51 protein-coding genes and 1 tRNA gene (2 of these 52 running past the window's edge) are annotated in these 57,671 nt (G+C 53.0%); 34 read left to right on the top strand and 18 right to left on the bottom strand.

Annotated features, from left to right (window positions below; translation table 11 throughout):
• Positions 1 to 730: the 3' portion of a helix-turn-helix transcriptional regulator gene (locus AC5TBW_RS08410; RefSeq protein ID WP_495511620.1), read on the top strand. The gene continues 110 nt to the left of window position 1, outside the view; 730 of the gene's 840 nt are visible here — the last part of the coding sequence; its start codon lies off the left edge, out of view; the stop codon is at positions 728 to 730.
• A 78-nt stretch (positions 731 to 808) separates the two neighbouring features.
• On the opposite strand, the gene AC5TBW_RS08405 is transcribed toward AC5TBW_RS08410, so the two are convergent.
• The 8 genes from AC5TBW_RS08405 to AC5TBW_RS08370 all read right to left on the bottom strand — a co-directional run bounded on the left by AC5TBW_RS08405 (position 809) and on the right by AC5TBW_RS08370 (position 11,867).
• Complete coding sequence (locus tag AC5TBW_RS08405; RefSeq protein WP_495511619.1) at positions 809 to 1,183, bottom strand: histone-like nucleoid-structuring protein, MvaT/MvaU family; 375 nt, start codon at positions 1,181 to 1,183, stop codon at positions 809 to 811.
• 328 nt (positions 1,184 to 1,511) lie between these two features.
• Positions 1,512 to 3,191, bottom strand: a complete 1,680-nt coding sequence (gene rpsA / locus AC5TBW_RS08400; RefSeq protein ID WP_495511618.1) for a 30S ribosomal protein S1 — start codon at positions 3,189 to 3,191, stop codon at positions 1,512 to 1,514.
• A 183-nt stretch (positions 3,192 to 3,374) separates the two neighbouring features.
• A complete protein-coding gene (gene cmk / locus AC5TBW_RS08395; protein ID WP_495511617.1) occupies positions 3,375 to 4,073 on the bottom strand; it encodes a (d)CMP kinase in 699 nt (232 codons plus the stop codon).
• The gene (locus AC5TBW_RS08390) at positions 4,066 to 6,345 is read right to left on the bottom strand and encodes a bifunctional prephenate dehydrogenase/3-phosphoshikimate 1-carboxyvinyltransferase (RefSeq protein ID WP_495511934.1); all 2,280 of its coding nucleotides are present in this window, start codon (positions 6,343 to 6,345) and stop codon (positions 4,066 to 4,068) included. The genes cmk and AC5TBW_RS08390 overlap by 8 nt, the downstream gene beginning before the upstream one ends.
• Positions 6,346 to 6,350: 5 nt before the next feature.
• Positions 6,351 to 7,442: a prephenate dehydratase gene (gene pheA, locus AC5TBW_RS08385; RefSeq protein ID WP_495511616.1), complete on the bottom strand. Its 1,092-nt coding sequence runs from the start codon at positions 7,440 to 7,442 to the stop codon at positions 6,351 to 6,353.
• 5 nt (positions 7,443 to 7,447) lie between these two features.
• Entirely contained in the window at positions 7,448 to 8,551 is a 1,104-nt protein-coding gene (gene serC, locus AC5TBW_RS08380; RefSeq protein WP_495511615.1) for a 3-phosphoserine/phosphohydroxythreonine transaminase, read from the bottom strand.
• The gene (gyrA, locus tag AC5TBW_RS08375; protein WP_495511614.1) at positions 8,535 to 11,279 is read right to left on the bottom strand and encodes a DNA gyrase subunit A; all 2,745 of its coding nucleotides are present in this window, start codon (positions 11,277 to 11,279) and stop codon (positions 8,535 to 8,537) included. Before gyrA ends, serC begins: the two co-directional genes overlap by 17 nt.
• Before the next feature lie 153 nt (positions 11,280 to 11,432).
• Positions 11,433 to 11,867: an acyl-CoA thioesterase gene (locus AC5TBW_RS08370; protein ID WP_495511613.1), complete on the bottom strand. Its 435-nt coding sequence runs from the start codon at positions 11,865 to 11,867 to the stop codon at positions 11,433 to 11,435.
• Between the two features lie 176 nt (positions 11,868 to 12,043).
• Here AC5TBW_RS08370 and AC5TBW_RS08365 point away from each other — a divergent pair, with 176 nt between their 5' ends.
• From AC5TBW_RS08365 to nth, 12 genes are all read left to right on the top strand, one after another.
• Complete coding sequence (locus tag AC5TBW_RS08365) at positions 12,044 to 12,973, top strand: recombination-associated protein RdgC (protein ID WP_495511612.1); 930 nt, start codon at positions 12,044 to 12,046, stop codon at positions 12,971 to 12,973.
• A gap of 81 nt (positions 12,974 to 13,054) precedes the next feature.
• A complete protein-coding gene (locus AC5TBW_RS08360; RefSeq protein WP_495511611.1) occupies positions 13,055 to 14,236 on the top strand; it encodes a 1-acyl-sn-glycerol-3-phosphate acyltransferase in 1,182 nt (393 codons plus the stop codon).
• A 127-nt stretch (positions 14,237 to 14,363) separates the two neighbouring features.
• Positions 14,364 to 14,645 carry a hypothetical protein gene (locus AC5TBW_RS08355; protein WP_495511610.1) on the top strand — a complete coding sequence of 94 codons (282 nt, stop codon included), beginning with the start codon at positions 14,364 to 14,366 and terminating at the stop codon, positions 14,643 to 14,645.
• Positions 14,646 to 14,749: 104 nt separating this feature from the next.
• Positions 14,750 to 16,786 (top strand): methionine--tRNA ligase, encoded by a 2,037-nt coding sequence (gene metG, locus AC5TBW_RS08350; RefSeq protein WP_495511609.1) that lies wholly within the window; start codon positions 14,750 to 14,752, stop codon positions 16,784 to 16,786.
• A gap of 101 nt (positions 16,787 to 16,887) precedes the next feature.
• Positions 16,888 to 18,486 carry a sensor domain-containing diguanylate cyclase gene (locus tag AC5TBW_RS08345; RefSeq protein ID WP_495511608.1) on the top strand — a complete coding sequence of 533 codons (1,599 nt, stop codon included), beginning with the start codon at positions 16,888 to 16,890 and terminating at the stop codon, positions 18,484 to 18,486.
• Positions 18,483 to 19,064, top strand: a complete 582-nt coding sequence (gene rsxA / locus AC5TBW_RS08340) for an electron transport complex subunit RsxA (RefSeq protein WP_495511607.1) — start codon at positions 18,483 to 18,485, stop codon at positions 19,062 to 19,064. Before AC5TBW_RS08345 ends, rsxA begins: the two co-directional genes overlap by 4 nt.
• A gap of 12 nt (positions 19,065 to 19,076) precedes the next feature.
• On the top strand, positions 19,077 to 19,673 hold the full coding sequence (rsxB, locus tag AC5TBW_RS08335; RefSeq protein ID WP_495511606.1) for an electron transport complex subunit RsxB: 597 nt from the start codon (positions 19,077 to 19,079) through the stop codon (positions 19,671 to 19,673).
• A complete protein-coding gene (gene rsxC, locus AC5TBW_RS08330; RefSeq protein ID WP_495511605.1) occupies positions 19,673 to 21,346 on the top strand; it encodes an electron transport complex subunit RsxC in 1,674 nt (557 codons plus the stop codon). The genes rsxB and rsxC overlap by 1 nt, the downstream gene beginning before the upstream one ends.
• Entirely contained in the window at positions 21,343 to 22,392 is a 1,050-nt protein-coding gene (locus AC5TBW_RS08325; protein WP_495511604.1) for an RnfABCDGE type electron transport complex subunit D, read from the top strand. Before rsxC ends, AC5TBW_RS08325 begins: the two co-directional genes overlap by 4 nt.
• Complete coding sequence (rsxG, locus tag AC5TBW_RS08320) at positions 22,389 to 23,024, top strand: electron transport complex subunit RsxG (protein ID WP_495511603.1); 636 nt, start codon at positions 22,389 to 22,391, stop codon at positions 23,022 to 23,024. Before AC5TBW_RS08325 ends, rsxG begins: the two co-directional genes overlap by 4 nt.
• Positions 23,021 to 23,722, top strand: a complete 702-nt coding sequence (locus AC5TBW_RS08315; protein WP_495511602.1) for an electron transport complex subunit E — start codon at positions 23,021 to 23,023, stop codon at positions 23,720 to 23,722. Before rsxG ends, AC5TBW_RS08315 begins: the two co-directional genes overlap by 4 nt.
• Before the next feature lie 73 nt (positions 23,723 to 23,795).
• Positions 23,796 to 24,434, top strand: a complete 639-nt coding sequence (nth, locus tag AC5TBW_RS08310; RefSeq protein WP_495511601.1) for an endonuclease III — start codon at positions 23,796 to 23,798, stop codon at positions 24,432 to 24,434.
• Between the two features lie 21 nt (positions 24,435 to 24,455).
• Here nth and AC5TBW_RS08305 read toward each other — a convergent pair whose 3' ends face one another.
• Positions 24,456 to 25,514 (bottom strand): tRNA-queuosine alpha-mannosyltransferase domain-containing protein, encoded by a 1,059-nt coding sequence (locus AC5TBW_RS08305; RefSeq protein WP_495511600.1) that lies wholly within the window; start codon positions 25,512 to 25,514, stop codon positions 24,456 to 24,458.
• A gap of 206 nt (positions 25,515 to 25,720) precedes the next feature.
• On the opposite strand from AC5TBW_RS08305, the gene AC5TBW_RS08300 reads away from it, so the two are divergent.
• Genes AC5TBW_RS08300 through AC5TBW_RS08285 form a run of 4 tightly spaced genes read left to right on the top strand, consistent with a single transcriptional unit; the run spans position 25,721 to position 31,117 of the window.
• The gene (locus AC5TBW_RS08300) at positions 25,721 to 26,095 is read left to right on the top strand and encodes a response regulator transcription factor (RefSeq protein WP_495511599.1); all 375 of its coding nucleotides are present in this window, start codon (positions 25,721 to 25,723) and stop codon (positions 26,093 to 26,095) included.
• Complete coding sequence (locus tag AC5TBW_RS08295) at positions 26,092 to 28,155, top strand: 3'-5' exonuclease (protein ID WP_495511598.1); 2,064 nt, start codon at positions 26,092 to 26,094, stop codon at positions 28,153 to 28,155. The genes AC5TBW_RS08300 and AC5TBW_RS08295 overlap by 4 nt, the downstream gene beginning before the upstream one ends.
• On the top strand, positions 28,152 to 28,361 hold the full coding sequence (locus AC5TBW_RS08290) for a hypothetical protein (RefSeq protein ID WP_495511597.1): 210 nt from the start codon (positions 28,152 to 28,154) through the stop codon (positions 28,359 to 28,361). The genes AC5TBW_RS08295 and AC5TBW_RS08290 overlap by 4 nt, the downstream gene beginning before the upstream one ends.
• Positions 28,362 to 28,363: 2 nt before the next feature.
• Positions 28,364 to 31,117, top strand: coding sequence for an ATP-binding protein (locus AC5TBW_RS08285; RefSeq protein ID WP_495511596.1), 2,754 nt, complete (start codon positions 28,364 to 28,366; stop codon positions 31,115 to 31,117).
• Between the two features lie 52 nt (positions 31,118 to 31,169).
• On the opposite strand, the gene AC5TBW_RS08280 is transcribed toward AC5TBW_RS08285, so the two are convergent.
• The 3 genes from AC5TBW_RS08280 to AC5TBW_RS08270 form a co-directional block, all read right to left on the bottom strand.
• Positions 31,170 to 32,297, bottom strand: coding sequence for a DUF294 nucleotidyltransferase-like domain-containing protein (locus AC5TBW_RS08280; protein ID WP_495511595.1), 1,128 nt, complete (start codon positions 32,295 to 32,297; stop codon positions 31,170 to 31,172).
• Between the two features lie 35 nt (positions 32,298 to 32,332).
• A complete protein-coding gene (locus tag AC5TBW_RS08275) occupies positions 32,333 to 32,662 on the bottom strand; it encodes an HlyU family transcriptional regulator (RefSeq protein ID WP_495511594.1) in 330 nt (109 codons plus the stop codon).
• A gap of 67 nt (positions 32,663 to 32,729) precedes the next feature.
• On the bottom strand, positions 32,730 to 33,950 hold the full coding sequence (locus tag AC5TBW_RS08270; protein WP_495511593.1) for an argininosuccinate synthase: 1,221 nt from the start codon (positions 33,948 to 33,950) through the stop codon (positions 32,730 to 32,732).
• 221 nt (positions 33,951 to 34,171) lie between these two features.
• On the opposite strand from AC5TBW_RS08270, the gene rnt reads away from it, so the two are divergent.
• Positions 34,172 to 34,846, top strand: a complete 675-nt coding sequence (gene rnt, locus AC5TBW_RS08265; RefSeq protein ID WP_495511592.1) for a ribonuclease T — start codon at positions 34,172 to 34,174, stop codon at positions 34,844 to 34,846.
• Between the two features lie 183 nt (positions 34,847 to 35,029).
• Positions 35,030 to 36,289, top strand: a complete 1,260-nt coding sequence (locus tag AC5TBW_RS08260; RefSeq protein WP_495511591.1) for a 6-phosphofructokinase — start codon at positions 35,030 to 35,032, stop codon at positions 36,287 to 36,289.
• A 108-nt stretch (positions 36,290 to 36,397) separates the two neighbouring features.
• Here the strand turns inward: AC5TBW_RS08260 and AC5TBW_RS08255 are convergent, their stop codons facing one another.
• Complete coding sequence (locus AC5TBW_RS08255; protein WP_495511590.1) at positions 36,398 to 38,113, bottom strand: bifunctional protein-serine/threonine kinase/phosphatase; 1,716 nt, start codon at positions 38,111 to 38,113, stop codon at positions 36,398 to 36,400.
• Between the two features lie 299 nt (positions 38,114 to 38,412).
• Between AC5TBW_RS08255 and ppa the strand changes: the two genes are divergently transcribed.
• The 8 genes from ppa to purH all read left to right on the top strand — a co-directional run bounded on the left by ppa (position 38,413) and on the right by purH (position 47,352).
• The gene (gene ppa, locus AC5TBW_RS08250; protein WP_180091776.1) at positions 38,413 to 38,943 is read left to right on the top strand and encodes an inorganic diphosphatase; all 531 of its coding nucleotides are present in this window, start codon (positions 38,413 to 38,415) and stop codon (positions 38,941 to 38,943) included.
• Between the two features lie 179 nt (positions 38,944 to 39,122).
• Positions 39,123 to 40,982 carry a protein-disulfide reductase DsbD gene (dsbD, locus tag AC5TBW_RS08245; protein ID WP_495511589.1) on the top strand — a complete coding sequence of 620 codons (1,860 nt, stop codon included), beginning with the start codon at positions 39,123 to 39,125 and terminating at the stop codon, positions 40,980 to 40,982.
• A 344-nt stretch (positions 40,983 to 41,326) separates the two neighbouring features.
• On the top strand, positions 41,327 to 41,791 hold the full coding sequence (gene accB / locus AC5TBW_RS08240; RefSeq protein WP_495511588.1) for an acetyl-CoA carboxylase biotin carboxyl carrier protein: 465 nt from the start codon (positions 41,327 to 41,329) through the stop codon (positions 41,789 to 41,791).
• Between the two features lie 31 nt (positions 41,792 to 41,822).
• A complete protein-coding gene (gene accC / locus AC5TBW_RS08235) occupies positions 41,823 to 43,163 on the top strand; it encodes an acetyl-CoA carboxylase biotin carboxylase subunit (protein ID WP_495511587.1) in 1,341 nt (446 codons plus the stop codon).
• 126 nt (positions 43,164 to 43,289) lie between these two features.
• Positions 43,290 to 44,204 (top strand): 50S ribosomal protein L11 methyltransferase, encoded by a 915-nt coding sequence (prmA, locus tag AC5TBW_RS08230; protein WP_495511586.1) that lies wholly within the window; start codon positions 43,290 to 43,292, stop codon positions 44,202 to 44,204.
• A gap of 98 nt (positions 44,205 to 44,302) precedes the next feature.
• The gene (dusB, locus tag AC5TBW_RS08225) at positions 44,303 to 45,340 is read left to right on the top strand and encodes a tRNA dihydrouridine synthase DusB (protein WP_495511585.1); all 1,038 of its coding nucleotides are present in this window, start codon (positions 44,303 to 44,305) and stop codon (positions 45,338 to 45,340) included.
• The gene (gene fis, locus AC5TBW_RS08220) at positions 45,337 to 45,702 is read left to right on the top strand and encodes a DNA-binding transcriptional regulator Fis (RefSeq protein WP_495511584.1); all 366 of its coding nucleotides are present in this window, start codon (positions 45,337 to 45,339) and stop codon (positions 45,700 to 45,702) included. Before dusB ends, fis begins: the two co-directional genes overlap by 4 nt.
• A 51-nt stretch (positions 45,703 to 45,753) precedes the next feature.
• Positions 45,754 to 47,352 carry a bifunctional phosphoribosylaminoimidazolecarboxamide formyltransferase/IMP cyclohydrolase gene (purH, locus tag AC5TBW_RS08215; protein ID WP_495511583.1) on the top strand — a complete coding sequence of 533 codons (1,599 nt, stop codon included), beginning with the start codon at positions 45,754 to 45,756 and terminating at the stop codon, positions 47,350 to 47,352.
• 122 nt (positions 47,353 to 47,474) lie between these two features.
• On the opposite strand, the gene AC5TBW_RS08210 is transcribed toward purH, so the two are convergent.
• On the bottom strand, positions 47,475 to 48,932 hold the full coding sequence (locus tag AC5TBW_RS08210; RefSeq protein WP_495511582.1) for an NAD-dependent succinate-semialdehyde dehydrogenase: 1,458 nt from the start codon (positions 48,930 to 48,932) through the stop codon (positions 47,475 to 47,477).
• A gap of 119 nt (positions 48,933 to 49,051) precedes the next feature.
• Positions 49,052 to 49,603 (bottom strand): GTP cyclohydrolase I FolE, encoded by a 552-nt coding sequence (gene folE, locus AC5TBW_RS08205; protein ID WP_495511581.1) that lies wholly within the window; start codon positions 49,601 to 49,603, stop codon positions 49,052 to 49,054.
• 311 nt (positions 49,604 to 49,914) lie between these two features.
• On the opposite strand from folE, the gene AC5TBW_RS08200 reads away from it, so the two are divergent.
• Positions 49,915 to 50,481: a hypothetical protein gene (locus AC5TBW_RS08200; protein ID WP_495511580.1), complete on the top strand. Its 567-nt coding sequence runs from the start codon at positions 49,915 to 49,917 to the stop codon at positions 50,479 to 50,481.
• A 28-nt stretch (positions 50,482 to 50,509) separates the two neighbouring features.
• Here AC5TBW_RS08200 and AC5TBW_RS08195 read toward each other — a convergent pair whose 3' ends face one another.
• Both AC5TBW_RS08195 and AC5TBW_RS08190 read right to left on the bottom strand, forming a co-directional pair.
• The gene (locus tag AC5TBW_RS08195; RefSeq protein ID WP_495511579.1) at positions 50,510 to 51,484 is read right to left on the bottom strand and encodes a serine/threonine protein kinase; all 975 of its coding nucleotides are present in this window, start codon (positions 51,482 to 51,484) and stop codon (positions 50,510 to 50,512) included.
• 54 nt (positions 51,485 to 51,538) lie between these two features.
• Complete coding sequence (locus tag AC5TBW_RS08190) at positions 51,539 to 52,246, bottom strand: ComFC family protein (RefSeq protein WP_495511578.1); 708 nt, start codon at positions 52,244 to 52,246, stop codon at positions 51,539 to 51,541.
• Positions 52,247 to 52,326: 80 nt separating this feature from the next.
• On the opposite strand from AC5TBW_RS08190, the gene AC5TBW_RS08185 reads away from it, so the two are divergent.
• The 3 genes from AC5TBW_RS08185 (at position 52,327) to AC5TBW_RS08175 (ending at position 54,407) form a co-directional block, all read left to right on the top strand.
• Positions 52,327 to 52,411, top strand: a tRNA-Leu gene (locus AC5TBW_RS08185).
• Positions 52,412 to 52,732: 321 nt separating this feature from the next.
• On the top strand, positions 52,733 to 53,362 hold the full coding sequence (locus AC5TBW_RS08180; protein ID WP_495511577.1) for a hypothetical protein: 630 nt from the start codon (positions 52,733 to 52,735) through the stop codon (positions 53,360 to 53,362).
• Between the two features lie 94 nt (positions 53,363 to 53,456).
• Complete coding sequence (locus tag AC5TBW_RS08175) at positions 53,457 to 54,407, top strand: hypothetical protein (RefSeq protein WP_495511576.1); 951 nt, start codon at positions 53,457 to 53,459, stop codon at positions 54,405 to 54,407.
• Between the two features lie 88 nt (positions 54,408 to 54,495).
• Here the strand turns inward: AC5TBW_RS08175 and AC5TBW_RS08170 are convergent, their stop codons facing one another.
• The gene (locus AC5TBW_RS08170) at positions 54,496 to 55,257 is read right to left on the bottom strand and encodes an SDR family oxidoreductase (protein ID WP_495511575.1); all 762 of its coding nucleotides are present in this window, start codon (positions 55,255 to 55,257) and stop codon (positions 54,496 to 54,498) included.
• A 179-nt stretch (positions 55,258 to 55,436) separates the two neighbouring features.
• Here AC5TBW_RS08170 and AC5TBW_RS08165 point away from each other — a divergent pair, with 179 nt between their 5' ends.
• The 3 genes from AC5TBW_RS08165 to groL all read left to right on the top strand — a co-directional run.
• Positions 55,437 to 55,922, top strand: coding sequence for an FxsA family protein (locus AC5TBW_RS08165; protein WP_495511574.1), 486 nt, complete (start codon positions 55,437 to 55,439; stop codon positions 55,920 to 55,922).
• A gap of 233 nt (positions 55,923 to 56,155) precedes the next feature.
• Positions 56,156 to 56,449 carry a co-chaperone GroES gene (locus tag AC5TBW_RS08160; protein ID WP_008956441.1) on the top strand — a complete coding sequence of 98 codons (294 nt, stop codon included), beginning with the start codon at positions 56,156 to 56,158 and terminating at the stop codon, positions 56,447 to 56,449.
• Positions 56,450 to 56,532: 83 nt separating this feature from the next.
• On the top strand, positions 56,533 to 57,671 hold the 5' portion of the coding sequence (groL, locus tag AC5TBW_RS08155) for a chaperonin GroEL (RefSeq protein WP_495511573.1). It continues 505 nt past the right edge of the window; the window shows 1,139 of its 1,644 coding nt (coding positions 1-1,139); its start codon is at positions 56,533 to 56,535; its stop codon lies off the right edge, out of view.

Raw genomic sequence — 57,671 nt, 5'->3', positions numbered from 1 at the left:
GCGACAATTTCGCCAAAGCTTCCACATTTCACCTAGCGCCTATCGTGAAAAAAGACGACTTGAACGCGCGGCTGTATTATTAGCGCTTACGCCTCTCAATATAGCGCAAATTGCGATACGTTGTGGGTATCAAAATCACTCATCTTTTTCACGCGCATTTCAGCGTCGTTATCAGTTCAGGCCACGTAATTTTCGGCAAATACTGAAAAACTCTCTGAATCGTTCAGTACCGCATCAACCTTTCACAACTGGCATCAAAAAAACGAGTAATCGACAAATGATTCTAATGCGCCTCTACCAAGCTCCTGAGCATATTGAGGGGCTAGGGGATGCACGTTACCACAACAAGCAGCTAGCCTGCTTACAGGCGCGATTACGCCTATCTAAGACCATTATTGCACTGCCCGACATGCTAGCGAACAAAGTGGATGCACTGAATAACGAATCTTTTCATTCTTACCGTACAGATGTTGGCCTGTACCTTGAGCGGACAGACAATGCTAAAGACATTGCGTTACCGGTTCCGTATCGACGGGTCGACATTCCAACCCACTACTATGCAAGCACGTGTTTTAAAGATTTAGCTAAGCTAAATGGTGCATTGACGCACACAATTACACATTTGCTTCACAAACAAAATAGCTACCATGTAAGTGGCCACTCACCTCAAGTCTTGTGGCAAGCAAATCATTTAGAGCTTCGGATCCCGCTGATAAGCCAACAGCACTGATAAGGTTTTAACGGCATAGCCGAGTGCACGTAATAAAAAACCGGCATTTCTATAGAGAAATGCCGGTTTTTAAATTACTTAGTCTTCCATGCGTACCAGCCAGGATTCAACGGCTTCATCACCATGCTCGTCCTTCCAGCTACGCAGACCTTTGTGATTACCACCACGGGTCTCAATGACTTCCCCAGTTTTAGGGTTTTTGTAAATCTTAAGACGACGCTTACGACGAGCATTACCACTTGCCGTCGTTTTACCGCTACGCTGTTCGGAAGCGGGATCTAATAAAGCAATGACATCACTCGGACGCTTCCCGAATTCAGTCATCAGCGCTTCAAGTTTGGCTTTAAATTCTAACTCGCTCTTAAGGCGCTGGTCGCCTTCTAAGCGCTGAAGATCTTCTTGAAGCTGCTTTAGCTGCTGTTCTTTTTGGATATATTCGTTAAGTAATGACATCGGGGTTCCTTTAGTATCGTTTCCAACTGAACGGGGTTCAACTGAAAAAGGTTCAACTAGTATAGGTGCTGACTTGGCGACCTTGGCACCCACTAGTTCAGAATGCTGGGACATTATTCCTGTAAAAAGAGTAACTGACAACAGTCTAGTTGATTTTCACTCAATTACTAATCGTTTTTAAAACCACAACTGCTATTAAAAATAGTGTTAACCCTAATAGACCATGGACTCTGAGCTATCTATTCGGCTATTAGAAACACACCAAGATTACAAACAAAAGCGCCGCCCATAAGGGCGGCGCTTTTACAAACCAATGACTAATTAATAATTAGTCTTGGCCCATTTGCTGCTTGATCAAGTCACCGATAGTGGTCGGACCACCCACTGTTTCGGGCTCTTGCTCACGCATCTTCTTCAGGTTCTGACGAGTATCGTCTTGATCTTTCGCTTTTACCGACAGGTTAATCTGGCGGCTCTTGCGATCAACACTGACAATACGCGCTTCGACGCTGTCACCTTCATTCAGAACATTGCGCGCGTCTTCTACGCGGTCAGCACTGATTTCAGACGCTTTCAGCACAGCAATAACGTCAGTCGCCAATTCAACTTGAGCTTCTTTAGCATCAACTTCAATAACGCGACCCGTTACGATGCTGCCCTTATCGTTGACTGACAAGTACTCAGCAACGGGGTCAGAATCCATCTGCTTGATGCCCAGCGAGATGCGCTCACGCTCAGGATCAATAGACAGGATAACGGCTTCAGCTTCATCGCCTTTCTTAAAGCTGCGTACGGCTTCTTCGCCAGTATCAGTCCAAGAAATATCAGATAGGTGAACCAGACCGTCAATACCGCCTTCAAGGCCGATAAAGATACCGAAGTCAGTAATAGACTTGATGGTACCTGAAACGCGATCGCCTTTGTTGTAGTCAGTGTTGAAGGTTTCCCACGGGTTAGCGGTACACTGCTTGATACCCAGAGAAATACGACGACGCTCTTCGTCGATGTCCAACACCATGACGTCAACATCATCGCCCACTTGAACGACTTTAGACGGATGGATGTTTTTGTTAGTCCAGTCCATTTCAGACACGTGAACCAGACCTTCAACACCCTCTTCCAGCTCGGCAAAGCAACCGTAGTCAGTCAGGTTAGTGACGACAGCGTGTACTTTCATGCCTTCCGGGTAACGCTCTTTAATGTTGACCCACGGATCTTCGCCCAACTGCTTCAGACCCAGTGAAACGCGATTACGCTCACGGTCAAACTTCAGAACCTTGACGTTGATCTCGTCGCCAACAGCAACGATTTCGGACGGATGCTTAATACGCTTCCACGCCATGTCTGTGATGTGCAGCAGGCCGTCAACACCACCCAGGTCTACGAAAGCGCCGTAGTCTGTCAGGTTCTTAACGATACCCTTAATCTGCTGACCTTCTTGCAGAGTTGCCAGCAGCGCTTCGCGCTCGGCACTATTCTCTGCTTCCAGAACCGCACGACGTGATACCACAACGTTGTTACGTTTCGGGTCAAGCTTGATGACTTTAAAGTCCAGCTCTTTATTTTCCAGGTGCGCAGTGTCGCGAACTGGACGAACGTCAACCAACGAGCCAGGCAAGAAGGCACGGATAGAGTCAACTTCAACAGTGAAGCCGCCTTTAACCTTACCGTTGATAACGCCCTTGATGATTTCGTCTTTCTCGAAGGCTGCTTCCAGAATCTTCCAAGCTTCTGCGCGCTTGGCTTTTTCACGGGACAGACGAGTTTCACCGAAACCATCTTCAACGGCTTCAAGTGCAACGTGCACGTCGTCACCGATAGCGATGTTCAGGTTGCCGTGTTCATCGCGGAATTGTGACGCCGGGATCTGACCTTCAGATTTCAGACCAGCGTTGACAGTAACCCAGTCACCGTCAATGTCGACAACTTGAGCCGCGACAATAGCGCCTGGCTCCATGTTGATGTCGTTAAGAGACTGTTCAAACAGCTCAGCAAAGCTTTCGCTCATGGTGTTCCTACGTAATTACGTTGTTGAGGCATAAATGCCTTCTCCGCACCACCAGCAAGTGCGGGCCTAATGTAACTCAGCCTTTGGGGGTGTTAACGCTGGTTAGACCTGACCGGGCTCACCGATGTGAGTTTAGTGCCCTGCCACGTCGTGACACCTATCCAAAAGCGCCGCAAGGGAGAATCACACGCCGCTTACCAGCCCTCTTTGGGCGAGCAGTTCGGTCAGTCGATCAACCACTTCCGGTATACTCAGACGCGTGGTATCAAGCGTAATGGCATCATCTGCCGGCTTGAGAGGTGCCACGCTGCGCTGCGTGTCGCGTGCATCGCGTGCCTGAATCTCCTTCAAAAGACTCGAAAGACTAGCATTCACCCCGGCTTCCTGCAACTGCAGATGACGCCGACGCGCCCTTTCATCGGCACTTGCCGTCAAAAAAATCTTTAGCGGGGCATCGGGAAAGACCACTGTTCCCATATCGCGCCCATCCGCTACCAACCCTGGCGTTTGGCAAAAATCACGCTGGCGCTGCAGCAGCGCTTCGCGTACGGCAGGCAGCGCCGCTACTTGCGATGCTCGCTCACCCGCCTGCTCGGTACGAATCACCTGGCCAACGTCTTCTCCTTCTAGCAGCGTACGCGGCTGTCCATCTTCAACTGGAAAGGCGACGTCCAACTGCTCCGCTAGGCGGGCAAGCCCAGCCTCATCGTCAACAGCTACGTTATGCTTCACGGCTGCTTGAGCCGTCAGCCGATAAAGTGCACCACTATCCAGCAAATGCCAGCCCAGGCGTTCCGCCACTAAACCACTAATGGTGCCTTTACCCGCACCGCCAGGGCCATCAATGGTGAGCACTGGAACAGCTAAGGCGCGATCATTCATGCGCACCCTCCACGCTAACGCTCATGCCAATGCGCGTGGCTAATTCAACGAAATCAGGGAAAGAGGTCGCCACATTGGCGCAGTCTTCAATCTCAATTTCTGCACTCGCACGCAGCGATGAAATCGCAAACGCCATGGCAATACGGTGATCGCCCAGGCTATCGACACGCCCACCGCCGTAGCTCGCTTTTTGCGCATCGCCATTGCCAACAATATCGATACCGTCTTCTACGACGGTGTGCTGTACACCTAACACAGCCAAGCCATCCGCCATCGCCTGGATACGATCAGACTCTTTGACGCGTAGCTCTTCAGCACCTCTAAGACGGGTCACACCTTCGGCATTAGCGGCGGCAATAAACAGCGCAGGGAATTCATCAATTGCCAACGGCACTTGCTCTTCAGGGATATCAATTCCTTTCAGCGGCGCGTAGCGAATACGAATATCAGCCACCGGTTCACCGCCCACTTCGCGCTCATTCTCAAGCGTTAAATCCGCGCCCATCAGGGTAAGAATATTAATGACGCCAATACGTGTGGGATTAATACCCACATGCTCAAGGGTAATATCTGCTCCTGGGGTAATCGCTGCGGCAACTAAAAAGAACGTTGCAGAAGAAATATCAGAAGGCACATCAATCGGGCCCGCTGTTAGCTTACCGCCACCCAGCAGCCAGCAGGTATCGCCTTCACGGGAAACCGCATAGCCAAAACCATTGAGCATGCGCTCGGTATGATCGCGGGTCGGCGCAGGTTCACGCACTCGGGTTTCACCCTGGGCGTATAACCCCGCCAGCAATAAACAGGACTTAACCTGGGCACTGGCCATGGGCATATCGTAATGGATGCCTTTAAGATCAGCGCCACCGTGAATCTTCAGCGGCGGCCGCCCACCCTCCGCAGTATCAATGGTGGCCCCCATTAGGCGTAGCGGGTCAGCCACGCGCCCCATCGGACGTTTGCTCAGCGACTCATCGCCGGTCAGTTCGCTATCAAACGCCTGACCCGCGAGCAGGCCGGAAAACAGCCGCATGGCGGTGCCCGAGTTGCCTACATAGAGCGGACCTGCGGGCGCTTTTAAGCCGTGCATCCCTACACCATGAATAGTGACTTTCCCCTGATGCGGCCCTTCAATCGCCACACCCATTTCGCGAAACGCCTGTAGCGTCGCCAAGCTGTCTTCGCCTTCCAGAAAGCCTTTTACTTCAGTGACACCCTCTGCCAGTGCACCCAGCATAATGGAGCGGTGCGACATGGATTTATCACCGGGAACGCGTAAACGTCCCTGGGCTTGACCGCCCGGCTGCACACGGTAGGTAACCTTACCTTGTGGTTGCATATGGTATTCCGCCTGGTAACTGGTTTTGTTCAATAAAGAGTCGAAATAGTGCCGAGCATGGCTTGCCCGGTCAAAGGTGGCTATCAGCGCATCGCTATCCCCGGTTTCGACTGCATGACGCAAACGCTCAAGTCCTGCTTCAAAATCATCCAGCGATGCCAATACCGCCTGCTTATTAGCGATAAAAATATCTCGCCACATGACCGGATCGCTACCCGCGATACGAGTGAAGTCGCGAAATCCGCCGGCCGCGTAACGAAAAATATCCAGCCGCTCATCCTGACGGGCTAGCGTGTCCACCAGTGAAAATGCCAGCAGGTGGGGCAGATGGCTGGTACGCGCCAACACCTGGTCATGGCGTTCTACGTCCATTTCCAGCACATCGGCGCCACAGGTTTCCCATAAGCAACGCACGCGCTGCAAAGCATCACGATCAACGTTAAGCTCAGGTGTCAAAATAACCTTATGGTCTATATACAGACGCGGATTCGCCGCTGCAACGCCGCTTTTTTCTGAACCGGCAATAGGATGACCCAACACCATATTAGTGGGCACCTGGCCAAATACACGCTGAGCGCAAGCGCGTATAGTCGCCTTGGTACTACCGACATCGGTAATCACAACGTCAGACGATGCATTAGGCAGCGCTTCGGCCAAGCTCGCCATCACGCTCTCCATGGCGAGCACCGGCACCGCCAGCACTACCATGGTAGCGCCGCTGACTTGTTCAGCTAGGTGGGTACCCCCCGAGTCGATCAGTCCCATCCCAATGCCGCGAGCAATCTCACTTTCATCAGGATCACAGGCAACAATTTGCCCCTGAAACCCGGCTACGCGCAACGCTGCCGCCAGCGAGCCACCAATCAACCCCAGACCAACAATCAATAGACGCGATTCATGGCAGCCTGATGTTGTAACACCATCTTCGACCATTAACGTCACAGCACGCCTATGGGGTAAGAACCCAGCACACGTAAATCCGCCGCCCGCAGCTGCACCTCTTCAAGCACTGCTGCAACTTTGGGCTCATCACGATGGCCTTTAAAGTCGATAAAAAAGACGTAGTTCCACACACCCGTGCGCGAAGGACGTGTTTCAAGGCGCGTCAAATCAATTTGGTGGCGATGAAACGGTTCAAGCAGAGCATGGAGAGTACCCGGCTGATTACGCATAGCGACGACAATGGAGGTTTTGTCTTCGCCCGCCATAGGCACATCCTGGTTACCAATAATCAAGAACCGCGTTGAGTTATCCGGGCGGTCTTCAATTTTTTCCGCAATATGCTCAAGACCATATAGCTTCGCCGCCATATCGCCCGCAATAGCCGCGCTATGCCACTCGGTTTTAACCAGCTTAGCCGCTTCGGCATTGGAAGAAACCGGCACACGCTCAGCATGAGGATAGTGGGCATCGAGCCATTTCCGGCACTGACCGAAGGATTGCGGGTGAGAATAGATACGCGACACTTTATCGCGGCGGGTCGTTTCACTGACCAACAGATGATGGTGAATACGCAGCACCACCTCCCCGCAAATTTTGATAGAGGAGTCCATAAAGGTATCAAGAGTGTGATTGACCACCCCCTCGGTGGAATTCTCCACCGGTACCACGCCGTAGTGCACGGCGCCCGCCTCTACTTCACGAAACACTTCATCAATCGCCGCCATGGGCAAACTAACCGCACTTTCACCAAAGTGCTTGAGCGCCGCCTGCTGAGTAAAAGTGCCCTCAGGGCCCAAATAGGCCACTTTAATAGGCTGCTCTAATGCCAAACACGCCGACATGATTTCGCGAAACAAGCGTGCCATCTCTTCTGAGTCAAGCGGGCCCTTATTCAGCGCCATAATGCGTCGCAGCACCTGCGCTTCTCGCTCAGGGCGATAGAACACCGCATCTTTATCCTCGGCCAGCTTTACATGGGCCACTTGCTGGGCACAGTTGGCCCGCTCACTGATCAGATTCAGAATATCGCTATCGAGCTGATCGATTCGCTGGCGCAGCTCATCCAGATTGATCGACGTGTCGGACATGATGATTAGCCCCTTGTTTGTTCAAAATCCGCCATAAATGCAATTAAGGCATCTACCGCAGACTCAGGCACCGCGTTGTAAAGACTGGCGCGCATACCGCCCACGCTGCGGTGGCCTTTTAAATTGAGCAGCCCCGCCGCATCGGCTTGCTGTAAAAACGCTTTATCCAGCGCTGAATCGGCTAATACAAAAGGCACGTTCATTCGCGAACGATTGGCTTTAGCAATTGGGTTACTATAAAACTCACTGCCATCAATCGCCGCGTACAGCTTATCTGCTTTACGCTGATTGATAGCGTCCATCGCCGCCAACCCGCCGATATCGTCTTTCAGCCACTGGAATACCAGCCCAGCTAAATACCAAGCGTAAGTCGGCGGCGTATTGACCATCGAACCGGCTTCCGCCAGCATTTGATAATCAAATAGCGAAGGAATATTTGCCTGAGCCTTGCCTAACAGGTCGTCACGCACGACCACCAGCGTTAAGCCGGCGGGGCCAATATTTTTCTGTGCCCCAGCGTAGATCACGCCGAAATCGCTAACGTCGATCGGTCCAGAAAGAATATTTGATGACATATCGCAGACCAACGGCACGCTCGCACCATCGGCACGCTGAATATGAGGCGTATAATCAAATTCCAAGCCACCAATTGTCTCGTTAGAGGTGTAGTGCAAATAGGCAGCATCTGCGCTTACCTGAAGCGCATCACGCGTGGGTACCGCCGTATGGCCGTTAGGCTCGCTGCTGGCAACCACATGGCAATCAAAACCAAGGCGTTTGGCCTCTGTCAGCGCTTTCTTGCCCCAAATGCCGGTCTGAATAAAGTTGCCACTGCCGCCCTGCCCCAAAAGGTTCATCGGTAACATGGCAAATTGCAGGCTGGCACCGCCCTGCAAGAACAGCACTTTATAATTATCCGGCACGCCTAGAAGCTGACGGAAGTCAGCTTCTGCGCGCTCGGCAATACCGATAAACTCATCGCTGCGGTGGCTCATTTCCATCACGGAAAGACCGCGCCCCTGGTAGTCCAGCAACTCTTCCCGGGCGCGTTCCAGTACGGCTACTGGCAGGGCCGCAGGCCCTGCGCAGAAATTATAATGACGTGTCATCAGTCCCCGGTTCCTGTGCGTCATCGGATGATTCACTCGTCTGAACGTCTTCAGGTCGCTCATCAAGGCTAGCTTCGGCACCCTCTGCGAGACCAGTCAGATCGACTTCGGCGGGCTCATCAACACGAACGGTTTTGACTAATTTTTCTTCTTTACCCAGACGAATCAACATCACGCCCTGGGTATTACGCGAGGTGGTTGAGACCTCTTCAACACGCGTACGCACTAGCGTGCCACGGTCAGTGATCAGCATCATTTCATCGCTGTCATAAACCTGCATCGCCGCCACTAGCGAACCGTTACGCTCGCTGGTTTGCATGGCGATAACACCCTGACCACCACGACCACGCAGCGGGAACTCTTCCAGGCGCGTGCGCTTACCATAACCGTTCTCACTGGCGGTCATAATGTAGATCTGACCATCGGCGGTTTCGGTCACGACGCTCTCTTGCACGCCATTCTGAGTTTCCTCTTCAGCGTCCGCTTCGGCATCAATTTGCTGGCTCTTGGGAATAATCAAGCTGATGACTTCTGCATCGCCGGCCAAGCGCATACCACGCACACCGCGAGCAGTTCGTCCCATGGCGCGGGCTTTACCTTCTTCGAAGCGAATGGCCTTGCCGTTAGACGACAACAGCATGGCATGGTCATTACCGGTGGTAATGGCAGCGCCCACTAAACGATCACCCTCTTCAAGATCAATGGCGATAAGACCCACGCTACGCGGGCGGGAGAACTGTTCAAGACTGGTGCGCTTGACGGTGCCTTTAGCCGTCGCAAAGAAGATATAGTGCTCAGGATCGTAGTCACGTACTGGCAGGATGGCGTTAATTGCCTCACCCTCTTCCAGCGGCAGCATATTGACCAACGGTTTGCCTCGCGAGCCACGGCTGGCGTTGGGCATTTCGTAAACTTTCAGCCAGTATACTTTGCCGCGATTGGAGAACAGCAGCACGGTGTCGTGTGTAGACGCAACTAGCAAGTGCTCAATCACATCTTCATCTTTCATTGCGGTAGCAGACTTACCGCGCCCGCCACGGCGCTGGGCCTGATAATCAGACAGCGGCTGCGTCTTGGCGTAACCAGAGCGCGACACGGTCACGACCATGTCTTCTTCAGCGATCAAGTCTTCAATCGACAGATCCAAATGGCTGGCCTGGATTTCAGTGCGGCGATCATCGCCAAACTGATCACGCACGGCGTGCAGCTCTTCCCGAATCACTTCCATCAACCGATCAGGCGATGCAAGAATCTCAGTAAGCTCAGCAATTTTCTCAAGAATCGTCAGGTATTCATCGAGCAGCTTCTCGGTCTCAAGCCCCGTCAAACGGTGCAAGCGTAACTCAAGAATCGCTTGTGCCTGGGCGGGCGATAGTCGATACGACGTGGCAGCGGTATTTAGACCAAAGCCCTCTTCCAGCTCTTCTGGCTTGCAAGAGGTAGCACCCGCCCGCTCCAACATGGCGGTCACTTGGCCGGGCTGCCACGTCTTGGCGAGCAGCTTTTCACGCGCTTCTGCCGCATTGGGCGAGGCTTTAATCAGCTCGATCACTTCGTCGATATTCGAAATAGCGACGGCCAAACCTTCCAACAAATGACCACGCTCACGGGCTTTTTTCAGCTCGTACAGCGTACGCCGGGTCACCACTTCGCGCCGGTGGCGGATAAAGGCTTCCAGCATCTCTTTAAGATTCAGCGTACGGGGCTGGCCATTTTCCAGCGCCACCATGTTAATCCCGAACACGTTCTGCAGCTGTGTCTGAGCAAACAGGTTATTGACCACTACCTCGCCGGACTCGCCACGCTTAACTTCAATAACCACGCGCAGGCCATCTTTATCCGACTCATCGCGCAGCTCAGCGATGCCTTCGATCTTCTTCTCTTTCACCAGCTCGGCAATTTTCTCAATTAACCGCGCTTTGTTCACCTGATACGGCAGCTCACTAACAATAATGTGATCGCGACCGGTTTTATCATGGTGCTCGATGGTGTGGCAGGCACGAACATAAATACGCCCACGGCCGGTACGATATGCCGACAAGATACCCGCGCGACCATTGATTATCGCCCCAGTGGGGAAATCAGGCCCGGGGATGTATTCCATCAGGTCATCCACCGTCAGCGTGTAGTCGTCGATTAAGGCTAAGCAGCCATCAATCACTTCACGCATGTTGTGCGGTGGAATATTGGTTGCCATACCCACCGCGATACCCGATGAGCCGTTGATCAGCAAATTGGGCGTTTTGGTCGGTAATACCGCAGGAATACGTTCGGTACCGTCGTAGTTATCGACCCAGTCGACGGTATCTTTTTCCAGGTCAGCGAGCAGTTCGTGGGCAAGGCGCGACATACGCACCTCGGTATAACGCATGGCAGCCGCGTTATCCCCATCAATAGAACCGAAGTTACCCTGGCCGTCGACCAGCACATGACGCATCGAAAAGTGCTGAGCCATCCGTACGATGGTGTCGTAAACCGCGCTATCGCCGTGCGGATGGTATTTACCGATGACATCGCCGACGACACGCGCCGACTTCTTGTACGGTTTATTCCAATCATTACCCAGTTCATGCATGGCAAACAGCACACGCCGGTGAACCGGTTTTAGGCCATCGCGCACATCAGGAAGCGCGCGGCCGATAATGACGCTCATCGCATAGTCGAGATACGACTGTTTAAGCTCGTCTTCAATATTGACGGGCAAGATTTCTCTGGCGATGTCACCCATGAAAGTCAGATCCTTTGCACTGCATTGGCACTGCGAGAGTTGAAAGCGCTTAAAAACACCGTCCCTAAAAACTTAGTGGAACGGCGCGCAAATACTTCGCCATCATACCACTGCAAAAGCAGCAAGGGCAGCCAGGGAGCTCACCAAAGCCATTTAGGGGGTAAATGCCTCTTTCGCCAACGTTAATGCAGCCAACGCTTCACGCACCTCGCCGTCAATGGCAGCGGCCTTGTTAGCTCGCATATCCAGAAGCACGAAGGTCAAATCTGCCTGAGCGATGACGGTACCGTCTTTGCGCACGATACGGTGGTGACAGAGGCCGCTGCGTTCCCCGACGTCGACGATACCCGTCATAATTTCTAAATCATCGCCGTGACGTGCCGCGGCCAAATAGTCAATATTCAAGTTAACCACCACAAACGCTCGGCCAGCCTGATGGAGCTCTTTGATCATCGCTGGGTGTTGATCGAAGTAATCCCAACGACCCTCTTCCATAAACTCCAGGTAGCGAGCGTTATTCACATGACCATAGCCATCCAAGTGATAGCCACGAACGCGCAATTGAACCCGCGATAGCGATGTACTCATTACTGCTCCTATTGTTCAGTTAAACAATGCTATTAATTGGCAGATAGTATTTAGCTGGCAAAACCTCAATCAAACACAAGTTTGAAACACGTGCAACAGAGACGATTAGTGGCATCCGCTGGTAGGAATGCCCCTCTTTCGCCATAATGTGCCACCTTTTGAACAGGATTGGCCTCATGTGGTTTAAGCACTTGCATTTATACCGCCTGCACGACGCGCCCGAGTTAACCAGCGATGCGCTCGCTAGCGCTTTACAAGAGCATGCCGCCAAACCACTCGGCAACGCCGATGCACGACGCCTGGGCTGGACAGCCCCGGCTGGACGTATGGGCGGCGGGCAATTAGTGCACGAAATTCAATCGCACCGCTTGCTTTCCGTCCTTCGCCAAGAGCGGCTACTGCCTGCCTCGGTAGTAAAAGAAGAGGTCGACGAGCTCGTCGCCGATATCGAAGCCAGCGAAAGCCGTAAAGTAACCCGCAAAGAAAAAACCGCGTTTAAAGAGCAGGTCACTGAAAATTTGCTGCCTCGCGCCTTTGTGCGCAGCCAGAAAATTGATCTTTGGTGGGACACTAAAGGCCAGATGATTGGTATCAATGCCAGTTCGCGCACCCGTGCCGAAGATATCCTGGACTTGTTACGCGAGACACTAGGCAGCTTGAAAGTCACCCCATTGAGTTCACAAACATTGCCTATTCGAGCCATGACTACCTGGCTAGGTGATGTGGCTAGCCGCCCTGCCGATCTGCAGTTGGGTGATCAAGTCGAACTCAAAGCGAAAGGCGATGACGGTGTGCTTCGCGCTCGCCAAGTCGATTTAGACAGCGATGAAATTCAGCAGTTACTCGAAAGCGGCCGCCAAGCCAGCAAGCTCGCTATGAGCTTAGAAGGCCGGTTAAGCTTCGTGCTGCACGATGATTTGGCGCTGAAATCATTGCGCTTTGGCGATGCACTCATTGAAGAAGCCGACCACGCGGACGACGGTGACGATGCGCTCGCCCGCCTGGAAACAGACTTTATTTTAATGGCGCAGGCGCTATCTACCGATATTCCACGTTTAATAGAGTGGCTCGGGGGCGAAACGCAGCGGGAACCCGCGGCGCAGTAAGGAATCTATAGCTCTTCGACCTCGATGCTATTAATCGATACCTACTCCTAATCACCCATGGTTTATCATCAAACGGTTCGCATGACTCATCACAATAACGCTACTAACGTCTCTACCGCGACAGACCCGTGGGCTGACATTCGGCCCTTTATGGATCATGAAGTAGCCGAGGTTCTTGCTAGGCTCTCACGGGACAACGAATTGCTCGATGCCCTCACCCGCTTTCGGCTTCCCCGCTTGGCGCGCTGGGCGCCGTCATTGGCGCGTGGCTTTGCCAGTCGTGCGGTCCGCCGTGAAGTGAAAGGTGTTACATCGGTTTACGAATTTCAAATGCGCATTGCTCATTATATGGAGCGCATGATCCGTACCACGACCGATGAATTTGACGTCACGGGGCTTGATAAGCTCGACCCTAAAGGCGCTTACCTCTTCATTGGCAACCATCGCGATATTTCGCTGGATCCTGCTTTCGTCAACTATGCGCTATATCAAGCAAACCGCGACACTGTTCGCATTGCCATCGGTGACAATCTGCTCAAAAAGCCCTATGTCACCGACCTAATGCGACTCAACAAAAGCTTTATTGTGCCACGTAGTGCACGGGGCAAGCGGGCAATGCTGGCAGCGTATCAACAGCTTTCAGCCTATATTCGCCACACTATTACCGAAGACCAGCACTCAATTTGGATGGCCCAGCGTGAAGGCCGTGCAAAGAATGGCATCGACCATACCGAGCCCGCTATTATCAAGATGTTAACCATGGCCAGGAAAGCTTCAGAGCGCGACATGGTGTTTGGTGATGCGATTGCCGAGCTGAAACTAGTGCCAGTATCGATTAGCTATGAATACGATCCCTGCGACGTGCAAAAGGCCCAGGAACTGCACGATATTGATACGCAAGGCGGCTATGCCAAAGGTGAGTTCGAGGATATTCGTTCCATTGTGGCGGGCATTACCGGTTCTAAAGGACGCGTGCGGCTGCACTTTGGTACGCCGGTCGGCGCCGATATGGCGACGCCCGATGAGGTAGCCGCAGAGATTGATCGTCAGGTGATTGGCGGATATCGCCTCTTCCCTAGCCACTATTTAGCTCTTGAAGCATTGGGCGAAGCACCGGAACTGGTAGCGCGTAAAGCGATTACTAAACAAGACAGGGAGCGTTTCAATGCGCGACTTGCCGATGTACCTGAGGCGTTAAGGCCATACTGGCTTGCCCAGTACGCGAACCCCGTCAAGCATAAGGCCGGTCGATTGACGCTCTAAACCAGCGCTTTAATCTGCAGGTTTAATGCCGTGCAACTCATGCCCGTTGGCAGAAAAAATGCTATGGTCAACGCATTGATCGGTTTCGCTTGACCCTGTCGTCATTCGCGATCCTAAGGAGACTCCCATGTCCGGTTCAGAAATCCAGAAAACACGCGTCATCAATGAGCTGCGTGGTTTTATTCGCAAATTGCTACAAGACCCCAAAATTCTTGAGCAATCTCTTGTGATTGCCAGACAGCAGCTGACCGAAGGCAATAGCCCTGCGACCATGGCACGCATAGCTAACGAAATTTCAGACACCACCAGTGTGCATATACCCGAAGACCCTGCTGAGCACTCTGAGGCTGATAAGCTTTTTTTAGAATTGCTGCGCGAAGTGGTTCAAGAAGAGCAAGCGCTGTATTAATCGTTGCTAGAAAGTAACGCTAACGGCGAAGCGTTTAGCGACTTCGCCGTCTTCTTTGTTATTGCCTGACTGGCACCCATATTCACTCGGAATTAACCTTCACCATGTCTACTACCGCCACGCGCAATATTTTGGTGACAAGCGCGCTCCCTTACGCCAATGGAGCCATTCACCTCGGTCACTTGCTTGAGTATATCCAGACTGATATCTGGGTACGTTTCCAGAAAAGCCGTGGCCAGCAGTGCTACTACGTATGTGCCGATGACGCCCATGGCACCGCTATTATGCTGCGTGCGGAACAGGAAGGTATTACCCCTGAAGCGCTGATCGAACGGGTTTCCAATGACCACCAATTGGATTTTGCTCGTTTTGGCGTTGGGTTCGACAACTACCATTCGACGCACTCCACTGAAAATCGCCACTTCAGCGAGATGATCTACAAGCGCCTGCGCGATAAAGGCCATATTGCCACTCGCGATATTGAGCAAATGTTTGATCCGCAAAAGGGATTGTTTTTAGCCGATCGCTTTATTAAAGGGACCTGCCCTAAATGCGGTGCCGATGATCAGTACGGCGATAACTGCGAGAAGTGCGGCGCTACTTACACGCCAGCCGATTTAATCAATCCTGTTTCAGCGATATCTGGCGCTACGCCAGAGGTTCGTACGTCAACACACTACTTCTTTAAGCTTCCCGACTTTGCCGACTTCTTAAAGCGCTGGATTGATGACGGCCACGTTCAGCCGCAAATCCGTAATAAGTTGATGGAGTGGTTCGAGTCTGGTTTTAACGAGTGGGACATTTCCCGCGACGCGCCCTACTTTGGCTTTGAAATCCCCGACGCCCCCGGCAAATACTTCTATGTATGGCTGGATGCACCGATAGGCTATCTGGCCAGTTTCAAGAACCTGTGTGACCGTGAAGGTATCGACTTCGACAGCTACTGGAAGAAAGGCTCTGATGCCGAGGTGTATCACTTTATCGGCAAAGATATTGTCTATTTTCATGCGCTGTTCTGGCCTGCCATGCTGCATGGTGCTGACCTGCGCACGCCGACGGCCGTTAACTGCCACGGATTCCTGACGGTAGACGGCGCCAAGATGTCGAAATCTCGTGGGACTTTCATTAAAGCTGCCACCTACGCCGATCACCTGAATCCTGAATACTTACGCTACTACTTTGCCGCCAAGCTTACCTCAAAAGTTGATGATTTGGATTTAAACCTGGAGGACTTTGCCGCCCGGGTAAATTCAGATTTAGTCGGCAAAGTCGTCAACATTGCTAGCCGCTGCGCCGGTTTTGTTAAAAAAATTGGTGGTGGCACTCTCTCGGCTCACTGCTCAGAACCGCAAATGGTCGCCCGCTTTATTGCCGCCGGTGATGATATTGCTGAAGACTTTGAAGCCCGCGAATTTAGCCGGGCAATGCGTAAAATTATGGAGTTGGCAGACGAAGCCAACACCTATATTGCCGATAAAGAACCCTGGGCACTGGCCAAGCAAGATGGGCGCAACGCTGAAGTGCTTGAGATATGCTCGGTCGGTATTAATCTGTTCCGGCAATTGATGGTGTATCTAGCCCCTGTTGTTCCCAAGATGGCCGAAGAAGCGCGGGAGTTCTTGAATGTCGCGTCTCTTGACTGGCACACTCGTCAAACGGTTCTGACCGATCACTCGATCAACAAATTCAAACCGCTGATGACCCGCGTAGAGCGCGATAAGATTGATGCCATGATTGAGTCGTCCAAGGAAGATCTGGTGGAAGAGCAAAAACTGAAAGAGGTGCCCAAAGGCCCGCTGGCGGAAGACCCCATTGCCGATGAAATCGACTTTGCCGCCTTTGCCAAGGTCGACCTACGCATTGCGCGCATTGCAAAAGCCCAATACGTGGAAGGCGCCGACAAGCTGCTGCAATTAACCCTCGATCTGGGTGGCGAAACCCGCAATGTCTTTTCAGGCATTCGCTCTGCCTACGCGCCAGAAGCTCTGGAAGGCCGCTTAACGGTCATGGTCGCCAACTTAGCGCCGCGCAAAATGCGCTTTGGCGTATCGGAAGGCATGGTACTAGCCTCTGCAAATGAAGAAGGCATCTATTTGCTCTCACCCGACACCGGTGCTGAACCGGGCCAGCGGGTCACCTAATCACAATAGAGTCTTGTCAAAGGGGCAGAGGCTAAACACCTTTGCCCCTTTTATTTTTTGCATCTGTCGTACATTGTCATCGTTTCGCTTAGGCACACTCTATGGTTCAACGCTTTACACGATCATTGCGCTTTCGTTTTCTAGCTGCCTTGGGTGGCGTGTTATTTCTAGCGCTTATTTCCTTAGTTGCCTTGAGCAAGTGGGTCATATTCCCATCGCTTCATAGGGAAGAGCGCGCGTTAGTCACCCAGGAGCTTGAGCAAATTGAACGTAGCCTCAATATGAGCCAACAGGAGCTACTAGCGCAAGCGCGAGACTGGGCGATCTGGGACGATACCTATGAATTTATTCAGGGGAACTACCCTGACTATACGGATACCAATTTTAGCCAACAGATGTTTGAAGAAATGCGCTACCAGCTAATGGCCTTTTTCAACGCGGACGGCGATGTACATTTTCTAGCAGGTCTCAATCCAGCTACTGGCCAATACCAAACTTGCTATACCGCAGAACGTGAGTGCCGCTGGATGTCGGGGCTTATTCGCACGATGCAGACTTCCATAAACGAAGATTCAGCACAGGGAAAAAGCAGCCTGTATGCGGGTACAACGCCGCTAATGGTAGCATCCAACCCCATTATGAGAACGGATGAGAGCGGTCCGCCCCAAGGATGGCTATTCAAAGTGAGGCCAATGGACGATGAATGGTTATCGATCATAGAAGACTATACAGGGCTACCAATCACGCTTTCGATGGAGCAAGGAAGCAGCAATACTGATACAGCCATCACTATCTCAGGCAATACGATCCAGGCGCAGCGCTATTTAGCCACCTACCCGAATAACGAGCAGATAGTTTTGGGGACTCAGCTTAATCGCACCAGTTATTTGGCGAGCCTAGAAACGTTCCGCTACGTACTGTTATGGACAGTCTGCTTGATGCTATTGGTGATTGCCCTTGTTCTGCTGCTACTTGAGCGTATTATTCTGACTCCACTAAGAGCCCTCACCCAGTTTACGCAGCAAGCCAGCGTGGATCTAAAGGGATCAAGCAATCTATTAAGACGCGGAGATGAAATCGGCCTCCTAGCGCGCGCCTTCCAGGAGCAGTTCAAGCATCAACAGCAACTCAATGCTGAACTCATCGAGCTCTCTACCCACGACCCCTTGACCGGTCTACCCAATCGCCGATTATTCGATCAGCGCCTGCGAGAGGTCGTTAATATTGCCTTGACCACAGATCAGCCCGTGTCGGTCATGATGATTGACATTGATCATTTCAAACTGTTTAACGATCATTATGGACACCCCGAAGGCGATAAATGCTTGCAACGAGTTGCGCAGACGATGCATGACATTGCCACTGCCCATGGCTTTTTTATCGCGCGCACAGGTGGGGAGGAATTCAGTGCTATGTTGCCTGCGACTACCGTCACCCAAGCAATGGAAAAAAGCCAAGCGCTGAGTCATGCTATTGATCAGTTAAAGCATCCTCATCCCATGTCGCCAGTGGCCTCTTATGTCACCGTCAGCATTGGTATTAGCCAGTTGCATATTGAAGGTGTTATCACGCCCAGCGGATTAATGACGGCCGCTGACCAGGCGCTTTATGCAGCCAAAGCTGCAGGGCGACATTGCGCCAAGGTGTATGCCCGCTCGCTAGCCAACGCACCCTTTTATTCACGCAATACGCCGCCATGAGTGAGCTATTTATCATTTTGATCAGCACGGCTCTGGTCAACAACTTCGTATTGGTTCAGTTTCTGGGCCTATGCCCGTTTATGGGCGTCTCCAATAAGCTGGAGTCTGCCATGGGCATGTCCCTGGCCACCACCTTTGTACTGACGCTGGCATCGGCGGCCAGCTTCGTGGTCTATCATGGGCTGCTGGTGCCGCTGAATGTCACGTATCTGCGCACCATCAGCTTTATTGTGGTAATTGCCGCTGTCGTGCAGTTCACGGAAATCATGGTGCGCCAGTTGAGCCCGTTACTGCACCAGGTACTGGGTATTTTTCTACCCCTAATTACCACCAACTGCGCAGTATTGGGCGTAGCGTTACTGTCGCTAAACCGCGAACTAAGTTTTTTTCACACCACCCTCTATGGCTTAGGTGCTGCGTTAGGGTTCTCACTTATTCTGGTGTTGTTTGCGGCCATGCGCGAACGTTTAGCGGGAGCAGATATTCCCAAACCCTTTCAAGGCGCTGCGATTGCGATGGTAACAGCCAGTCTCATGTCGTTAGCGTTTTTAGGCTTTTCAGGGTTGGTGCAAGGGTGAAGGCAACGCGCAATGAATGATACTTTCAATGCTGTTGGCGTGCTTAGCGCCATTGCCGTATTAACGGGGCTGGGCATTGGCTTTGGAGCCCTGCTCGGAGGCGTGAGTGAACGTTTCAAACGTCAGGAAAATCCGCTGGTAGAGCAAATTGATGCCTTATTGCCACAAACTCAATGTGGCCAGTGCGGCTACCCTGGCTGCCGCCCCTACGCCAAGGCGATTAACCAGGGCGATGCTCTCAATAAGTGCCCCCCCGGAGGAGAGGCGACGATTCACGCCCTCGCTGATCTACTCGGTCGCGAACCCCAGCCCCTCGACGGCGAAGCCCAAAGTGAACCTAAAGTAGCGTTTATTCGCGAAGCAGAGTGCATCGGCTGCACAAAATGCATCCAAGCTTGTCCGGTCGATGCCATTATCGGTGCCGCTAAGCTAATGCACACCGTGATTGAAGACGAGTGCACTGGCTGCGATCTGTGCCTGGACCCCTGCCCCGTGGACTGCATTGATATGCTGCCACGCTCAGCACCGCTCACCCAATGGCAGCCGATAATAGCGCACTCGTCAAACATGATTGCCAGTGACCGCCAACCCGCATCAGAGGGGTCTTGATGTCGAACACCTTTGACTTCCCTGGTGGGATTCACCCGCCTGAACGCAAACAGCGCTCGAATCAAGTCGCGCTGGTTAAGGCACCATTGCCCGAACGAGTGGTTCTCCCTCTGCAACAACATAGTGGCCAGCCCGCCACCCCCTGTGTTGCGCCGGGCGATGCCGTCAAAGTAGGTAGCGTCATTGCCAAACGCGAAGGCATGATCTCCAGCGAACTGCACGCCAGTATTAGCGGCACGGTGAGCGAAGTCAGCGCGACCCAAATCATCATTGATAGCGATGGGCAAGATGAGTGGCTCCAGCTACCCAGTCTCGACTGGCAACGCGCTGACCCAAATGCGCTGTTTGAACGCTTAAACGAGAGTGGGATTGTTGGATTAGGCGGTGCGGGTTTCCCCACGCATATTAAAGCGAGAGTGGTTGCACGGCATGTGATCCACACCGTAGTGATTAACGCTGCGGAGTGCGAGCCCTATATCACCGCCGACGACCTCACCCTGCGCCATTACGCGAGCGAAGTACTCGAAGGCGCGCAGATAATCGCCAAGCTGTGCAACGCGCAGCACATCGTTATCGGCATTGAAGATAACAAACCCGAGGCCATTGAAGCGCTGCGGCAGGCGATACAGCATAGCCAGCCGATCACCGTTCATATCAAGGTGATTTCCACCCGCTACCCCAGCGGCGGCGAGCGCCAGTTAATTAAAAGGCTGTTAAACCTTGACGTACCCAGCGGCGGGCTGCCCGCTGATGTGGGCGTGCTGTGCCATAACCCAGGCACTCTGCTGTCGATACTACACGCGGTGCGCGATGGGCAGCCGCTGGTTTCCAGGGTCGTCACACTGACTGGAGAGGCCATCACCCAGCCAGGCAATCGCTGGGTGCGTCTGGGCACATCGGTTAGAGAGCTGCTGGAGCAGGCAGGGCTGAATACCCCCGAGTTACATCAAGTGATTCAGGGTGGCCCCATGATGGGCACTCCAATGCTAACGCTCGATACGCCGGTCACTAAGCTTACCAACTGTTTAATCGCGGCCACGCTTGAAGAGTTGCCGCCGCCCCCAGCAGAATCGCCCTGCATTCGCTGTGGTGAGTGCGAAAGCGTTTGCCCGGTGTCGCTGCTACCACAACAGCTGCACTGGTACGCCCGCGCCAAAGACGATGCCAAGATGGAGCACTACCATCTTTTCGACTGCATAGAGTGCGGCGCCTGTAGCTACGTCTGCCCAAGCCATATTCCGCTCGTCGTGGATTACCGCGAAGCTAAAAGCCGGATACGCCTGCAGCGGATTGAGACCGCAAAAGCGGAGTACGCCAAACACCGCTTTGAATTTCGCCAAGCGCGGCTCGCACGGGAAGAGGCTGAAAAACAGGCACGCAAAGAAGCGCGCAAATCACAACAGCGTCGCACGCCGACCAGCGCAGCTGCGGACAGTGCAAAAGTCGATTTAAGGGGCTTAAGAATTGCCCATGCCGCTGCCAAGGCATCGGTTAAAAAAGCTGAAAAAACCCTGGCTCGCGTCGCCCAGGAAGACCCCAAACACCCGTTAGATGACTTGGAAATGCAGCTTGCCACTGCCCAGGAGAACCTGAAAGCAGCCGAATTTCAACTTGCCCAGGCGAAGGAACTGCAAGTAGCCTCCACATCCTCCCCAGAAGAGAAGTCATCATGAGCATGATGCACACATCAGGGGTTAACGACGCCCCCGTGACGACTTTCATGCCACCTACAGCAAGCTTAATGCGCTGGGTGATCGTGGCGACGCTGCCGGGCATCGCCACCATGAGTTACTTCTTTGGTCTGGGCGTACTCAGTAATGTATTAATAGCGGCGGCGTTGGGTGTTGCGCTTGAAGCCGCAGTGCTGCGGCTCCGCAAGCGACCCATTCGCGTCACATTGAATGACGCCAGCGCCCTGCTGACGGCTATTTTACTCGGAGTTTCGCTGCCTCCCGCTAGCCCCTGGTGGTTGATCGGCATAGGGATGATTGCTGCCATAGTGGTGGGCAAGCAGCTATACGGTGGTTTAGGCCATAATCCTTTTAATCCTGCCATGGTAGGTTATGCGCTGCTATTGGTGTCGTTTCCTACCTACATGACGCTTTGGGCGCCCCCCCAAGAACTACTACCGGAGGGCTTGTGGGCGCAAATCACTGGAACGCTGCCTACGGCTCAGTTAGATGGTCTAAGTGGTGCCACACCACTCGATGCCTTTAAGCACAAGGGCGAAGCCATACTTGCCAGAGAGTTCTGGGCAACTAACCCACTGCCCGGTGGGACACTTAATGCTTGGCGCTGGATAGCCCTTGCTTGGCTAGCGGGTGGCACCCTTTTACTCGTAAAGCGAATTATTAGCTGGCACATCCCGGTAGCGATGCTTGGCAGCGTATTACTACTGGCCACGCTGTTTTATCTCAGCGACCCCAGTCACTTTGCCTCACCGCTTTTTCACCTGCTCACCGGGGCAACACTATTTGGGGCGTTCTTTATCGCCACCGACCCGGTTTCCGCCGCCACCAGCCGTCGCGGCAAACTACTCTATGGAGCCGGTATCGGCGCCCTGGTTATCATTATTCGCACCTTTGGCGGCTATCCGGACGCAGTGGCGTTTGCGGTATTGCTGATGAATCTGTGTGTACCGCTGCTAGACCTATACAGCGTGCCACGCCCTACAGGTCAGCAAAAAGCCTCACGGGATAAACCAGGAGAACAGCTATGACGCTGTTCCAGGCCATGCAGCGCGGCGCGCTTGCCCTGGGGACCTTTGCGCTGGTAACGGCGGGCAGCGTTGCGCTTACCCGCACGTTAACTGCCGAGCGTATAGAGAAACATCAGTTGGCTTACCAACACCGCCAGCTGCAGGAAGTACTGCCCCAAGCGCTAGCGAATATGTCCGTCACTAAGGTGCTGGAGAGTACCTTTACCCTTCCCAACCCACAGGCGCTGGGGCTTGCGAGCGAAAGCCAAGGCTGGTGGGTAAACGATCTGGGTAGCAGCGCGGTGATCTTTCCGGTGGTGACCCGGCAGGGGTATAACGGCGAAATCCGTCTACTGATCGGCATTGACGATCACCAGAGCATCAGCGGTGTGCGCGTTACCCAGCACCAGGAAACGCCCGGGCTAGGCGATGACATTGAGCGCAGCCGCAGTGACTGGATCACCGAGTTTAATGGTTTAAGGTTAGATAGTTTGCCGCCAGAAGGCTGGGCGGTGAAAAAAGACGGTGGTCACTTTGATGCTTTTACTGGAGCGACAATTACGCCCCGTGCCGTGGTCAATGCTGTCCATAAAGCGCTTCAATACGCCGACGATACACCGCTACCGATGTCATTTGAGGAGTCCACCCTATGAGCCAGTGGCGCGAACTCGCCCGAAGTGGTCTTTGGTCGAATAACCCTGCGCTGGTGCAGTTGCTCGGGCTCTGCCCGCTGCTAGCTGTAAGCGGCAGCGTGGTCAATGCGCTGGGGCTGGCGCTGGCCACGTTGCTGGTCATGGTCGGTGCCAGCACGGCGATTTCGCTGATTCGTCATCAGGTGCCCAGCGCAGTGCGTCTGCCCGCTTTCGTGATGGTGATTGCCGCCTTTGTGACCTGCGCTGAGCTGTTGATGGCCGCCTACGCCTACCCGCTCTACCAAGTGCTGGGGATTTTTATTCCACTGATCGTCACTAACTGCGCCATTTTAGGCCGCGCTGATGCCTTTGCCTCGCGTCAGCCGGTCATTCCAGCAGCTATAGATGGCTTTATGATGGGGTTAGGGTTTGGCGCCGTACTCGTGCTGCTGGGCGCCCTACGCGAGCTACTCGGTCAAGGCACGCTATTTAGCGATATGGCGCTGCTGTTTGGGCCTCAAGCCGCTAACTGGCAGCTGACGATAGCTCACGATTACCAGTTCCTATTTTTTGTGCTGCCGCCTGGCGCTTTTTTTGTGGCAGGCATGTTAATCGCGCTGAAAAATGTCATTGATCAGCGCAGCGCGGCGCGTACCAAACCAGTCGCTGCAGCGCCACGACCTGAGCGGCGTGTGCGCGTCACCGGCACCATTAAATAGCTAGCAAGTTGCCCAAGATAGATGTGTAAACAGCTGTTCGTATTCATCATTCGTATTGATTAAGAGACCCGCCATGAATGCCCTAAAGCGTCATGAAATTTTTGCTCGCCTTCAGGCAGAGAACCCGCACCCCACTACCGAGCTTAACTGGAGTTCACCGTTTGAGTTACTTGCCGCCGTGCTGCTCTCCGCTCAAGCCACCGATGTGGGCGTCAATAAGGCCACGGCACGGCTCTACCCGGTAGCGAATACTCCCCAAGCGATCATTGATTTGGGTATTGACGAACTTAAAACGCACATCAAAACCATCGGTTTATACAACACTAAAGCCGAAAACCTGATGAAAACCTGCCATATGCTGGTCAATCTTCACGGCGGCGAAGTGCCCAACACTCGCCAAGCGTTAGAAGCCCTGCCTGGAGTAGGCCGCAAAACTGCCAATGTGATCCTCAATACGGCGTTTGGCCAGCCCACCATGGCGGTGGACACGCATATTTTCCGGGTATCTAATCGCACCGGCATCGCCAAAGGCAAAGATGTTGTTGAGGTGGAGCAAAAACTGCTGCGCCATGTGCCCAAAGCATTTCTGCAAGATGCTCATCACTGGCTGATTCTGCACGGTCGCTACACCTGTATTGCCCGCAAACCGCGTTGCGGTAGCTGCATTATTGAGGATCTTTGCGACTATAAAGACAAAACCGAACTTTCTTAACGGCTAATAAAGCCCAGGCCATCAAGTCGAACTCATCAGCAACTGGCGATAAGCCTCGCGCCAAGCAGGCCACTCCCAACCGGTGGTGGCAAGGCGCTCCGGTCGAGCCGCAGGATCGGTGAGCCAAGCACTAAGCCGGTCATAAAGCCCTTTCCGAGAGCCGTCATAGCGATAGGCTGCCGGGTAAAGCGCAGGGAAACAGAGCCGATCAGGCACTAGTGGCAGCGCCCCGCGCTGGGCCGCTTCCATAATCGCCAGGCCCTGAAACTCATGCCAGGTTGTCGAGACCACAATGCCCGCGCTATCCAACAGTTCACGGTACATCTCCTCCGGCTGCGGCCCCCAAGCCACAATATGCTTGGCTAAGCGCTGTTCGGCCTCGTCAAAAATGGCCGGTGCTTGGCGAAAGCGCTGTCCCAGCACTGCCAGCTCAAACGCTACCCCCGCATCGCTTAACGCGAACAGCACGGCAAAGAAGTCATTAGGATTTTTGTCATACTCCCAGCGGTGATTCCAAACAATGCGGTGCGGAACCGTTTGGTGGTCGTACTTACTACGGATAGATATTGGCACTGGTACTACACTGGCCCGCTCGCGTAGTGCTTCCAGTGGCTTAGCTGCCGGGAGGTTTTCCGGCATCTTCTTCAGGAACGCTCGTGCACCATAGATAAAGGAGTCTCGATTATAAGCACTGTTAAACACCACGCTATTGGCCGCTAGCGCCGAGTAGAGATTAACCATTTTGGCCTCCACTTGGGGTATCTGATCACTAGACTCAGGATAGGCAAACTGATTTTCGTGAAAATAGACGATCTTTTTGGCTCGGCCAAGGTGCGGAAACAGCCCTATTAACGTCGCCAGATCAACCATTGAAGTGGCTAGCACCACCTCATACGACTGGCTAAGGGTATCGTGCTCTTTCAACATCCAGCTCAGTGGGTTGCCGCGAATGCGCCAGGCAAAATGACGTGGCGGCAGGCTCAATAGGGTCCACGTTACTTCATCAAGCTGTGCCATTAAACTTTGCGCCCAATAGCGATGACTCACCGCTTCGTAGGCGGATAACAGTAGTACGCGCATTGATAGCCTTAGCAAGCAGATCAGTGGTAAGACATAGCACATTAAGCCATGGCATAGAGCTGAGCAGTGTACCAAATCAAGCGCATTTGCTCGCTGCCAGCGGTCTGTCTGCCGGTGCATTCGGCCAAGGTCGTCTTGGCTGACTGTCTCGATCTATCTAGACTGCAGGTATGCATCGCTAAAACAAATAAAAGCCGGAGAACACCATGGTCAAAGTGCTCGTCGTCGATGACGAACCCAACATTGTTCTATCGCTTGAGTTCTTGATGGAGCAAGCAGGGTTTGAGGTAGTGACTGCCGAAGATGGTGAACAGGCGTTAGCACGTGTTAACGATAGTCAGCCCGATTTACTCTTGCTCGATATCAGCCTGCCTGGGATTAGTGGTTTTGACGTTTTAGAGCGCCTACGTAACGAAGAAGGCACCGCCCAACTGCCGATTATTATGCTCACCGCTCACGGCCGAGATGTTGAGCGTGAAAAAGGGATGGCGCTGGGTGCTGATGACTACATTACCAAGCCTTTTTCCACGCAATCTCTAGTGGAAAAAGTCAAAGCGCTACTCATTAAGGAGCAGCCATGACCCGAGGTGGGCTGCCCAAACGCCAGCGCCTGATTGGCTTATGGCTCTCGTTAAGTGGCGTCAGCCTATTGGGTGGGGCTATTTTTGCTGCCTGGCTGGATACCCAGCTCGCGCCCACGGGCGTAACTCGAATGGCACTATGGCTAGGTAGCTTTTCTGGCGGCGCGACCCTATTTTTGGTTGGCTTAGTGCTTGAACGCAGGTTGTTTACACCGCTACGCCATTTGCAGGTACAGTTGGCGCGCTTGGTTGCCAATCCCGACGCCCGTGACGAACACCCACCCGAGGGTTGGCTAAAAGGGCTGGGACCAGATTTACGCCGTGTGCGTGAAAGCTGGCGCGAGGATCGCAGCCGCCTCGCTACCGCCCACGCCGATGGCGCCCGCAGTGCGGCACGCATTCGCCAGGAGCTGGAAACACTGCTGCAAGTACTCGAAACACCGCTGCTGCTATGTGACCACCACCGTCGTGTGATGCTCTTTAACCAAGCGGCAGAAGACTTTTTTGTCGGTAATACCGGATTAGGCTTAGGTAAACGTCTTGAAGCACTGCTTCCGGTTGCTAGCTTACAGCAAGCACTCAGCCAACTGCCTAACGACGGCTCCCCACGAGAGTTACTCGCCCCCTGCGATAACCGGTGGCTAAAAGTTATTCTGCGCCGCGTGCCGGGTAGCGATGGCGAAACATTGCTAACGTTTGGTGATGCGACGGCGTCGTGGTCGAGTGAAATGGGCGTAAGAGCCGAATTGGCCGATATGCTGACACCGCTGCGACAGCATACCGCCAGTCTAACCAGCGCCGCCGATGCGCTGATCCAATTACGCCATCAAAACGACGCCAGCACGTCATTGTTGCGCCAACGGTTTGAGCGGGTCATTCATGAGGAAGGCGTCACGTTAGGCGACAATGTGGCTAAAATCGGCCAACTGCTCGACGACATGCAGCATCAGGGCGAGCGCTTAACACCGATGTGGTCTAACGATTTCTGGCAAGCTCTTGATGAACGCCTGGATCCAGAGCATCGTTTAATTATTCCAGTGGGAATGCCCGCTTGGTTTAAAGGCGATGCCCCGGCACTGATTGCGTTGTTTGACTCATTAGTGAAGCACCTTAATACCCATCTTCCCGAGAGTGGCTTTGAAGGTGAGATATGCCTAGGCAATAAGCGTGTCTATTTAGATCTTATTTGGCGCGGCAAGGCGATTCCCGAGCATGAGCTGGCTGAATGGCGCCAGCAGCCGCTCAACTCGCTGCCCCTAACGCCCAGCGTTGCCGACGTACTGCGCCAACACGCCAGCGACATCTGGAGCCTGGCCGACGATGATGGGGTGCATGCCCGCTTACGCCTTCCGCTCCCCGCCGTTGAACGCGTTGGTGCCCCGCGGGAAACCGCACCACCACGCCCTGAGTTTCATGATTTTGGGATTGCCGACCTCCCACCACCGGATGAAGCGCTTGCTAGCCGTTCCCTGCGCAGCTTGGAGATCGTGGCGTTTGATACCGAAACCACCGGACTTGAGCTGCGCAGAGACGACACAGTGATCAGCCTAGGCGCCTGTCGCGTGGTCAACGCGCGGCTGTTGGCAAGCGAAGCCTTCGATCAAAAAGTCGATCCTCAGCGACCTATTCCTGCCGCCAGTACTGCCATTCACGGCCTTACCGATGCCGATGTCATTGGCGCACCACCGCTGGATATCGTGCTTACCCGATTTCGTGATTTTGTAGGAGAAGCCGTATTGCTGGCCCATAACGCCGCATTTGATCTGCTCGCCATCAGTCATAAAGGCGTCGCTTTTGATATTCCCGTTATCGACACCCTGCTGATTTCTCGAGCGTTGGACGAAGCCTTGGACGGGCATGACTTGGATAGCCTTGCTCAGCGCTATGATCTGACATTTCCCCCCGGTACCCGCCACACAGCATTAGGCGATGCTCGAGTGACTGCAGAGCTCTGGCTAGCCTTGCTGCCACGCTTAGAGGCACGCGGCGTCGATACCCTGGAGCAGCTGTTAACGCTGCAAGCCAATGCTTTTGACCGACAGGATGCAAGTGCCTTATGAAAAACTCAGGCGTTAAATCCCGAAAAAGCGAACGCTTAATGGCCCTGGTAGCGGTCGCCTTACTGCTGTTTTGCCCACCGCTGATTATCGTGGTAGACCGCCTTCCCTCCTTTAACGTGGGCTGGTTACCGCTCTATCTGTTTTGCGCTTGGGGAGTCGTCATCGGCTTAACGGCTTGGCTAATGGAACACCGTGCGGAACGCTGATTATGCGTACTGACGCAGTCATCCTGGGCACTGCCTTTGGCTATTTAGCGCTGCTGTTTGTGGTCGCTGCCTGGGGTGACCGGCGGGCCGAGCAAGGGCGATCGCTGATCGGCTCGCCCACGGTATATGCCCTCTCCATTGCCGTTTATTGCACCGCTTGGACCTTCTACGGCAGTGTAGGACGCGCTGCGGAGTATGGACCCAGCTTTTTACTCATTTATCTTGGCCCCACCCTCGCCATGCTGCTGGCTCCATTCGTGATACGTAAGATGGTGCGCATTGCAGCCCGCCAGCGAATTACCTCAATTGCCGATTTTATCAGTGCCCGCTACGGTAAAAGTACCAGCTTAGGAGCACTGGTGGCTTTAATGGCCCTGATCAGTATCACGCCTTATATTGCCCTGCAATTAAAGGCTATTACCGTTAGCCATGCGGTGCTCATTAATTACCCAAAAGCAGCCGACACGACGCTGGTAGATGAACATTTTTGGATGGATAAGTCTCTCTGGGTCGCTTTGGTGCTGGCAGTGTTTATTATTCTATTTGGCACCCGCCATTTGGATGCCAGCGAGCGCCATGAAGGCATGGTGGCCGCCATCGCGTTGGAATCCCTGGTGAAGCTAGTCGCCTTTATGGCCGTTGGTGTGTTCGTGGTCTTTGTGATGTTTGAAGGCCCCGGGGCGCTGTTTGCACAGGTAGCGGCCACGCCAGCGCTGATCGATAGCATGCGGCTGGACAGCGTGCCGGGTGGCGTCACTGGCTGGGTGGGCATGCTGGCGCTCGCCTTCCTGGCCTTTTTAACGCTTCCCCGCCAGTTTCAGGTATTGGTAGTTGAGAATGTCGATGAGCAGCATTTAGCGAGGGCGAGCTGGTTGTTTCCCCTCTATATGCTGTTGATCAACCTGTTCGTGATTCCTATCGCCCTGGCCGGCCTGCTCCTAGGTGCCAGCGCAGGTGACCCCGATAGCTTTGTTCTGACACTACCGCTTTCGGCAGGTTTGGAAGGGCTGCCGCTACTGGTCTTTATTGGAGGACTTTCAGCGGCAACCGGCATGGTGATTGTCGAGACAATCGCCCTCTCCACAATGGTCAGTAACCAGTTGGTGATGCCACTACTGCTGCGCTCACGACGGCTGCACCTAAGTACCAAGGGCGAGCTTGCCGGTTGGCTACTGGGGGTTCGCAGGGTCGCTATCGTGCTTATTCTGCTGCTGGGTTATCTCTACCATGCACTCATTGGCGACTCATACAGCCTGGTCACCATCGGGCTGGTCTCTTTTGCAGGGGCGGCACAATTTGCTCCCGCGCTATTGATTGGCCTTTACTGGCGCGGAGCGACTCGCCAGGGCGCCACGGCAGGCTTGGTCGCTGGCTTCTTATTGTGGTGCTATACGCTACTGTTGCCGGGCTTTGCACAGTCGGGCTGGCTGGACGCCACGCTACTTACCGATGGGCCATGGGGAATCGGCTGGTTGAAACCCTATGCGCTGTTTGGCCTCGGAAATTGGGATATCTACACCCACTCGTTGCTTTGGAGCATGCTAGCCAACGTCGGGTTGTTGGTCGGTGTTTCGCTGTTTACCCGCCCAACGCCCCTTGAGCAAACCCAGGCGGCGCTATTCACCGAAGCAATGCACCCTAATTTGCAAACAACATCGCTATCGACGTCATTATGGCGCGGTCAAACCACTCAGGGGGCACTTAAAGAGCTTTTGGTTCGGTATTTGGGCGCTCACACCACCCGACGGGTATTCAGTCATAGCAGTATTAAAAACACATTTGTAGCAGACGAGCCTGCTGCCGCTGAGTTGATTACGCGTGCAGAGCAAGCATTGGCGGGGGCACTGGGCAGTTCCTCAGCGCGAGTCTTGATCAACTCAGTGGTCCGCGGCGAGGCGCTGGATATTGAGTCGATCCTTAGTATTCTGGATACCACCTCACAAACCCTTGAGTACAACCGCCGCTTAGAGCAGAAATCGCAAGAGCTAGCCCAAATCGGCGAAGAGTTACGCAGCGCTAATGAACGCCTTCGTGAGCTGGATCGTTTGAAAGATGAGTTTGTCGCTATGGTCAGTCATGAGCTCCGCACGCCGCTTACCTCCATCCGCGCCTTTGCTGAAATTTTGCGCGATAGCGGCCAGCTCCCCGATGAAAAGCGCCAGCATTTTCTGGGTGTCATCGTTCTCGAAAGCCAACGGCTCTCGCGCTTAATCGAAGAAATTCTCGATCTTGCCCGCCTGGAAAGTGGCCGTTTAACGCTTAACCCTGTGCCACTGGATCTTGCCGCTCTTATCCGGCACAGCATTGACGCCATCGCGCATTTGCACCATGAGCGTGGTATCCAGCTAGAGGTTCATTTAGAAGCAGACCCAGCGATAGTGATTGGCGACCATGATCGTTTAGAACAAGTGATTATTAACCTGCTTGATAACGCTAGTAAGTTTGCCAATCGTCAGCAGCCTAAAGTGCGCCTCTCGCTCTATCGCCATCGCCGCCATTTCCGTTTAAGCGTGGAGGATAACGGGGCCGGTATCGGCGCGGAGGAGCGTGAACGGGTGTTTGAAAAATTTCATCAGATACAGCAAGACGATGACATTCCAAGAGGACGCCCCAAAGGGAGTGGCTTGGGTTTACCCATTAGCCGCGGGATTATCGCCCATCTGGGGGGGCGACTCTGGGTTGAGGATGCCAAAACGCTTGGCGGCGCATGTTTAACACTGGAGCTGCCCGCGGCGCCGGATGACACCCAGGCTTGATGCTATTCGGCTAAGAACTTTCCGCCAAGAACTTTTCACCAAGAACTTTCTGCTAACCACTTTTGGCGCGCTGAACAAACGCTTTAATCTGCTGCAAATCAAACTTTAACAGCATGCGCTCGTCTTCACGCAGGCGGCGAAGATCCACCCAGCCGTCAGCGGCTTGGCCAGCGCTTTTGTTGATACGCTGTTGATCCAACAGGCGCTGCTGAAGTCGCTCAAACACAGCCAGCAGCATCTCGGATTTCGCCACAGGCAGCACATTGGCCACATGACTGAGCATTATCAAGCGCTCCCGAGTCGCTATTTCACGCAGGCCGTGGCGAACGCAGAGCAAGCGCGCGGCGCTGATCAGCGGCATTAAGCCTTGGTGTTTAAGATTAATGGCGTGGTCGTGCGGGGCATCCAGGTGTGGGCTTGAGGCGACTCGCCCAAAACGGTCCAGCGCGACCGGCAACTGATCAAGTAGCGCTGCCATTTCATCCATGAACAGAGACGCTTTTGGAAGTATTGAAGCGATGCTCACGCCCAGTTGTTCAGCAAGCGCTGAATTGCCGGCGATGGGGGAAAAGTCGAGCAAGATATTGGTCTGCTGAACACGCTTCACACGTCGATCCGCGCTCCAGATTTCCAGCTGTGCATGCCATTCACCTATCCGCTTGCGCCACATTGGCCAGCGGGCCATCACATGACCTCGGCAAAGGGGAATACCGGCATCATCCAGGCGTTGTGTAAACCGCTCGCCCAGAGCTTGAAAGTAGCCGTCAATCTCAACATGCCGATGGTCAGGGTAATCATCGATAATCATCGCATTATCTTGATCAGGGCCGAGCAGGCTCTCATAGCGGGCCGCCGAACCTAACATCAACACACAGTAATCGACCGGTGGCGTGCCCCACCCTTGCGCCTTCAGCTCATCAAGGGATTGCGTAATCGCGTGACGATATAGCCAGGCATTATGATCACTAATGATTTGGCTGATACGCCAAGCGGGTAAATCGTAATGTACCAGCGTTTCAACCAAGAAGGGTTGCCACGCATAGGCGTCGGCAATGGAAGTCTGAGGTAAAGAGAGTTTTGAGAAAATAGGCTGGAGCGGCGCATCGAGCGCCATGGTGTTTAAACGTCCATGCTCATCGAATAAGGAGCGCCAGGGCGAGGCTTGGTGTACTACTCGCATACGCCACTCCTTTACGAACGCTTATGTCGGCTTTATTAGGCGCTATCGCCAGCACGACGTGGATCAGGCTCGAACATTGCCTCCCCGACTTCATCGATATAGCGCTGCGCTTTAGTGACCATCATGGCATCACAGGCTTCGCGTCCTGGCAGCATATCAGAACGCTCAAAACGGTGTTCAAGGGTTTCACCGTTGGCATCAGCCTTACGAATCCAACCGCTGACGCGATATTGGCCGCTTTGATCATCCGGCTGAGACACAATTTCATAGCCTTTGTATTCCACGGCATCAGCCGCTTTGGTGGTAGCGCCTGGAGCAGACTGACGATCACTACCAAAGAGTCCGGATAATAATTTTTTTAACATAGTGGCTCCTTAATATGCCGGGCGGCAGTTATTAGCTGCCGCCCTAGCAACATATGCGCTTTAAAAATTAGCTTTGCTTACGGCCTTTGCCAGCAGCAATACGCAGGCGAAGCGCATTCAGCTTAATAAAGCCTTCAGCGTCTTTTTGGTTGTAAGCGCCCGCGTCATCTTCAAACGTAGCGATCGACTCATCAAATAAGGACTCATCGGATTTACGACCCACGACGGTCGCATTACCTTTATAGAGCTTCATGCGCACGACACCCGATACATTCTTTTGGGTCTCGTCAATGGCCGCTTGCAACATGCGACGCTCGGGGCTCCACCAATAACCGTTGTAGATCACTTCCGCGTACTTCGGCATCAGTTGATCTTTCAGGTGGGCTTCTTCGCGGTCTAGGGTCAGTGATTCAATGGCACGGTGAGCACGCAACATAATGGTACCCCCTGGCGTTTCATAGCAGCCACGAGATTTCATGCCCACGTAGCGGTTTTCAACAATATCCAAACGGCCAATACCGTTGTCGCCACCTAGCTTGTTGAGCTTTTCAAGCACTTCGTGGGCTTTCAACGGCTCGCCGTCGATGGCCACGACATCACCCTTTTCATACGTCAGTTCAACGTAGGTAGGGGTATCAGGTGCAGCTTCAGGAGACACGCTCCAACGCCACATGTCGTCTTCTGCTTCGGCCCAAGGATCTTCCAAAATACCGCCCTCATAAGAGATATGCAGTAAGTTGGCATCCATGGAGTACGGCGATTTTTTCTTCTTATTGGCAAAATCGACCGGAATTTTATGCTCTTCGCAATAGGCCATCAGCTTTTCGCGAGAAGTTAAGTCCCACTCACGCCAAGGGGCGATCACTTTTACACCTGGCTTGAGGGCATAGCCGCCAAGTTCGAAACGAACCTGGTCATTACCTTTACCCGTGGCGCCGTGAGAAATAGCGTCGGCGCCGGTTTCATTGGCAATTTCGATCAAGCGCTTGGCGATCAATGGCCGGGCGATAGAGGTACCGAGCAGGTACTCTCCTTCATAAATAGTGTTAGCGCGGAACATTGGGTAGACGTAGTCACGGACGAATTCTTCGCGCAGGTCTTCAATGTAAATTTCTTTTACGCCAAGGGCTTGCGCCTTGGTACGGGCGGGTTCAACTTCTTCGCCCTGGCCGATGTCGGCAGTAAAAGTCACTACCTCGCAGTTGTAGGTTTCTTGCAACCACTTAACGATTACGGATGTGTCCAGGCCGCCTGAATATGCCAGCACAACCTTTTTGACATCGGACATTCTTTGCTCCTTTAAAAAGTTAAACCTTTGCGTTTGGTTTTGAGACAGACACTGAGTATAGCGTTCTCAATGCCCAGCGAATACCGTCAACGACGCCTGGGGGCTAAAGCTGATAGAATCACACCATTAAATGCGGTGGCTTGCCGCTGATATTGACTAATGACTCGCTTTACTACTACTCGCTTGAAGACTATTACTCGCTTGAACATAAGGAGAGCTGCATGAGCGAGGCAATTGCCCGCGAATTAATGGCCCAACGTTTTCGCAGTTACCTGCCGGTGGTCGTTGATTTAGAAACTGGGGGATTCGATGCCCAAGGCGACGCCGTACTAGAAATTGCCGCCGTTACGTTGACCATGGATCCGGAAGGAAACCTACTTCCTGATGCCACCTATGCTTATCACATTAAACCCTTTGAAGGGGCAAACGTGGAGCAGTCTGCGCTCGATTTTACCGGCATTAATCTGGACGACCCGCTACGCCAGCAGGTTGCGCTGAGCGAATCAGAGGCACTCGGTGAAATTTTTCGTCCTATACGAAAATCGATCAAAGCCCACGACTGCACTCGCGCTATTTTAGTCGGACATAATGCGGCGTTCGATCAGGGCTTCTTAAACGCGGCGGTCAATCGCTGTGGCATTAAGCGCAATCCTTTTCACCCGTTCTCAAGTTTTGATACCGCCACGCTGGGGGGCTTGATTTATGGTCAAACAGTGCTGGCACGGGCCTGTCGTGCAGCGGGAATCGAGTTTGACAACAAGGCTGCCCACTCCGCCCGTTACGACACCGAGCGAACTGCAGAGCTATTTTGCGCCATGGTGAATCGCTATAAAGATTTGGGTGGTTGGCAGCTTGCCCAGCGTGAACAGGAAATGGATGGCGTAGATGAGCCCTAATATCAGCAGCCCACCGCTGACGCATTGCTAATTCAACCTCTGATGCAGAGGTTCAGGCTTTACGCTAAACTTTGCCGCATTACAGCACTGTGACTTGCCACCGACATAGCTGTGTAGCTTGCACTTGTCGGTGATAAACCATTTCGATTCAACCTATCTGTTTTCAGGAGATGAGACGTTTCCATGGCCCAGTATAATGCCTTTTACGCCCAATCCGGTGGCGTCACCGCCGTGATCAATGCCAGCGCCTGCGGCGTTATCGAAGCCTGCCGTCAGGCACCCGATCAAATTGGCAAGGTTTACGCCGGTCATAACGGCATTATCGGGGCTTTAACGGAAGACCTTATCGACGTTACACAAGAGAGCGATGAAGCGATTGCAGCGCTGCGCCATACACCGGGCGGCGCATTCGGCTCTTGCCGCTACAAGCTAAAAGACATTGATACACACCGCGCTCAGTACGAGCGCTTGATAGAAGTCTTTAAAGCGCACGATATTCGCTACTTTTTCTATAATGGTGGCGGCGATAGCGCCGACACCTGCTTGAAGGTCTCTCAGCTTTCCGAGAAGCTGGGCTATCCGCTCACCGCCATCCACGTGCCTAAGACTGTCGATAATGACCTACCGATTACCGACAACAGCCCAGGGTTTGGCAGTGTAGCCAAGTACATTGCCACTTCAACCCTGGAAGCCTCGCTGGATATCGCTTCCATGTGCGCCACCTCCACCAAAGTGTTTGTGCTTGAGGTGATGGGTCGGCACGCGGGCTGGATTGCCGCCGCCGGTGGTTTAGCGGGTGAGGCCGAAGGCGAGCCACCGCACATGATTATCTTCCCGGAAATTGCGTTTAATCGTAAAGCGGCGATGGCGCGTGTTGAAGAGTGTGTCAAGAATTATGGCTACTGCGTAATTGTGGTCTCTGAAGGTGCTCGCTACGAAGACGGTACCTTCTTGGCCGATGCGGGCAATACCGATGCGTTTGGTCATCGCCAATTAGGCGGCGTCGCACCGACACTTGCGGGTATGATCAAGCAGGATTTGGGCTACAAGTATCACTGGGCAGTGGCCGACTATTTACAGCGCGCGGCGCGCCACCTAGCCTCAAAAACCGATGTTGAACAAGCCTATGCGGTGGGTCACGAAGCGGTAACATTGGCGCTAGCGGGTAAAAACGCCATGATGCCCGCTATTCGTCGTATTTCTCAGTCACCTTACCAGTGGGATGTTATCTCCGCACCGCTGTCTCAGGTGGCCAATAAAGAGAAATTTATGCCGCGTGACTTTATCACCGATAACGGCTTTGGCATTACCCAAGTGTGCCGGGACTACCTCTCCCCGCTCATTCAAGGCGAAGATTTTCCGCCGTTCGAAAACGGTCTGCCAAAAGTGGCCAAGCTGAAGCTGGCTAAAGCTGAACGCAAGTTGCCTACTTTTACGCTGTAGACTGCTGATGCAGCCAAATTAACACTTGGGCCATCAATAGGGGCGATGAAGTTATTCATCGCCCCTATTCATTTGCTTTGCTCTTTCTATGCTTTGCACTGCTTATGTTTAACGTAGTAGCCAGGAAAGCACGAGCAACAACAGCAATATACCGGCTACCCCCTGCCAGAAACGCCGCGGTTCCTGACGGCTCTCTTCACGACTAGGTCCCCGCCCGAGCGGAATTCTCAATGCATGCAAAAATTCTGACATACGCCTAAAGCGCAGCGCTCGTTGAGGATCCAGAGCGCGGCGAAGGGCATCGTCTAATTCCTGGGATATTTCAGGATTAGTTGTACGGGCGCTGCGGTAAGTTAACTCTTCAAGGTCGGTATGGCTGCGCAGGCGATTGGGCGTCAACGTATAGGGCAAAGCGCCAGTCAATAGCCAGTAGGTTGTCGAGGCTAGCGAGTACTGATCGCTACGTCGGCCAATGCTGTCACCCAACGCATACTCAGGGGCGGTATGCTCGTTAAAGCCAATCTGCCGGAGCAACTCACCCGAGTGGCGATGCCCTTCCCCGTCCCGCATATGACAGGCACTAAAATCTGTAAGCACGAGCTTGCCGTGTGGGTCGATCAGAACATTGTCGGGGTTGATCTGCTGATGAATAATTTCCCGATGATGCAGCGCCTGCACCGCCTTACCAAGCTGGTTAGCAATATCGAGGCGCTGAGTCAGGCTGGCTTGTGGATGGCGCTCTGCCCATTGACGCAGCGTTTCGCCCTCCACATGTTGCATTAGATAATAGAGGTAGCGACGCGGGCGCGACGGCTCCATCACTTTCACAACAAAGGGCGAATTAACGCGCTCAACGACCCATTGCTGAAGCAGAAAGTGCTCAAGATATGCGTTACGCAATGAGAGCTCAGGACTGGGCGCTTTCATTACCATTTCCCGCTCACTATGCACATCACGAACACGATAAACCCGCGACTGTGCTGTTCGCGAAAGCACGGCGAGAATCTCCAGACCGTCTAACCGTTCGCCTGGTGAAAGCTCGGGAGGTATTGGTAGATCACCATATAGCTGGCCCGGATGCTCCGTTATCTCTTCGGGTAATTCGTCGATACGTACCAGTTGGAAGCAGAACTGATCACCACCATAGCCTCGATCCTGGGCACGCTGCTTCGCCTCATCGGCAAGCCGCTCACAGGCAGCATCCAAATCACTGGCATCTTGGCGGATCAAGCGCACATAGTCGGAAGGCAGCAGCGTACCGCGCACACCCTGAGTGGTGAACAGGAATAGATCACCCTGCTTTAACGCTATATGGGTGTAATCAATGTCCACGCTGCCGTCCATACCCAATGCACGGGAAGGATAGCGGTACCCTCCCAAGTCGGTTACGTGGTCACGACTCAACTGCTCAAACTCAGCGCCCCGCAAACGAAACACCAGCGTATCGCCCATGTGAAACAGGTGTGCTTCACGACCACGAAACACCATGGCCGACATAGAGGAAACAAAGCTGCCCTCTTTAACATGCTGACTTTGGCTATAGCACCAGCTATTAAGCGCGCGCAACACTCGCGTCGCCGATGTTTTGACATCCCAATGGTCAGGGGTTGAGAAATAGTCCGCCAGGAAACCCCGCACACTTATATCACCGGCCTGTTTAGCCATTGTATTGCGAGAAATGGAGTCGCTGATCACCGCGCAGCCGCCCTTGGCTCGGAGTAGCGGCGCTTCTGGAAAACGAACTGACATAGAGCTGCGATGCAAGCGCCGGTCGGGCGCGACAAATGCTTGACCATAACTGATGAGCAACTGGGCGTGCGACAAGTCATCCTCCTAGGCTGCCGACTCGATCAAGGGACTTCACTGTCAACCAACATCGCTTATGATACACCCAGCGGAGCAGAAGCGATGCCCAACAAACGTCTCTATCGGATTAGCACGTATTTATATTTGCCACGTTTCAAGCACCTACTTTATGCGCCAATATGCAATCTACACCGGCCCACCTATGTCGCATTGGTAATCGTGCAGTCATCTTCGTATAATTCTCTGCCATAAACGACTCTGACACGTTTGCCTAACCACGGCACGACTCTAGCCACAGCTCTACCAAGGAATCAACGATGAACTTCGATAACATCCCTGCTGGAAAGGATCTACCCAACGACGTTTATGTGGTGATCGAAATTCCTGCCAACCACGATCCGATCAAATACGAAATTGATAAGGACATGGGCGCGCTTCTCGTTGACCGTTTTATGGCCACCCCCATGTTCTATCCTGCTAACTATGGTTTCATTCCGCATACCCTCGCCGACGACGGTGATGCGTTGGACGCCCTCGTAGTGACCCCCCATCCGGTTCAGCCTGGCAGCATTATTCGCGCTCGCCCGGTAGGTATTTTGAACATGACCGACGAAGCCGGTGAAGACGCTAAGTTGATTTGCGTGCCTCACGCCAAGCTAAGCTCGCTCTATGACGATATTCATGAAGTTACCGACCTGCCTGAGCTCCTTCGTCAACAGATCGCTCACTTCTTCGAGAACTACAAAGACCTTGAAAAAGGTAAATGGGTAAAAGTTGAGTCATGGGAAGGTGCTGACGCTGCGCGCAAAGCAATTGAAAAATCTGTTATTGCTTACCAGAAAGCATAATCGTTTTTTAAGTTGCTTCTGTGAATTTAAAAAGGTCGCCTTCAGGCGACCTTTTTATGTTGCTGGGATTAACGCACTATTAACGGGCGCGTCACGTCACCGCAGCGTATGCCCCAGGGTTTTAAGGATGCGGTATGCTGTTCGCCTTACTTTGCGCTGCCATTGATTAAGGACGCACCGTGTTATCTCTTAAACGCCTGAGCCTGTATCCCTTACTTGTTTTTTTTCTCGGTTGGTTACCGCTGAGCGCGCACGCCCAATGGTTTTCATCGTCTAGTAACCAAGATGAATTTTTACCTGTCATGGAGGCCTTTCAACCCACCGCTTGGCACGATGGCGACACCCTTTACATCGGTATCGATATTGCAGATGAGTACTATCTCTATCGTCACCAATTTGCTGTGTCCAGTCAGACCGAGGGTACAACGCTGGGCAAACCCAACATCCCCGAAGGCACCTTCGCTAACGATGAGTTCATGGGCGATGTTTATATTTTTCGCGACCAGTTGGTCTTTGACGTTCCACTGAGCGGCTCCTACGCAGGCCCGCTGAACGTTGAGCTGACCTTTCAAGGCTGCGCGGACGCAGGTCTATGCTACCCACCGGAAAGCATCAGCATTCAGGCCAGTGAGACTGAGCCGCCCAGCCAATTTGCCAACTGGCAAGAAGATAATAACGCCACCACTGAAACCGCCAGCGCTACCTCAAAGAGTGACTTCGCTGGGCCTCAAAGCGAAGATAGCCGCTTTAGCGCTTTGATTAGCGATGCGAGCTTACCGTTAGCCTTAGGGCTGTTTTTTATTGCTGGCTTGGGGCTTACCTTTACCCCCTGCGTACTCCCGATGATTCCGATTTTGTCATCCATTGTCGTGGGCCAGAACCCGACTCGCCCACGCGCCTTTGTTCTATCGTTAAGCTATGTGCTGGGCATGGCACTGACCTATGCGCTGGTCGGGGTACTAATGGGGTTGTTTGGCGCTGGCCTCAATCTTCAGGCACGCTTACAGTCGGCGCCTGTACTCATCACTTTTGCCGTACTCTTCACGCTCTTTGCGCTGGCGATGTTCGGCGCATTCACGCTGAATCTCTCGCCCCGCTTGGCCAACCGTATTGATGCCTGGCAGGCTCGCGCTCAACGTAGTGGCCCAGCAGGTTTAGCGTTAGCAGGTGCGCTATCAGTACTGGTGGTGTCACCCTGTGTCACCGCGCCATTAGCCGGGGCACTAGTGTTCATCTCCTCAACCGGTGATGCCGTCATGGGGGGCGCGGTACTCTTTGCACTGGGAATGGGTATGGGCGTACCGCTTCTTTTAGTCGGCACCTTTGGTGCCACGCTGCTACCCCGTTCAGGTGCCTGGATGAATGGTGTAAAGATTGCCTTTGGCCTATTACTGCTGGGCGTGGCAATTTGGATGATCGAGCGTTTAATCGCTGCACCCATTGCACTACTTCTATGGGCGGCACTCGCGATCGGCACAGCTCTGGCGCTTGGGGCTCTGAACTTCAATCAACCGCAAGGGTGGCCACGGGTACGGCAAACACTGGGGGTTTTGCTGCTGGCCTGGGGTGTCCTGCTGGTAATTGGTGCCGCGCAAGGTGGCAGTAACCCACTACGTCCTCTTGCGGCCACCCCAATTGGGTCTGGCAATTCTCAGGTGCAACAGCTTGAGTTTATTGAGGTCGATAGCCTTAACGCGCTTGAGGCGGCCATCGCTCAAGCTGACAGTACTAATCAGCCGGCGTTTGTTCACTTTACTGCTGACTGGTGCATTTCATGCAAGCTGCTGGAGCGCGATGTCTATCCTGACCCACGCGTTTCAGCGGCATTGGAGGGTTACACGCTAATTGCCGCAGATGTGACTCAGACCGATCAACAAAGCCGTGAGCTGCTGGATCAGTTCAGTCTTTTCGGCCCTCCAAGCCTACTGTTTTTCAGTCAGGGCGAAGAAATTCGTGATGCCCGGATTCAAGGCGAAGTCTCCGCCGACCAACTGCATGAACACCTTGAATCCGTTAGCCAATGGCTTGCCAATAATTAAGTAACAACCCTAAGAGCCTTGCTCTATTAGGCGCTTAAGCAGCATTTTGACGCGAATATCGTCAAACAGTTGTTTAAATCTGTACTCAGCGACAGTTTAAGCACTGGCTTAGGCTGTCGCTGGACATTCTGGCACTTTTTCGGCAAACTCCGCTCCCATATTAGCTAAAAATTTCCTTTTTTAGGGGTGAGAACAGGGTAACGTTCGCTAACATGCAGCGTTCTCTTCATTTTTAAATCTGGTTTACTGCGCTTAAATAAGTGCCGCACAACGCCTGACTAAGGTCAGCTTGCTATGTGACGATTTCTCATAATCTAATTTTATGACATTGATGGGGCTATGCCATGGATATCCGCAAAGTTAAGAAACTAATCGAACTGCTCGAAGAATCCAATATTAGCGAGATTGAAATTCAGGAAGGTGAAGAGTCAGTTCGCATTAGCCGCCACCCTAATGGCGCGTCGTGGCAGCCACAGTCTATGCCGCAGTACGCACCGCAGCCTGGCTACCCAGCAGCCCCTGCTCCTGCCTCAGCACCTGCAGCGGAAGCTGAGCCTCAGGGCGCAAGCTACCGTGGTGAAGCAGTCAACTCTCCGATGGTAGGCACTTTCTATCGCAGCCCTGCTCCAGGCGCCAAGTCATTTGTGGAAGTGGGTGATAGTGTCAAGCAAGGCGATACCATTTGCATTATTGAAGCCATGAAAATGATGAACCAGATTGAAGCTGACCGCGACGGCGTGGTGGAAGCCATCCTGGTAGAAGATGGTGAGCCGGTCGAATTCGATCAACCTATGATCGTCATCGCTTAATCCTTCATTTTCAACACGGGTGGACTCTCCCATGCTGGACAAGGTACTTATCGCCAACCGCGGCGAGATTGCCCTCCGTATCCTACGGGCCTGTAAAGAACTGGGCATTAAAACCGTAGCGGTACACTCCAAAGCTGATCGTGAACTCATGCATGTTCGCCTGGCGGATGAAGCCGTGTGTATCGGACCGGCCTCCTCAGCGCAGTCTTACTTAAATATCCCGGCCCTGATCAGTGCGGCCGAAGTCACTGATTCGACCGCTATTCACCCCGGTTACGGCTTTTTGTCTGAAAACGCCAACTTTGCCGAACAGGTTGAGCGCTCGGGTTTTACCTTTATTGGCCCCCGCGCTGAGACAATTCGCCTGATGGGCGATAAAGTCAGTGCTATCCAGTCGATGAAGGAAGCGGGCGTTCCCACAGTGCCAGGCTCAGACGGCCCGTTGGGTGACGATGATGCGACCAATTTAGCCACTGCACGTCGCATTGGCTATCCGGTGATCATTAAGGCAGCCTCCGGTGGTGGTGGCCGTGGTATGCGTGTGGTACACACCGAAGGCCATCTACTTTCGGCAATCACCGTTACGCGCACTGAAGCCCACGCCGCCTTTGGTGACGGCACGGTTTACATGGAGAAATTCCTCGAAAAACCACGCCACGTCGAAGTTCAGATACTTGCTGATGGTCAGGGCAACGCTATCCACCTTTATGACCGCGATTGTTCTCTACAACGTCGTCACCAGAAAGTACTCGAAGAAGCCCCCGCGCCAGGCCTAGACCCAGAAGCCCGCGCCCAAGTGCTTGAAGCGTGCCGCCAAGCGTGTATTAAGATCAATTACCGTGGCGCAGGCACCTTTGAGTTCTTGTACGAAGACGGTGAGTATTTCTTCATTGAGATGAATACCCGCGTTCAAGTAGAGCACCCTGTGACCGAAATGGTCACCGGCGTCGATATCGTGAAAGAGCAGCTACGAATTGCCTCGGGGCTACCGCTGTCGATTCGCCAGGAAGATGTGCAGCTTAATGGCCACTCCTTCGAGTGCCGGATCAACGCTGAAGACTCACGCACCTTTATGCCTTCCCCTGGCAAGGTAACGCTGTTTCATGCACCGGGCGGCCTGGGTGTCCGTATGGACTCGCACCTCTACACAGGCTACACCGTGCCGCCACACTATGACTCTCTGATCGGCAAACTGATTACCTGGGGAGCCGACCGTGAAATAGCCTTGACGCGCATGCGCAATGCACTCGATGAACTGTTGGTGGAAGGCATTAAAACCAATATCGATCTGCAAAAAGATTTGGTTCGCGATAGCTATTTCCGTCAAGGTGGCGTCAACATCCACTATCTGGAAAAGAAGCTCAGCAGCTAATAGCGTTCAAATGCTTTTCAGTGCTTAGTGCGATGCCCAACGGGGTGGCCATGTCCACCCCGTCGTTGTCTTTACTGAATGCGTCTTTACTGTATTTGTTTTTATTTCGTCCTGCGGAGACTCTCCATGCCTTGGCTTCAACTTAAAGCCCATGTCGCCCCCGAACAAGCAGAGTTCCTCGAAGAGCTGCTGCTTGAGGAGGGAGCGACAGCCATTGGCCTACAGGATGCTCACGATGATCCGGTATTTGAGCCAGAACGTGGCACAACACCGCTATGGGAAGACACCATCCTAACCGGCCTTTACGATGACCTAGAGGGCGTCGAAAGCATGCTGGAGCGTATTGAGGCCGCCTGGTCCGAACAGATGCCGGGGGAACCCTGCCCTACCATCGAGTATGAACTATTGGCTGACCGGGACTGGGAGCGGGAGTGGATGGACGATTTCACACCGCTGCAGATGGGCCAGCGGCTGTGGATCGTACCAAGCTGGCACGAACCGCCCCATGCCGACGCCGTTAACTTGATTCTCGACCCGGGCTTGGCCTTTGGTACAGGCACGCACCCGACCACAGCCCTGTGCCTTGAGTGGCTGGATGAGCTGGCCGTGGCTGGGCACTTAGCCCAGCAGACAGTGCTGGACGTGGGCTGCGGCTCCGGCATACTCGCTATCGCCGCGCTCAAGCTGGGCGCTAACCATGCTGATGCCACCGACATTGACCCTCAGGCGCTGCAGGCCAGTCGTGACAACGCCGAACGTAACGGTATTGCCGAGGCGGATTTAACTCTCTACTACCCTGAGCAGTTAAGCGATAGCGGTGACTACCCTGTTGTAACCGCCAACATTTTAGCGGGGCCGCTGGTTGAGCTGGCACCAATGATTGCCGGACACGTCGCCCCCGGCGGCCGTATAGCGCTATCAGGCATTCTTGCCAACCAGGCAAATGATGTTTATGAAGCCTATGCTGCACAAGGAATCGCAATGGATGAACCCGTTATTCGCGAAGGCTGGGTGCGTCTTAACGGCCAACGACCGCGTTAAAGCGGCAACCGGCCTTCACCCCATCACCGAGTAGGCGTATCATACGCCCCCTTGAAACGCCTACTCGCGCTAGCCCAGTACACATAAAGCCAGACGCCATGACCTTAACGACGAAACCAGCCAGCATTGGCCGCTACGTGTTACCCAATAAGGTAATTCTTGCGCCAATGGCAGGCGTGACCGACCGCCCTTTTCGCCAGCTATGTCGCAGGCTTGGAGCTGGCTGGGTCGTGGGTGAAATGGTCACGGCCGACCCTAGCCTTTGGCATACGCGCAAATCGCAGCTGCGCATGGATCACCGAGGTGAACCCGACCCACGCGTGGTGCAAATCGCTGGAGGCGACGCCGAAATGCTGGCCGAGGCAGCGCGGCTGAATGCTGAGCTGGGGGCGCAGATTATCGATATCAATATGGGCTGTCCCGCCAAAAAAGTATGCAACAAAGCCGCTGGGTCAGCACTTCTACGTGATGAAGCGCTGGTTGCTGAGATTCTCGACGCTGTGGTATCAGCGGTCGATATTCCCGTTACTCTGAAAATCCGCACCGGCTGGTGCGCCGAGACTAACAACGCCCTGCGGATTGCCCGCTTAGCTGAGTCAGCAGGCATTCAAGCTCTCGCCATACATGGCAGACACCGCCAGCAGCGCTATACTGGTCAGGCTGAGTACGACACGATTGCTGAGATCAAATCTCACCTTTCAATACCGGTAATAGCCAACGGCGACATAACAAGTCCGGAAAAAGCCGCCGAGGTACTCACTTATACCGGCGCGGATGCAGTGATGGTAGGCCGTGGCGCTCAAGGCAACCCATGGATCTTTCAACAGATCAGCCACTACTTGCAGCATGGAGAGCGAATGGCGCTGCCCAGCCTTGTTGAGCGCGGCCAAGTGCTGCAAGGGCATGTAGAGGCGTTGCATGAGTTTTATGGCTCGACCATGGGTGTGCGTATCGCACGCAAGCATGTTGGCTGGTATATCAGCGACGACCCACGCTTTTCGCACCCCCAACAGCGCGCGCTTAAGCAGCAGTTCAATGCGTTAGCGTCACCTGAAACGCAATTTGATTGGATCAACGACGTGATGGCCCCCGGCGCCGCCACACGTTTGCTAGCCAAAGGAAGCTATGCTGCATGACCGAACGCGATCTTCTATCTAGCGACAACTATTCAAGCGAGAGCTACTCCAGCGATGCCGGCAGCGCGAGCTACTCCCATTTGGCGGGCACGTTAGCGGATCCTGCCGCAAGCTCACCACCACAGCCGCTTCGGGAAGTTGTAGAAACGGCTATGCGCCGCTACTTTGAGCATTTAGATGGCAGCCAGGCTACCGATCTTTACGCCATGGTGATGGCCGAAGTAGAAGCGCCCCTGCTGGCCTGTGTATTGGAACACACTGAAGGTAACCAGACCCGGGCAGCTGAGGTACTCGGCTTGAACCGCGGCACCCTGCGCAAAAAACTCAAGCAATACGGACTTATCGAAGGTGACGCCCCATAATCATGGGGCGTTGTTGTTTTTCAATTCTCGACTCTGCACACGAGCATTCTCATGGCTGATAATCCTACCTTGACTGACAGTAACGCCACCCCCGTCCGCCGCGCTCTGTTGAGCGTTTCTGACAAAACCGGCATTGTAGAATTCGCCCGCGGCCTTACTGATCACGGCGTTGAACTGCTATCCACTGGCGGCACTTTTCGCTTACTGAAAGAAAATGCTATTGCAGTGAAAGAAGTATCCGAACACACCGGCTTCCCCGAAATTATGGATGGCCGGGTTAAAACGCTACATCCGAAAATTCATGGCGGCATTTTGGCGCGTCGCGGTCAGGATGATGCGGTCATGGCCGAAAATGACATTACCCCGATCGACATGGTGGTGGTTAATCTCTACCCATTTGCCGCCACGGTTGCCAAGCCTGACTGCACGCTGGAAGATGCCATCGAGAATATCGATATCGGCGGCCCCACCATGGTTCGCGCCTGCGCCAAAAACCACGCTTACACCACTATCGTGGTCAATAGCAGTGACTACGCGCGAGTACTGGGCGAGCTGGCCGCGCAAGATGGCCAAGTCAGTAGCGCTACGCGCTTCGATTTAGCGGTTAAAGCGTTTGAGCATACCGCTGGCTACGACGGCGCGATTGCTGACTACCTAGGTCGCAAAGTCACGGCTGCCGATGAAACCTTTCCCCGCACTTTTAACCTGCAGCTGGATAAAAAGCAGGACATGCGGTACGGCGAAAACCCCCATCAGCAGGCAGCCTTTTACGTTGATCCCCAGGCGAGTGAGCCTAGTGTCGCTACCGCCAAAATGCTCCAAGGCAAACCGCTCTCATATAACAATGTCGCCGATACCGACGCCGCGCTTGAATGCGTAAAAGCCTTCAAAGAGACGGCCTGCGTGATTGTTAAGCACGCCAACCCCTGCGGCGTCGCTATTGGCGAAACCACCTTAGCCGCTTACGACAAAGCGTTTGCCACCGACCCTACCAGTGCCTTTGGTGGCATTATCGCCTTCAATACACCGCTGGACACCGAAACAGCTCAGGCGATAATTGACCGACAGTTTGTCGAGGTAATTATTGCCCCCGGCGTTAGCGATGAAGCCGCTGCTATCGTGGCTAATAAGCAAAACGTACGCTTACTGGACGTCAGCGCCCACTGGCCCGGCGAGCAGAAGCCTGCGCTGGACTTTAAGCGTGTCAACGGCGGTTTACTGGTGCAAGAGCGCGATGACGCAATGGTCACCCGCGACGACTTGACCGTCGTCAGCCAGCGCGCGCCCAGTGAGCAAGAGCTGCGTGATCTGGCTTTTGCCTGGCGAGTCGCTAAATTCGTTAAGTCCAACGCCATTGTGTATGCCAAAGATGGCCAAACGGTGGGCGTTGGCGCAGGCCAAATGAGCCGCGTTTACTCGGCTAAAATAGCAGGCATTAAGGCCGCAGACGAAGGTCTTTCGGTGCCTGGGTCAGTAATGGCATCTGACGCCTTCTTCCCGTTCCGCGATGGCATTGATGCCGCAGCCGCTGCTGGCATTACTGCCGTGATTCAACCTGGTGGCTCCATGCGTGACCAGGAAGTGATTGACGCTGCCAACGAGGCCGGCATTGCCATGGTGTTCACCGGCATGCGTCACTTCCGTCACTAAGCTCAGCCGCTTCGTTTAGCCACGCTATCGGCATTAGACTGACGCCGTAAAAAAAGCCCCCATCAGCAGCTCGCTAAGGGGGGCTTTTAAACAGCTATCGCCTAAAAGTGCAAGGCAGTGACTTAGCCAAGATCAATACATAGATACTTGGTTTCAAGGTACTCTTCCAATCCCTGATGACCACCCTCACGGCCCAAACCTGAGGCTTTGACACCCCCAAACGGCGCAGCAGCATTGGAAATAGCGCCGGTATTAATCCCCACCATACCGTACTCCAGCGCCTCGGCCACTCGCCATACGCGCGATAGATCACGGGAGTAGAAATAGGAAGCCAAGCCATACTGGGTATCGTTCGCCATCTCAATGGCGGTCTCTTCATCATCAAACGGAAAGACAGCAGCGAGTGGACCAAAGGTTTCTTCGTGGGCCACTTTCATCTTGTCTGTGGCAAAACTGATCAGCGTAGGCGTAAAGAAATTGCCGCCCAGCGGATGAGGATGACCACCTAACAACAGCTCAGCCCCATTATCGATTGCATCCTGTACATGTTCGCTGACTTTCTTAACCGCATTTCCATCGATGAGCGGCCCAATATTGATATTCGGCTTGGTGCCATCGCCGACATGGAGCTCGCTGTTCATCGCGACCGCCAACTTTTCACAAAAGGCGTTAATCACACTGGATTGAACCAGAAAACGATTAGTGCAAACACAGGTTTGCCCGGCATTACGGAATTTAGCGGCCATGGCGCCTTCTACGGCTGCGTCTAAGTCAGCATCTTCGAAGACGATAAAGGGGGCATTGCCGCCCAACTCCAGCGAAATTTTCTGGATATGCTCCGCCGCTTGGGCCATCAGCTTGCGACCCACTTCGGTGGAACCGGTGAAGGTAATCTTGCGCACTTTGGGCGATTGGGTCATCGCTTGGGCAATATCGCTAGCGCTACCAGGCACTACGTTAAAGACACCGCGAGGAATACCGGCACGTTCGGCCAGCAGCGCCAGCGCGGTGGCTGAAAACGGTGTCTGACTAGCGGGTTTGACCACTATCGTGCAGCCCGCGGCTAACGCCGCACCGGCTTTACGAGTGATCATCGCTGCTGGGAAATTCCAAGGGGTAATCGCCACGACAACGCCCACCGGTTGTTTAGTGACAACGATACGCTGATTGGCTTTAGCCGCAGGAATGGTTTCACCATAAACACGCCGCGCCTCTTCGGCAAACCAGCGTAGAAAACTGGCCGCATAGGCAATTTCACCTGCGGCTTCTTTGAGCGGTTTACCCTGCTCATAAGTCATCAGCATGGCAAGATCCTGTTGATGCTCCATCATCAGGTCGTGCCATTTCAGCAGTAAATCCGCTCGTTCCTGAGCGGTGAGAGCACGCCACGCCGGCAGTGCTGCGTCCGCGGCGTCAATTGCCCGTTCCGTCTCAACTTTTCCCAAGCGGGGAATATCGCCAATCGCTTCGCCGGTTGCCGGGTTTAGTACGGTGATCTGCTCACCGCTATCTGCCGCCACCCAACTGCCGTCAATATAGGCAAAGGGGCAATATAGCTGTGTTTCTTTAAGCGCTTCCATGACAGACTCCTGACCAAAATGATGGTCTTATAGGCTCATTAACCACTTCATGCTAAGACGAAACACCCCTTTAGACCAAGTTTACGGCGTTCATTGACAGCCAATAAAGATTGAAAAACTCAGTTTATGAGCATTAAGAATTCTTGGCGGGTCGCCTGATTACTGCGAAAACCACCCAACATTACCGATGATGTCATGCTGGAGTTTTGTTTCTCCACACCACGCATCATCATGCAGAGGTGACGCGCCTCAATGACCACAGCAACGCCCTTGGCCTGCGTTACTTCCTGAACGGCATCAGCGATCTGGCGAGTCAGGTTCTCTTGAATCTGCATACGGCGGGCAAACATATCAACAATTCGGGCAAACTTAGATAGCCCTAGCACTTTGCCATTGGGAAGATAAGCAATATGACACTTGCCGATAAAAGGCAATAAATGGTGTTCACACATTGAGTACAACTCAATGTCTTTTACTAACACCATTTCATCCGTTTGCGACTCAAATACTGCGCCATTAATGATGTCGTCTAACGACTGAGTGTAGCCCGCATTCAAAAACTGCATAGCTTTGGCGGCACGCTTCGGTGTGTCTCTTAACCCTTCGCGAGTGGGATCTTCGCCAAGTGCGGAAATTATCTGGCGATAGTGCTCGGCGATATCATCGTACATATTTAACCTCATCAATAGCTGTTCGCAATCGCGTCCCGGCGGTCACTTAATTCAATATCCTTTTGTGTATGTAAATAAAGCCGTTTTTGTAGAGCAACTCTATCCTACGGCCACTTCGACCAACTTACACAAAAGGTATACTTTTAAAAAAATCTGCACAACGATTATTAAGCAAAAAGAGTATTTTACAGCACCTAGGTCACCTGTGGCAGAGTGCCGCGTCGTTCACTTTGCAACCCAGGGGCCTGTGATATGATAAATCGTGTTAATTTTACCGCCTTTATTGCAGGCGCCCACCATGAGAGTTCGCCATGTCATATAAGCCAACGTTTTTTTGGGTAACCGCCCTCGTGGCCCCTTTATTTGCTGCGCCACTTTATGCTGCAGCTGCCGACGCAACACTTTCACTGCCTAATGAAGCCACTGTCGGCGTTGAGGTTGTTGAGGAGCTTACCTTTTCCTCCGACCAAACGCGGCTGAGCGATATTTTGCTGCACCCCACTCAGGCACCAGGGGCCTCAAACTCGCTGCCTGAATACTGCGTTATCGTGGGCAATGCTCAATTAGCGGATGAGCGTATTCGTGTCACGACGCAAGAAGCCACGTGTATCGAAACGCACGACGCTGACAGTGATATTTTCACGGGTGAGTTCAGCGCCAGCGCCTATGCAGAAGATGGTCAGTACGGCATTGCCTGCGAAGGCTCTCCATGTAAGCTCTCACCAGGCCAGACTTTTCTTCTCACCTTAGATCAAGCGGTTGAGATTGAAGAGCTAGACAACCCTTCTGAAGAGCTTAATCAGCAACGTCAGCAGGCAAATGGCGAAGGTGTCGCGAACCCCATACCACGCGAAGACGCCGATCCTGAAGTTGAGTAATCTTTTCGTTGGCATTTCATAGCGCGGTCTATGCCAGCCAGCGTGGATGCTCTAACTGAAGGCACTGCTGCTCTAACTGGCGGATATGTTGATCCCAATAGCCGCTATCCGCCAGCCAGGGAAAGGCGCGAGGAAAAGCAGGATCGTCCCAACGGGAGACAAGCCACGCGGAGTGCCTGATCAGGCGATAGCTTCTCAGTGGCTCTATCAAGGACATCTGCTCAGTAGGAAATGGGTATGACTCCTCATATCCTTCGGTAATTTCGCTTAAATAGGATTGCCAGCCTTGAGGGTCATCGGTGGGCAGTAACATCCAGATATCCTGAATGGCCGGTGCCGTGATGCAATCGTCAAAATCGACCAGCGTAAACTGCTCGTCACGGCCCAGCACATTACCCAAATGGCAGTCACCGTGGCAGCGAATCATGCTGCTGGCGGGAAGCTTATGTTTTACAAGCTGCTGATGCACCTTTTCAATCACACGGTCATAGGCTCGGCGCTGATGGGGATTCATACAATCACTAGCTAGAACTCGCTGCTGGGCATCCAAAATACCACTCGTCATTTCTAACCGTGGCCGGTGCTGAAAAGTTTTTTTGGCCGACACTTTGTGCAATTGTCCCAACACTTCCCCCATGGCAAATAAGTGCGACGGGTTATCGAGCTCTGGCGCTTGACCTGGGCAATGGGGAAACAGCGCAAATCGATAGGCTTTAAAATAGTGTAACGAGACTCCCGTTTTATCACGCCAAGGCGCCACTACGGGCACATGATGTTGAACAAGCTCCTGTAAAAAATCATGCTCCTCCTGAATCGCCGCGTCTGACCAGCGGTCAGGGCGATAAAATTTAACAATCCAGTTTTTGCCGTCGTCATCGCGAAACATGAGCACACGATTTTCATAGCTATTCAGTGCAAAAGGCTCGCCTGCTGGCCAAACATCAATCGACTCTACTGCAGACATTACTAGGTCGGGCGAAAGCGAGCTAAACGGGTGTGACATCGGTCACTCCTGGGTTGGCAAACAAACTGTTGGGGCAGCAAAAGCGCTATTCTATCAATCCTTACCTAGGGGTGTCCGGGCGGCCGCCCAAATATCCACACGCTCAGCGCCTGCCTCCAGCGCGGCTCGCGCCAATGCATGCCCCGTCGAGCCAGTGGTAACCACATCATCGACTATCAACACATGCGCGGGTGGTGGGAATTCAAATACAAACGCCCCCGCCAAATTGGCAACCCGCTGGCGGCGGTTCAGGGTTCGCTGAGAGGGAGCATCTTTTATACGCCTTGCTGCCATGAACATGGGCACCTCACATTGCTGGCTCAGCCTTTCTGCTAACCACTGCGATTGATTAAACCCTCGATTACGCGCATGAGCTGGGTGCATGGGCACCGATAACAGAGTGTCTCCTAAGTCGGTAGGTGGTGTAAGCAACATTAATTCAGCTAAAAGTGTGCCCGAGCGCGTCGATGCATGAAATTTAAAATCATGTACCAACTGCTTAATAGGCCCCTGGTACAGCAACCCGGACTGCGTGGCAGAAAATGCCGGCTGATCTATTAAGCAGTGCCCGCACAGCGTCGCTCCGTGTAAAACAGGGTCGCCGCACTGCTTGCAAGCATGCAGGTTCCAGGGCAGCTCGACCAAACAGGCTGTACACCAGCCCCTCCCCGCCAAAGCCGGTGCCAGACAAAAGGCGCAATAACCTGGCATGGCCTGCTTGACCCAATGACTCCCCCGCTGCCACAACCGTTTTAGAACCATGCTTTCTCCGCAACCAAAGGATTAATATCAAATTCATGATTGACTTCTAACACAGAGTTGATAATATACGCCTCGTCTTAGCGGATGTGGTGGAATTGGTAGACACGCTAGATTTAGGTTCTAGTGCCGTAAGGTGTGGGAGTTCGAGTCTCCCCATCCGCACCAATTACTTGTTAGTTTTCATGCTGTTAGTTTATATCCTCTATTTTTAAGATTGCCTCAATTCAGCCTAATCTCGGCACTATTGAGCGACCCTTCTAGCAAGCTTATTTTCCGTTTTGAATAATCAATGGCTCATTGCCATTTTTTTGCGTGCTTGTAATTTACTGCCTTATCCAACCTTTAACAGGCTGACCTGGCTCCATTTTTACGCTAGTCTCTGTCTAAATAACTAATATGATGTTGGTCGATGACCCAACACTGGGCGGCAAACGCCAAGACTATCGCTACGACAACCTCCAATAGCTATGAGAAGGATCTCACATAATGGAATGGCTCAACGATAACGCCCAGGCAATTTCAGCCATCGCGAGTATTTGCACCCTTTTCGTATGGGTTTTTTACGCCCAGTTGCTTTATAACGGCTATGTCCGCCAGCGTCGCCCTCGCGTAATTATCAATCGCGGTAAAGGCACTGGAGTAGATGCAATCTGTTTAATCAGCAATATGAGCAGCGAAGCGATCTATGTTCAACACCTTGTAGCGGTACTACATACTCAAAAACAAAGTTATTCTCTTGATGTCGTTGAGTATCAGCAAAGAGGTAGTGAACAGCAGGAAGCCAGCTATCGCACACATCAAGGTCCGCTAGCGTCAGGCGATTATCTTAACATTCAGTCGTTTGGCGACATTGTGAATCAGGTTAAAGAGTATTGGGAAATTGATGACAGCCTGCTCCATGAGCAGAATATACAACTCGAAATTCGTGTCATTGCAATTTACGGATCTGAAGATATGCCCACTGGCGCCTCGCGTTCGTTTAACCTTGATCTAGACGCATCGCCCAATCACCAGCTTATTCCGGCTAGCGTTGATACAGACCGACTCAGTAGCCGTGGCCAACGTAAACGCGTACTTGAATGGGCAAAAGAGATCGAGACCCATAAAGCACGTTAAATCACTCCCTTTGCAAAGCTGATGTTGTACAGCAAGCACTTTTAATTGAGACCACTCGATGCATAAAATCCTAACCTTCTGCTGGCTCGGCATAATGACAACCGTAGCAGCAAATGCTTATGCCGAAGAGGAAGATAGCGACTTACCCGAGTGGGCCGAAGAGCGCGTTGAGCCGTTTCGCGAAAGCGTAGGTAACTGGGTAGATGATACCTCGCGACGCATTGATGGCTTTTTTGGTACAGACGATCACATGCAGGCGGAGAACGAGTCCTACCTAAGGTTTGGTCAAGAAATTGATTGGATGGAAGGAGATGGAACCCAGGGCGACACGTCGCTTCGCTACCGTATAGACCTACCCACTTCGGAAGAACGATTGCGGCTGGTGATCGAAAGTGACCCGGAAGAGTCTCAAGGGACGCTCGAAGAGCAAGGCTCTGGGCGGCTTGCCAATGATCAGCGTGATCGTAGAAGCTCTACGTTAGGCTTGGATTGGCTGGAAAGTAGAGACAAGCGCGAAAACTGGAGCAACCGTGTGGGGGCCGGTATTCGCCTACGTCTTCCACTGGATCCTTACGCGCGTTTTACCAGCGAACGACTGTGGCAGCTAGGCGAAGGGCCCTGGCAGCTTGAGTCGAACAACCGTATTTCCTGGTTCAATAACGAGGGGTATTCGGCCCGAACGCGCTGGGATGTGGGTCGCCCTTTGAGCGAACGTCGCCACCTAAGATTTATCACTACCGTTCAGTGGCGTGAAGAAGAAGATACGCTTGAATACAGTGAAATTGCCGAACTCAATCACCGTATCAACCGCCGCAGCGCCCTGCGGTACTCGGCAATTGCCATTGGTGAAAGCGCCTCAAATCCCCGCATGACCAATTACTATCTGCAAACGCGTTATCGTCGCGACATTCATAAAGGCATTTTATTTGCCGATGTCATACCGGAACTGCACTTTCAACGGGACGTTAGCTACGATCCTCGGTGGGCCATGACACTACGCCTGGAGATGTATTTTCAGCGTGAAATTAGCCGCGACTATTTTTAGATCAACCCGAAGGTTTACTGCGGGCGGCCTCACCGGGCCGCCCATCTCTTTGCCTCACCCCTATCCTGGCGTAACCACTGCAGAAGAACTACAGCCGCAACCCGCCATCACACTCAATGATCCGACCAGTAAAGTAGTCGTTTTCAAGAATAAAGGCGACGCTTTGGGCAATATCATCAGGCTCACCTAACCGCTTAAGCGGCACACTGGATGAGATGCGTTCTAACATGTCGGGACGCATTGCAGCGGTCATTTCGGTAGCAATAAACCCAGGCGCTACGGTGCCGGTGCGAATGCCATAGCGCATCAACTCTTGGCTCCAGGTCACGGTGAGTGCATGTACGCCAGCTTTGGCAGCAGCGTAGTTGCTTTGCCCCATATTACCCGCCCGAGAAATACTCGAGATATTAACGATGACCCCCTTATGTCCTGCTTCGATCATCTGCGTGGCCGCCTCCCGCCCACACAGAAAAACGCCGGTTAAATTAACATTGATCACCTTTTGCCAAGCCTCCAAGGACATGCGTTTTTCCACGCGCCCTTCTTTGGCTTTTACCAGCAGTGCATCCTGGGTAATACCCGCATTGTTAACACAGCCACTAATGGATCCCATTCGCTGTGCGATATCTGCAAACGCTTGAATCACTGAGTCTTCTTCAGCGACATTCACCACAAACGCTTGAGCATCGACACCCTCTGCAGAAAGCTTTGATACCGCCTGATCCAACGCTTCAGCGCTCATATCCAAAAGCGCCATACGCGCGCCCTGCTTTCCCAAACGCAACGCCACGGCATACCCCAGCCCACGCGCCCCGCCAGTGACGGCGATTACTTTTTCGGCAAATACCATTATTGACTCCTTACGGCAGTAACAATCATCTCTATTGTGCATTGCAGCATAGAATAATTATTGGCTTAAAACGAGCTTTATCACAGTAACCAGGCGCATCGTTAGGTGCTTGTTATGTGCGTTTCTGGCACCATATTAGGCAATTACGACTGTTATGAAGCCGTTTTCTGGAGTTAACCATGCCCATCCTTATTTTTATATCACTCTTCACGCTACTTGATTTTGTGGTTCTTTTTTCAATCGGCAGCCAGATCGGCTTACTCACCACTTTACTCCTAGTCCTCGGTACAGGCTTTGCCGGGTTACACCTTATTCGCAAAGAGGGTGTATCAACCTTTGCCCGCGCTCGAGAGCGTATGCAGGTTGGTGAAATCCCCTCCAGTGAGTTATTGACAGGCGCGGCCCTTATTTTTGGTGGTGCCTTACTAATGGCGCCAGGCTTTTTATCTGATGCGCTTGGCCTTGCGTGCCTAATACCCAACGCACGTCAATTGATGTTTAAAGCACTTACTTGGCTTGGCCTGAAAAAAATAGCCAGCCAGCAGCAAAATTCAAACCCTTCCTCGGCCCGGCCGAATGAACACCACAACTCAAACACCACTCAACAGGAAGGCCCGATTGAGGGTGATTTTATTAGCCGTGACGAGCCTCCTAGCCGCCATTAAGGCTTGCCTTGGAAGAAAATCGGCAAAAAAGCAATTTTTTATTACCCTCCCCCTTGAAAGGCCATCCTCAGCCCCCATTTTTCAACCAGCACACAAATTCGGCAGCGATCTAGACGGTAGCTGCCATTAACAATGAAGACTGAAAGGTCTTCACTTCTCGCGGGTCACACCCTTGAGAACTCATTTTAGCTAACCGCCCTATCTGGGCTTCAACCCTACTCAGGAGAACGTGAATGAATATCCGTCCTTTGCACGATCGTGTCATCGTCCGTCGCGTTGAAGAAGAGCAGAAAACCGCAGGCGGCATCGTGCTTCCGGGCAATGCAGCAGAAAAGCCGACGCGTGGCGAAATTCTTGCTGTCGGTAATGGCCGCATTCTCGAAAATGGCGATGTCCGTCCTCTCGACGTTAAAGTTGGCGATAACGTGATCTTTAAAGATGGCTATGGCGTCGAGAAACAGAAAGTCGACGGCGAAGAAGTCTTGATCATGAGCGAAGCCGATATTCTTGCGGTTGTTGAAGGCTAACAGTCGTTGTGGCTCACATTTGATTGATGAGCACCTCGATTATTTACTTTCACGTTTTGCATTCAATTTAGGAAGTAGCAGATATGTCAGCTAAACAAGTTAAGTTTTCAGATGATGCCCGTAAGCGCATGGCGCGCGGTGTTGACGTTCTCGCCAACGCGGTAAAAGTAACTCTCGGTCCTAAAGGCCGTAATGTAGTACTTGAAAAATCCTTCGGCTCGCCGACCGTTACGAAAGACGGCGTTTCAGTTGCCAAAGAGATCGAACTGAAAGACAAGTTCGAGAACATGGGCGCACAGATGGTTAAAGAAGTTGCTTCACAGACTTCTGACGCCGCTGGTGACGGTACCACCACCGCCACCGTTCTGGCCCAAGCGATTATCGCTGAAGGTTTGAAAGGCGTTACAGCCGGCATGAACCCGATGGATCTTAAGCGCGGCATCGATCAAGCCGTTAACGCTGCCGTTAAAGAAATCAAGGCGATGTCTGTACCTTGCACCGACACCAAGTCGATTGCACAGGTAGGCACCATCTCTGCGAACGGTGACAAGCGCATCGGTGAAATCATCGCCGAAGCGATGGAAAAAGTCGGCAAAGAAGGCGTCATCACTGTTGATGAAGGCCGTGGCTTTGAAGACGAGCTGGAAGTCGTTGAAGGTATGCAGTTTGATCGCGGCTACCTGTCTCCTTACTTCGTCACCAACCAGGACACAATGACGGTTGAACTGGAAGATCCTTACATCCTGTTAGTGGATAAAAAGATCTCCAACATCCGTGAGCTGCTGCCGGTACTAGAAGCCGTTGCTAAACAAGGCAAGCCGCTGGCCATCATCGCTGAAGATATCGAAGGCGAAGCACTGGCAACGCTGGTTGTTAATAACATGCGCGGTATCGTTAAAGTAGCCGCTGCTAAAGCACCTGGTTTCGGTGACCGTCGTAAATCCATGCTGCAGGATATCGCTATCCTGACCAACGGCACGGTCATCTCTGAAGAAGTCGGCCTGACGCTTGAGCAAGTGAACCTGGATCACCTGGGTACCGCCAAGCGCATGACCATGTCTAAAGAGAACACCACCATCATCGATGGCGCTGGTGCAGAAGGCGATATCGAAGCACGCGTTAACCAGATCCGCGCGCAAATCGAAGACACCTCTTCTGACTACGATAAAGAGAAGCTGCAAGAGCGCGTTGCCAAACTAGCAGGCGGTGTTGCCGTTATCCG

It is taken from the genome of Vreelandella sp. ssv (genome assembly GCF_059448525.1).
This window is presented reverse-complemented; position numbering and strand designations above follow the sequence as displayed.

Excerpts from the sequence above, each read along its gene's own strand:
- AC5TBW_RS08405 (WP_495511619.1), bottom strand. The coding sequence starts at position 1,183 with ATGTCATTACTTAACGAATATATCCAAAAAGAACAGCAGCTAAAGCAG.
- rpsA (WP_495511618.1), bottom strand. The coding sequence starts at position 3,191 with ATGAGCGAAAGCTTTGCTGAGCTGTTTGAACAGTCTCTTAACGACATC.
- cmk (WP_495511617.1), bottom strand. The coding sequence starts at position 4,073 with ATGAATGATCGCGCCTTAGCTGTTCCAGTGCTCACCATTGATGGCCCT.
- AC5TBW_RS08390 (WP_495511934.1), bottom strand. The coding sequence starts at position 6,345 with ATGGTCGAAGATGGTGTTACAACATCAGGCTGCCATGAATCGCGTCTA.
- pheA (WP_495511616.1), bottom strand. The coding sequence starts at position 7,442 with ATGTCCGACACGTCGATCAATCTGGATGAGCTGCGCCAGCGAATCGAT.
- serC (WP_495511615.1), bottom strand. The coding sequence starts at position 8,551 with ATGACACGTCATTATAATTTCTGCGCAGGGCCTGCGGCCCTGCCAGTA.
- gyrA (WP_495511614.1), bottom strand. The coding sequence starts at position 11,279 with ATGGGTGACATCGCCAGAGAAATCTTGCCCGTCAATATTGAAGACGAG.
- AC5TBW_RS08370 (WP_495511613.1), bottom strand. The coding sequence starts at position 11,867 with ATGAGTACATCGCTATCGCGGGTTCAATTGCGCGTTCGTGGCTATCAC.
- AC5TBW_RS08365 (WP_495511612.1), top strand. The coding sequence starts at position 12,044 with ATGTGGTTTAAGCACTTGCATTTATACCGCCTGCACGACGCGCCCGAG.
- AC5TBW_RS08360 (WP_495511611.1), top strand. The coding sequence starts at position 13,055 with ATGACTCATCACAATAACGCTACTAACGTCTCTACCGCGACAGACCCG.
- AC5TBW_RS08355 (WP_495511610.1), top strand. The coding sequence starts at position 14,364 with ATGTCCGGTTCAGAAATCCAGAAAACACGCGTCATCAATGAGCTGCGT.
- metG (WP_495511609.1), top strand. The coding sequence starts at position 14,750 with ATGTCTACTACCGCCACGCGCAATATTTTGGTGACAAGCGCGCTCCCT.
- AC5TBW_RS08345 (WP_495511608.1), top strand. The coding sequence starts at position 16,888 with ATGGTTCAACGCTTTACACGATCATTGCGCTTTCGTTTTCTAGCTGCC.
- rsxA (WP_495511607.1), top strand. The coding sequence starts at position 18,483 with ATGAGTGAGCTATTTATCATTTTGATCAGCACGGCTCTGGTCAACAAC.
- rsxB (WP_495511606.1), top strand. The coding sequence starts at position 19,077 with ATGAATGATACTTTCAATGCTGTTGGCGTGCTTAGCGCCATTGCCGTA.
- rsxC (WP_495511605.1), top strand. The coding sequence starts at position 19,673 with ATGTCGAACACCTTTGACTTCCCTGGTGGGATTCACCCGCCTGAACGC.
- AC5TBW_RS08325 (WP_495511604.1), top strand. The coding sequence starts at position 21,343 with ATGAGCATGATGCACACATCAGGGGTTAACGACGCCCCCGTGACGACT.
- rsxG (WP_495511603.1), top strand. The coding sequence starts at position 22,389 with ATGACGCTGTTCCAGGCCATGCAGCGCGGCGCGCTTGCCCTGGGGACC.
- AC5TBW_RS08315 (WP_495511602.1), top strand. The coding sequence starts at position 23,021 with ATGAGCCAGTGGCGCGAACTCGCCCGAAGTGGTCTTTGGTCGAATAAC.
- nth (WP_495511601.1), top strand. The coding sequence starts at position 23,796 with ATGAATGCCCTAAAGCGTCATGAAATTTTTGCTCGCCTTCAGGCAGAG.
- AC5TBW_RS08305 (WP_495511600.1), bottom strand. The coding sequence starts at position 25,514 with ATGCGCGTACTACTGTTATCCGCCTACGAAGCGGTGAGTCATCGCTAT.
- AC5TBW_RS08300 (WP_495511599.1), top strand. The coding sequence starts at position 25,721 with ATGGTCAAAGTGCTCGTCGTCGATGACGAACCCAACATTGTTCTATCG.
- AC5TBW_RS08295 (WP_495511598.1), top strand. The coding sequence starts at position 26,092 with ATGACCCGAGGTGGGCTGCCCAAACGCCAGCGCCTGATTGGCTTATGG.
- AC5TBW_RS08290 (WP_495511597.1), top strand. The coding sequence starts at position 28,152 with ATGAAAAACTCAGGCGTTAAATCCCGAAAAAGCGAACGCTTAATGGCC.
- AC5TBW_RS08285 (WP_495511596.1), top strand. The coding sequence starts at position 28,364 with ATGCGTACTGACGCAGTCATCCTGGGCACTGCCTTTGGCTATTTAGCG.
- AC5TBW_RS08280 (WP_495511595.1), bottom strand. The coding sequence starts at position 32,297 with ATGCGAGTAGTACACCAAGCCTCGCCCTGGCGCTCCTTATTCGATGAG.
- AC5TBW_RS08275 (WP_495511594.1), bottom strand. The coding sequence starts at position 32,662 with ATGTTAAAAAAATTATTATCCGGACTCTTTGGTAGTGATCGTCAGTCT.
- AC5TBW_RS08270 (WP_495511593.1), bottom strand. The coding sequence starts at position 33,950 with ATGTCCGATGTCAAAAAGGTTGTGCTGGCATATTCAGGCGGCCTGGAC.
- rnt (WP_495511592.1), top strand. The coding sequence starts at position 34,172 with ATGAGCGAGGCAATTGCCCGCGAATTAATGGCCCAACGTTTTCGCAGT.
- AC5TBW_RS08260 (WP_495511591.1), top strand. The coding sequence starts at position 35,030 with ATGGCCCAGTATAATGCCTTTTACGCCCAATCCGGTGGCGTCACCGCC.
- ppa (WP_180091776.1), top strand. The coding sequence starts at position 38,413 with ATGAACTTCGATAACATCCCTGCTGGAAAGGATCTACCCAACGACGTT.
- accB (WP_495511588.1), top strand. The coding sequence starts at position 41,327 with ATGGATATCCGCAAAGTTAAGAAACTAATCGAACTGCTCGAAGAATCC.
- accC (WP_495511587.1), top strand. The coding sequence starts at position 41,823 with ATGCTGGACAAGGTACTTATCGCCAACCGCGGCGAGATTGCCCTCCGT.
- prmA (WP_495511586.1), top strand. The coding sequence starts at position 43,290 with ATGCCTTGGCTTCAACTTAAAGCCCATGTCGCCCCCGAACAAGCAGAG.
- dusB (WP_495511585.1), top strand. The coding sequence starts at position 44,303 with ATGACCTTAACGACGAAACCAGCCAGCATTGGCCGCTACGTGTTACCC.
- fis (WP_495511584.1), top strand. The coding sequence starts at position 45,337 with ATGACCGAACGCGATCTTCTATCTAGCGACAACTATTCAAGCGAGAGC.
- purH (WP_495511583.1), top strand. The coding sequence starts at position 45,754 with ATGGCTGATAATCCTACCTTGACTGACAGTAACGCCACCCCCGTCCGC.
- AC5TBW_RS08210 (WP_495511582.1), bottom strand. The coding sequence starts at position 48,932 with ATGGAAGCGCTTAAAGAAACACAGCTATATTGCCCCTTTGCCTATATT.
- folE (WP_495511581.1), bottom strand. The coding sequence starts at position 49,603 with ATGTACGATGATATCGCCGAGCACTATCGCCAGATAATTTCCGCACTT.
- AC5TBW_RS08200 (WP_495511580.1), top strand. The coding sequence starts at position 49,915 with ATGTCATATAAGCCAACGTTTTTTTGGGTAACCGCCCTCGTGGCCCCT.
- AC5TBW_RS08195 (WP_495511579.1), bottom strand. The coding sequence starts at position 51,484 with ATGTCACACCCGTTTAGCTCGCTTTCGCCCGACCTAGTAATGTCTGCA.
- AC5TBW_RS08190 (WP_495511578.1), bottom strand. The coding sequence starts at position 52,246 with ATGGTTCTAAAACGGTTGTGGCAGCGGGGGAGTCATTGGGTCAAGCAG.
- AC5TBW_RS08180 (WP_495511577.1), top strand. The coding sequence starts at position 52,733 with ATGGAATGGCTCAACGATAACGCCCAGGCAATTTCAGCCATCGCGAGT.
- AC5TBW_RS08175 (WP_495511576.1), top strand. The coding sequence starts at position 53,457 with ATGACAACCGTAGCAGCAAATGCTTATGCCGAAGAGGAAGATAGCGAC.
- AC5TBW_RS08170 (WP_495511575.1), bottom strand. The coding sequence starts at position 55,257 with ATGGTATTTGCCGAAAAAGTAATCGCCGTCACTGGCGGGGCGCGTGGG.
- AC5TBW_RS08165 (WP_495511574.1), top strand. The coding sequence starts at position 55,437 with ATGCCCATCCTTATTTTTATATCACTCTTCACGCTACTTGATTTTGTG.
- AC5TBW_RS08160 (WP_008956441.1), top strand. The coding sequence starts at position 56,156 with ATGAATATCCGTCCTTTGCACGATCGTGTCATCGTCCGTCGCGTTGAA.